28 protein-coding genes and 1 pseudogene (2 of these 29 cut by a window edge) are annotated in these 57,671 nt (G+C 38.9%); 16 read left to right on the forward strand and 13 right to left on the reverse strand.

Annotated features, from left to right (window positions below; genetic code table 11):
- From G8E00_RS05240 to G8E00_RS05260, 5 genes are all read left to right on the forward strand, one after another.
- A protein-coding gene (locus G8E00_RS05240; protein WP_166222449.1) for an Ig-like domain-containing protein crosses the window boundary here: on the forward strand, positions 1–24,078 show its 3' portion. 60 nt of this gene lie to the left of the window's left edge; 24,078 of the gene's 24,138 nt are visible here — the last part of the coding sequence; the start codon falls outside the window, past its left edge; the stop codon is at positions 24,076–24,078.
- 168 nt (positions 24,079–24,246) lie between these two features.
- Positions 24,247–25,314: a 4-phosphoerythronate dehydrogenase gene (locus tag G8E00_RS05245; RefSeq protein ID WP_166222451.1), complete on the forward strand. Its 1,068-nt coding sequence runs from the start codon at positions 24,247–24,249 to the stop codon at positions 25,312–25,314.
- Positions 25,311–26,294: an EF-P lysine aminoacylase EpmA gene (gene epmA / locus G8E00_RS05250; protein WP_166222453.1), complete on the forward strand. Its 984-nt coding sequence runs from the start codon at positions 25,311–25,313 to the stop codon at positions 26,292–26,294. The genes G8E00_RS05245 and epmA overlap by 4 nt, the downstream gene beginning before the upstream one ends.
- Before the next feature lie 112 nt (positions 26,295–26,406).
- Positions 26,407–27,591, forward strand: coding sequence for a winged helix-turn-helix domain-containing protein (locus G8E00_RS05255; protein ID WP_166222455.1), 1,185 nt, complete (start codon positions 26,407–26,409; stop codon positions 27,589–27,591).
- Positions 27,592–27,610: 19 nt separating this feature from the next.
- Positions 27,611–28,243 (forward strand): LysE family translocator, encoded by a 633-nt coding sequence (locus tag G8E00_RS05260; RefSeq protein WP_166222457.1) that lies wholly within the window; start codon positions 27,611–27,613, stop codon positions 28,241–28,243.
- Between the two features lie 2 nt (positions 28,244–28,245).
- Here the strand turns inward: G8E00_RS05260 and G8E00_RS05265 are convergent, their stop codons facing one another.
- The 8 genes from G8E00_RS05265 to ahcY all read right to left on the reverse strand — a co-directional run bounded on the left by G8E00_RS05265 (position 28,246) and on the right by ahcY (position 39,935).
- Positions 28,246–28,686 carry a GNAT family N-acetyltransferase gene (locus G8E00_RS05265; protein WP_166222459.1) on the reverse strand — a complete coding sequence of 147 codons (441 nt, stop codon included), beginning with the start codon at positions 28,684–28,686 and terminating at the stop codon, positions 28,246–28,248.
- A gap of 22 nt (positions 28,687–28,708) precedes the next feature.
- Positions 28,709–29,554 carry a DMT family transporter gene (locus G8E00_RS05270; RefSeq protein ID WP_406741462.1) on the reverse strand — a complete coding sequence of 282 codons (846 nt, stop codon included), beginning with the start codon at positions 29,552–29,554 and terminating at the stop codon, positions 28,709–28,711.
- A gap of 337 nt (positions 29,555–29,891) precedes the next feature.
- Complete coding sequence (locus G8E00_RS05275) at positions 29,892–31,133, reverse strand: multifunctional CCA addition/repair protein (protein ID WP_166222463.1); 1,242 nt, start codon at positions 31,131–31,133, stop codon at positions 29,892–29,894.
- Positions 31,134–31,249: 116 nt separating this feature from the next.
- The gene (locus G8E00_RS05280; protein WP_166222465.1) at positions 31,250–33,529 is read right to left on the reverse strand and encodes an NADP-dependent malic enzyme; all 2,280 of its coding nucleotides are present in this window, start codon (positions 33,527–33,529) and stop codon (positions 31,250–31,252) included.
- A 221-nt stretch (positions 33,530–33,750) separates the two neighbouring features.
- Positions 33,751–36,600, reverse strand: a complete 2,850-nt coding sequence (locus G8E00_RS05285) for an EAL domain-containing protein (protein ID WP_166222467.1) — start codon at positions 36,598–36,600, stop codon at positions 33,751–33,753.
- 157 nt (positions 36,601–36,757) lie between these two features.
- Complete coding sequence (locus tag G8E00_RS05290) at positions 36,758–37,474, reverse strand: 16S rRNA (uracil(1498)-N(3))-methyltransferase (protein WP_166011821.1); 717 nt, start codon at positions 37,472–37,474, stop codon at positions 36,758–36,760.
- A 49-nt stretch (positions 37,475–37,523) separates the two neighbouring features.
- Positions 37,524–38,360, reverse strand: a complete 837-nt coding sequence (gene metF, locus G8E00_RS05295; protein WP_166011822.1) for a methylenetetrahydrofolate reductase [NAD(P)H] — start codon at positions 38,358–38,360, stop codon at positions 37,524–37,526.
- 192 nt (positions 38,361–38,552) lie between these two features.
- Positions 38,553–39,935, reverse strand: a complete 1,383-nt coding sequence (gene ahcY, locus G8E00_RS05300) for an adenosylhomocysteinase (RefSeq protein ID WP_166222469.1) — start codon at positions 39,933–39,935, stop codon at positions 38,553–38,555.
- A 245-nt stretch (positions 39,936–40,180) separates the two neighbouring features.
- Between ahcY and G8E00_RS05305 the strand changes: the two genes are divergently transcribed.
- From G8E00_RS05305 to G8E00_RS05315, 3 genes are all read left to right on the forward strand, one after another.
- Positions 40,181–40,480 carry a hypothetical protein gene (locus G8E00_RS05305; protein ID WP_166222471.1) on the forward strand — a complete coding sequence of 100 codons (300 nt, stop codon included), beginning with the start codon at positions 40,181–40,183 and terminating at the stop codon, positions 40,478–40,480.
- 46 nt (positions 40,481–40,526) lie between these two features.
- Positions 40,527–41,492 (forward strand): DUF4424 family protein, encoded by a 966-nt coding sequence (locus G8E00_RS05310; protein ID WP_227591398.1) that lies wholly within the window; start codon positions 40,527–40,529, stop codon positions 41,490–41,492.
- Between the two features lie 120 nt (positions 41,493–41,612).
- The gene (locus tag G8E00_RS05315; protein WP_227591399.1) at positions 41,613–42,635 is read left to right on the forward strand and encodes a DUF4917 family protein; all 1,023 of its coding nucleotides are present in this window, start codon (positions 41,613–41,615) and stop codon (positions 42,633–42,635) included.
- A 34-nt stretch (positions 42,636–42,669) separates the two neighbouring features.
- On the opposite strand, the gene G8E00_RS05320 is transcribed toward G8E00_RS05315, so the two are convergent.
- Positions 42,670–43,188 carry a tetratricopeptide repeat protein gene (locus tag G8E00_RS05320; protein WP_166222473.1) on the reverse strand — a complete coding sequence of 173 codons (519 nt, stop codon included), beginning with the start codon at positions 43,186–43,188 and terminating at the stop codon, positions 42,670–42,672.
- 398 nt (positions 43,189–43,586) lie between these two features.
- Between G8E00_RS05320 and G8E00_RS05325 the strand changes: the two genes are divergently transcribed.
- Positions 43,587–45,188: a bifunctional 3-(3-hydroxy-phenyl)propionate/3-hydroxycinnamic acid hydroxylase gene (locus G8E00_RS05325; protein ID WP_166011827.1), complete on the forward strand. Its 1,602-nt coding sequence runs from the start codon at positions 43,587–43,589 to the stop codon at positions 45,186–45,188.
- A gap of 132 nt (positions 45,189–45,320) precedes the next feature.
- On the opposite strand, the gene G8E00_RS05330 is transcribed toward G8E00_RS05325, so the two are convergent.
- Positions 45,321–46,214, reverse strand: coding sequence for a LysR substrate-binding domain-containing protein (locus G8E00_RS05330; protein WP_166222475.1), 894 nt, complete (start codon positions 46,212–46,214; stop codon positions 45,321–45,323).
- 405 nt (positions 46,215–46,619) lie between these two features.
- Here G8E00_RS05330 and rutD point away from each other — a divergent pair, with 405 nt between their 5' ends.
- The 7 genes and pseudogenes from rutD (at position 46,620) to G8E00_RS05365 (ending at position 52,956) form a co-directional block, all read left to right on the forward strand.
- The gene (gene rutD / locus G8E00_RS05335) at positions 46,620–47,444 is read left to right on the forward strand and encodes a pyrimidine utilization protein D (RefSeq protein ID WP_166222478.1); all 825 of its coding nucleotides are present in this window, start codon (positions 46,620–46,622) and stop codon (positions 47,442–47,444) included.
- A 323-nt stretch (positions 47,445–47,767) separates the two neighbouring features.
- Positions 47,768–48,883, forward strand: coding sequence for a pyrimidine utilization protein A (gene rutA / locus G8E00_RS05340; RefSeq protein ID WP_166222480.1), 1,116 nt, complete (start codon positions 47,768–47,770; stop codon positions 48,881–48,883).
- Positions 48,880–49,635 carry a pyrimidine utilization protein B gene (gene rutB / locus G8E00_RS05345; protein WP_166222482.1) on the forward strand — a complete coding sequence of 252 codons (756 nt, stop codon included), beginning with the start codon at positions 48,880–48,882 and terminating at the stop codon, positions 49,633–49,635. Before rutA ends, rutB begins: the two co-directional genes overlap by 4 nt.
- 71 nt (positions 49,636–49,706) lie before the next feature.
- Positions 49,707–50,087 (forward strand): pyrimidine utilization protein C, encoded by a 381-nt coding sequence (rutC, locus tag G8E00_RS05350; RefSeq protein ID WP_166222484.1) that lies wholly within the window; start codon positions 49,707–49,709, stop codon positions 50,085–50,087.
- 170 nt (positions 50,088–50,257) lie between these two features.
- Positions 50,258–50,740, forward strand: a pseudogene (gene rutF, locus G8E00_RS05355) (NADH-dependent FMN reductase RutF); the annotation flags it as partial.
- A gap of 29 nt (positions 50,741–50,769) precedes the next feature.
- Complete coding sequence (gene rutG, locus G8E00_RS05360; protein ID WP_166222488.1) at positions 50,770–52,134, forward strand: pyrimidine utilization transport protein G; 1,365 nt, start codon at positions 50,770–50,772, stop codon at positions 52,132–52,134.
- A 561-nt stretch (positions 52,135–52,695) separates the two neighbouring features.
- Entirely contained in the window at positions 52,696–52,956 is a 261-nt protein-coding gene (locus tag G8E00_RS05365; protein ID WP_166011835.1) for a hypothetical protein, read from the forward strand.
- A gap of 237 nt (positions 52,957–53,193) precedes the next feature.
- Here G8E00_RS05365 and G8E00_RS05370 read toward each other — a convergent pair whose 3' ends face one another.
- The 3 genes from G8E00_RS05370 to G8E00_RS05380 form a co-directional block, all read right to left on the reverse strand.
- Entirely contained in the window at positions 53,194–53,586 is a 393-nt protein-coding gene (locus G8E00_RS05370; protein ID WP_166011836.1) for a carboxymuconolactone decarboxylase family protein, read from the reverse strand.
- Positions 53,587–53,668: 82 nt separating this feature from the next.
- Positions 53,669–54,853 carry a thiolase family protein gene (locus G8E00_RS05375; RefSeq protein ID WP_166222490.1) on the reverse strand — a complete coding sequence of 395 codons (1,185 nt, stop codon included), beginning with the start codon at positions 54,851–54,853 and terminating at the stop codon, positions 53,669–53,671.
- Between the two features lie 325 nt (positions 54,854–55,178).
- A protein-coding gene (locus G8E00_RS05380; protein ID WP_166222492.1) for an acyl-CoA dehydrogenase crosses the window boundary here: on the reverse strand, positions 55,179–57,671 show its 3' portion. The gene runs 144 nt beyond the window's last position; only the last 2,493 of its 2,637 coding nucleotides appear in the window; its start codon lies beyond the right edge, outside the window; it ends in the stop codon at positions 55,179–55,181.

Consider the following 57,671-nt stretch of genomic DNA (forward strand, 5'->3'; position numbering starts at 1 on the left):
AAGCTGTCTGAAAACTCGGTAGTTGTCTTAGATATATCGATTAGTGATATTGAATCCATTTTGCATGAGGGTACATCTGCCGTAGTTGTATTAAAAAATGGTGAAAGAATCATCATCGAAGATTTTTTTAAAGAAAATACTGATCATGATTTGGTTTTTAAAGACGGTGTTCGTCTTTACCGTGCAGAATTCTCGGCTGATGAAGTTTTTATTCGCTATGATTTGATCAATGACATTGAACCTTTACTTTATCATCATCCAATTGATGCAGCCTTGCCTTGGGCAGGTGGTTTTACGGCCGCGGGTATTCTTGCTGCACTCATTGGCAGAGGCGGTGGTGGTGGGAAATCTTCAGATCCAGTGCCGACAGCAAAAATTAAAATAACAAACATTTCAGATGATTCTGGTTTAGCAAGTAATGACTTTGTTACTAATATTCAAAACTTATCCATTAGCGGTACTATTTCTGAACCATTGACTGCGGATGATCGCGCTCAAATTAGTGTCGATGACGGAATTACATGGATAGACCTGACGGTGAATTCAAACGGTCAATGGACTTATTTCGATACTCGTACATTGTCTGAGGGAACTTATACGTATCAAGTTCGTGTTATAGACGCAGCAGGTCAAGTGGGTTCTACCGATAGTCGTAATGTCACCATTGATATAACAGCGCCAGATTCAGACGATTATGAAATTCAAATCACAGCCATTAGTGATGATCTTGGTTTAGATACGACTGACTTTATTACTTCCGATACCAGCTTGACCATTCACGGAACTCTTTCTCAAACTTTACCTGCCAATGAATATGCACAAATCAGTACAGACAATGGCGTCACTTGGACAACGCTCAGCGTTAATCTTTTAGGACAGTGGTCTTATACAGATGGACGAACATTGACTGATGGACAATATACCTATCAAGTCCGTGTTGTTGATGCTGCAGGAAATGTTGGTTCAACTGCAAGTCAAATTGTAACCATCGATACGCATGGACCTGATACAAGCAACATCATTGAAATTTTATCGATTACGGACGACAGCGGTTTAAGTTCAACAGACTTTATCACCAGTGATAAAACACTTTTTGTTCAAGGTCAAATCTCTCAATCTTTGTTGGCTGATGAGTCTGTACAAATCAGTATTGATAACGGATTAAATTGGCAAAATCTCAATGTGAGTGGTTCTGGACAATGGACTTATTTTGATGCACGTACATTAAACGACGGTCAATATATTTATCGCGTTCGAATTGTTGATGATGCTGGAAATATAGGCTCTACAGATTTAAAAACGGTCACTGTTGATACGCAAGCACCTGATGCACTAACAAAAAGGATAGAAATCACGGGAATAGTTGAGGACACAGGGGTCAGTAATAATGACTTTATTTCTCAAAGTACAAATATTGCAGTTAAAGGGACTTTAACAGGTCAATTACAAGCCAATGAAGTTGCCCAAATCAGTATTGATGGTGGTAACACTTGGGAAGACCTTATAGTTACAAGTGGCGCTTGGACGTATATAGATGGGCGAACATTGACTGATGGTGAATATACCTATCGAGTTCGTGTTGTAGATTTAGCGGGTAATGTGGGATCAACAGATTCTCAAGTGGTTGAAGTAGATACACTTCCGCCAGACACTGCGCTGAACACCATTAGTATTACTTCCATTAGTGAAGACTCAGGCTTATCAGCTACGGACTTTATAACCAATGATAAAAGTTTAACGATTCGAGGTGATTTAACTGGAACTTTAGGTGCAGGTGAAAATGCACAAATTAGTATAGACAATCAAAACTGGGTCAATCTAGGTATTGCATCCAATGGTCACTGGACTTTTGTCGATAACCGTACGCTTTCAGACGGTCATCATACTTATTATGTGCGTGTTATAGATACCGCTGGTAATGTGGGCTCAAACAGTCAAAGAGTGGTTACCATTGATTCTTCAGCACCTGATAATCAAACCAAAGTGATCCAAATTACCAGTATTAGCGATGATACTGGCTTAAGCAGTACCGATTTTATCACGCAGGATGATCAAATCACCATTCATGGAACCTTAACAGGAAATTTAGATACGGATGAAGTTGCCCAAATCAGCCGTGATGGTGGAGCAAGTTGGGAAGGTTTAGTTGTTATTTCAAATCAATGGAGTTATGCGGTACCAGGTACTTTAACCGATGGTGAATATAACTTCTTAGTCAGAGTCGTAGATCAAGCGGGTAATGTGGGCTCAACTGACAGTCAATTGGTCAAAATTGATGGCACTGAACCCGATACAAATACCAAGCAAATTGCTATTACAGCGATCAGTGATGACACGGGTTTAAGCAACACCGACTTTATCACCAGCGATAAAAGTCTCACCATTAGAGGGACTTTAACAGGAACCTTGGCATCCGATGAATTCGCACAAATCAGTATTGATGGTGGGTTGAATTGGATCAATATCTCTGCAAATTCATTAGGCCATTGGTCTTATGTGGATACACGGACACTCTCAGATGGTGATCATGAATATCGTGTACGTATCATCGATCAAGCGGGAAATGAAGGAGATACAGATCAACGCATTGTTAAAATTGATTCTGATGCTCCAGATCCACTCAATAAAATCATTAAAATTACAGCAATTACTGAAGATACAGGCTTAAGCACCTCAGATTTTATTACCAGTGATACTGTTTTAAGTGTCAGCGGGACTTTATCAAATCCATTGGCCAGTAGTGAGTTTGCTCAAATCAGTATAAATGGCACGTCATGGACAAATTTAGACGTTAATTCGTTGGGGAACTGGTCGTTTAGTGATGGACGAATATTAACCAATGGTCAATATACCTATTATGTGCGTGTTGTCGATACCGCTGGAAATGTGGGCTCAACACATTCACAAGTTGTGACGGTTGATACTGAAAAAGCAGATACAGACAAAATTGAAATTTTGATTACTGCAATCACTGAAGACACGGGTTTGAGCAATTCAGACTTTATTACCAAGGATAAGAGTTTAGAGGTCAAGGGCACCATTTCGGCACAACTTGCTTCTAATGAATATGCCCAAATCAGTATTGATAATGGTTCAACATGGGGGAACCTTTCTGTCAATTCAGCCAGACAGTGGTCTTATACAGATCAGCGCAATTTAACGGATGGTGACTATACCTATTATGTTCGAGTGGTTGATCAAGCGGGAAATATTGATTCAGAACATAATCAACTGGTCAAGATTGACTCTCAAGCACCTGATGCACTCTCTAAAACAATTGCGATTACCTCAATCAGTGATGATACAGGCTTAGATAGCACAGATTTTATCACCCATGATGATAGCTTAACCATTCATGGTTCTTTGAATGGAACGCTTGCAGCAGATGAGTTTGCGCAAATTAGTTTAAATGGCTCGACTTGGGAAGATTTAACGATCGTCGCTGGTGAGTGGAGCTATGTCGATACACGTACATTAAATAATGGCAATTATACCTATCAAGTTCGTGTGGTTGACAGTGCTGGAAATGTTGGATCAATAGATTCACAAGTCGTTAAAATTGATAAAAATTCGCCTGATACAAGTACAAAAGTCATCTCTATCACGTCCATTACCCAAGATACTGGTTTAAATGGTGAGGATTTTATTACCAATGACAATGATTTTACCGTCAATGGTCATTTAACAGGAACGCTCAGTTCAGATGAGTTCGCGCAAATCAGTGTAGATGGTGTGAATTGGTTTAACTTAGTAGTTGATGCACAAGGTGATTGGTCATATGACAACCCATCAACACTTTCAGATGGTGAATATACTTATTCCGTACGTGTTATAGATCGTGCGGGTAATCTAGGGTCAACTGATAGCCAAGTGGTTGTCGTCGACTCTGCAGCGCCAGATACAGCAGTCAATGAAATTAGAATTACATCCATTAGTGATGACACTGGTTTAAATACGACAGACTTTATTACTTCCGATAATTCATTGACCATTCATGGGACCTTGACTGGAACGCTTGAAAATGATGAGTTTGCTCAAATCAGTATAAATGGCACGACTTGGGTCAATCTAAATATTAATTCATTCGGTCAATGGTCATATAACGATTCAAGAACACTTGGTGATGGAAACTATACCTATCGCGTGAGAGTGGTAGATACTGCAGGAAATGTCGGTTCAAATCATAGTCAAGTCGTGAAGGTTGATACAGCAGAACCAAATACCACATCACACCAAATTAAAATTACAGGCATCACAGAAGATACAGGTCTTTATACCAATGACTACATCACCAGTGATAAAAATATCACGATATTTGGAACACTGAGCGGCACACTTGCGTCTGATGAATATGCGCAAATGAGTCTTAATGGAACGACTTGGATTAATTTGTCTGTCAATTCAAGTGGAAATTGGACCTATGTAGATAGCCGAACTTTGGATGATGGACAGTATACCTATCAGGTACGTGTGATCGATCAAGCGGGGAACCTAGGTTCAATCGATTCTAAAGTCGTGACCATTGATACAGCACCTCCGAATCCACTGGATAAAATCATTCAAATCACGTCTATATCAGAAGATACAGGTCTAGAAACAAATGACTTTATCACCAGTGATAATAGCTTGACCATTCTTGGGACATTAAGTAGTGCGTTAGATACAGGTGAATTGGCTCAAATCAGCATTGATAATGGGCTCAATTGGATCGAACTTTCAGTTAACTCACTAGGTGAATGGAGCTATATTGATGGACGGAATTTAGTAAGTGATGATTATACCTATCGAGTCCGTGTTATTGATACGGCAGGGAATCTTGGCTCATCAGATACAAAAACAGTCACAGTAGATTTACTCGAACCAAATCCAAATACCAAAGTGATCAAAATCGAATCGATTACAGATGATACAGGTTTGTTAAATAACGATTATGTGACCCAAGATCGTAGCTTGACGATTCACGGGTCATTTACTGGTGCATTAGGTTCAGGTGAATATGCTCAAATTAGTGTAGATGGAACCACTTGGAATAATCTCCTCATTTCCAACAATACATGGAGTTATGAAGATCATCGAATTTTAAGTGATGGTCAATACACCTATAGCGTCCGTGTTATCGATACTGCAGGTAATGTCGGATCCAGTGATAGCAAAGTTGTAACCGTCGATAATGCTGTGCCTGATGTCAATGAAAAAATCATCGAAATACTTTCTATTACCAATGATACTGGTTTGGAAAACAATGATTTCATTACCAGTCATCGTCAATTTACTCTGAATGGTCAATTGACTGGAACGCTGGATGCGGATGAAGTTGCTCAAATTCGCGTCAATGCTGGAAATTGGCAAGACTTAACCGTGGGCGCCAATGGTCTTTGGCAATATCCAAATAGCACTAATTTAAATGCGGGTGAATATATTTATGAAGTTCGTATTATTGACACAGCAGGCAATGTTGGCTCAACCGCAAATCAAACCGTTAAACTTGATTATACCAGTCCTGACACCACAGAAAATAGCATAAAAATAACATCAATTAGTGACGATACAGGCTTAAGTTCTATAGATTTCATTACTCAAGATCGAAGTCTCACTATCTATGGTCAAATTGATGGTACTGGAACACTGGCGCCAGACGAATTTGCGCAAATCAGTTTAGATGAAGGTGTCACCTGGCATAATTTACAGGTAGATGCTACACGTCATTGGAGTTATGACGACCATAGATTACTCAACAATGATACATATATTTATATGGTTCGTATTGTCGACACTGCGGGGAATATCGGTTCTGAGGATTTTATAGAAGTAGAAGTAGATTATGATGTACAACATATCAATAAAATTATTCGAATCACAGCGATAGAAGAAGACACTGGATTAAGTTCGACGGACTTTGTGACCCATCAAGATACCAATCTCATAATAAAAGGCACATTGTCAGTACCGTTAGTCCCGACTAAAGAGTTTGCGCAGATTAGTTTGGACGGCTCAACGTGGACAACATTGACCGTAACAAATGGTGAATGGAGCTATACAGAGCCTACTATTTTGGCAAATGGCGAACATCGCTATTATGTTCGTGTGGTCGATGTCGCAGGAAATGTAGGTTCTACGCACAATGAATTGATTAAAATCGATACTGCAAAACCAGATGAATTAACTAAACAAATTGAAATTACAGGAATATCTGATGACACCGGTTTAAGTGCGACAGATTATATGACCAGTGATAAAAGCCTGACTATTCATGGCACTTTCACAGGCACACTTGCGACTGATGAATTTGCACAAATTAGTGTGAATGGTACGACATGGTTTAATTTATCTATTGAAAGTGATGGATCATGGAGCTATGTGGATGGGCGTACTCTCGCCGACGGTGAATATACTTATCACGTTCGCGTGGTGGATCAAGCTGGAAATATAGGATCAACGGACAGTCAATTGGTGACCGTTGATGCAACCAAACCACTAAATACGATAGTCATCGATATTGTCGCAATTAATGCAGACACAGGCTTAAATAGTTCAGACTTCATTACCAGTCATAATGAAAATCTAACCGTATCAGGCACACTGACTGGAATTTTAGAGGCAGGTAAAGAATTTGCACAGATCAGTTATGACAATGGTCTCTCTTGGACAGACTTAACAGTCGATGCCAATGGTGACTGGAGTTATATTGATACTCGAACCCTCACTGATGGACAGCACAATTATCAAGTTCGAGTCATCGACCAAGCGGGTAATGTTGGATCAATAGACAGTCAGCTTGTCACCATCGATACGCATGAACCTGATGATACCGTCAATATCATTAGAATCACTGCAATCAGCGAAGATACAGGATTGGATCCTGAGGACTTTATTACCAGTGATAATAGCCTCACCATTAAAGGAACCTTCACAGGCACTTTAGCATTGGGTGAATATGCACAGATCAGTACAGATGGAACAACATGGCATAACTTAACCATTGTTGGCGGTGCATGGAGCTATGTCGATAATCGATTATTGGCTAATGGTACACACGATTACTTTGTTCGTGTTGTCGATACAGCAGGTAACGTCGGATCAGTAGATCAAAAAACTGTGACCGTCGATTCGAATGATCCATTGGTGACGATTCAAATTACAGAAATCAGTGAAGATACGGGTTTAAATACCAATGATTTCGTGACCAGCGATGACATTTTGACCGTGAAGGGGACATTGTCAGACCCATTAAATGCAGATGAAATTGCACAAATCCGAGTAGATAACGGTAGCTGGATGAATGTCGAAGTCAACGTCACAGATCAGACTTGGCACTATGATTTCACGACAGCATGGGCTTCAGGTTCACACAATATTGAAGTGCGTGTCACCAATACCGCAGGTAATGTTGGTTCTACCGATAGCCAAGTGGTTATTATTGATAAACAAGCACCAGACGCATCGAATAAAGTGATTAAAATCACCAGCATTAGTGATGACACAGGCTTAAGCGAAACAGACTTTATTACCAGTGATAAGAGTTTGACTGTTCATGGGACGTTGACAGGAACATTGGGTAATGATGAGTTTGCACAAATACGTGTGAACGGCGGAACTTGGTCAACTTTAAACATCAATAACGGCGCTTGGAGTTTTGTTGACAATCAAGTTTTGATCAGTGGTGATCGTACTTATGAGGTTCGTGTCGTCGATCTAGCAGGTAATCTCGGTTCAGACGATATTAAACTGGTCGTCGTTGATGACACAGCACCAGATTCAAGTGATAAACAAATTCAGATCACTTCGATCAGTGATGATACAGGGCTAAGTAATGCAGACTTTATTACCAATGACCAAACCCTCATCGTACGTGGACATTTAAGTGGCGTGCTGGATAATGATGAATTCGCTCAAATCAGTATCAATGGTATCAGTTGGGAAACACTGAGTGTTGCGACCAATGGTGATTGGAGTTTCAATGATAGTCGGACTCTAACATCAGGAAACCACACCTATTATGTGCGCGTTGTAGATACCGCTGGCAATATTGGTTCAACACACAGCCAAATTGTCAAGGTCGATGTTGAACGTCCAGACATTGTGAATAAAACCATTCAAATTACCAGCATTAGTGATGATACAGGTTTAAGCGCTACCGATTTTAAAACCAATGATCAAACATTAGTAATCCATGGACAAGTGAATGGTACTTTAGCTGCTGATGAATTTGCTCAAATTAGTATTGATGGAACAAACTGGGAAACCTTAACGTTAAACAACGGGCAGTGGAGTTACACGGATTCTCGAACCTTAGTTCATGGAGCTTACACTTATCAAGTGCGTATCGTTGATAGTGCAGGTAATGTCGGTTCAACATCTCAACAAACGGTTCAGGTCGATTTAAATCCGCCAAGTCCTATAGATAAAATAATTCACATTACAGCGATTAGTGACGACACTGGTTTAGCGAATAACGATTTTGTGACCAATGATCGGACTCTGACCGTGAAGGGCAACATTGTTGGTAGTTTAGCGACCGATGAATATGCCCAAATCAGTATAGATAATGGCGCAACGTGGTCAACACTCACTGTAACGGCAAATCAGTGGGAATATCTGGATGGTCGAAACTTGGCTGACGGTACGTACAAATACATGGTTCGTATTGTCGATGCTGCAGGTAACGTTGGATTTACGTCAGAGCAGGATGTCATTGTTGATGGTTTGCCTCCAAACACAACAAATCATGTGATTAAGATTACCTCTATTTCAGAAGATACCGGTTTATCCAGCACTGATTTTATCACTTCAGATAATCAACTTACCGTAAATGGTACATTGACAGGCACATTGGCCAGCAATGAGTTTGCCCAAATCTTAATTGATGGTGACTGGGTCGATGTAACTGTGACAGGAAACAATTGGAGTTATGTCGATAGTCGTGCTCTTCCACCGGGTGATTATATCTATGAAGTACGTGTGGTGGACCGTGCAGGCAATGTTGGATCGACACACAGCCAAGCGGTGAAAATTGATCAAACTGGACCAAATGTAGCAACAAATGAAATAAAAATTACAGAAATTAGTGACGACACAGGACTGTTAGATGATGATTTTGTAACTCAAGATAAAACACTGACCATTCATGGAACTTTGACTGGTACCTTAGCAGCAGATGAGTTTGCGCAAATTAGTATTGATGGAACGACTTGGACAACGCTCACTGTTAGCGCGGGAACATGGAGTTATGTGGATGGTCGTACCTTGGCGGATAATACATATACTTACTATGTACGAGTGGTCGATCAAGCGGGTAATGTGGGCTCAACCCATGAAGAAGTCGTTACAGTGGATAACGAGGCGCCTAGTGATTCAGATAAAGTCATTCAAATTACTGGAATCACTGATGATACAGGCATATTGAATAATGACTTTGTCACACAAGATCGAAGTTTGATTATCAACGGAACATTAACAGGGGCATTGGCTATAGATGAATTTGCTCAGATCAGTCTAGACGGCATAACATGGTCAGATGTTTTACTCTCTGGTGCAAATTGGACCTTTAATACAGACACATTAAATGACAACAGTACCTATACAATTGAAGTTCGTATTGTTGATCTTGCGGGTAATGTAGGATCGACAGATAGTCAAATTGTCGTGATAGATAACACTGCGCCTAGCTTAAGTAAAGTGATTAAAATTACAGCAATTACGGATGATACAGGTTTAAATTCAACTGATTTTTATACACAGGATGACCAATTGACTGTCAGTGGAACCCTGACAGGAACATTGCTTGCAGGTGAATATGCCCAAATCAGTGTTGATGGAACAGACTGGGAAATCTTAAGCATCAGCAATAATACATGGAGCTATGTCGATAGTCGTGTACTTGCTGATGGCAGCTATACATATTATGTCCGCGTCGTGGATAAAGCAGGAAATGTTGGTTCAACGCATAGCCAAGTTGTGGTCATTGATAATGATGCACCAAGTACCACAGATAAAGTCATTGCGATAACAGCTATAGATGACGATGATGGTATTGATACCAGTGACTTTTTGACCACCGATAATACCCTGATTGTACGAGGTACTTTATCTAATCCACTTGAGGTCGATGAAGTCGCCCAAATTCGATTGAATAATGGGTTATGGCAAAATCTAACTGTGACCAATGGCCAATGGACTCATGATGATCAAGCCAATGTTTTAAGTAATGGTACACATACTTATTATGTGCGTGTCATTGATCTTGCAGGCAATGTGGGTTCAACTCATCAAAAAGACATTGTGGTCAATGCAAGCATTCCAGACTACACAATTCACATCAATTCAATTACAGAAGATACTGGTTTGAGTTCGAGTGATTTCATTACCAATAATGATACCATCACTGTGAATGGTCACGTGCTTGGCACCTTAACGGGTGATGAGCAGGTTCAAATTAGTTTAGATGGAACACTCTGGATAAATTTAACCTTAAATTCAAATCAAGAATGGACTTACACCATCCCAGATGCATTGGCAGATGGTCAACATAATGTATTTGTTAGAATTTTAAACAATGTCGGAGCTGAGATATCTACCGACAGTCAAACCATTACAGTCGATACAGAAGTCCCTGATATAAGTTCCAAAGTCATTCACATTACATCAATCAGTGAGGACACCGGTTTAGATGATCAAGACTTTATTACCAGTGATACTTCACTCACCATTAGTGGAACGTTCACGGGTACTTTAGCAAGCGGTGAACATGCGCAAATTTCAGTTGACGGTACAACTTGGATCAATTTAACGCTGGATGCGAGTGGCAATTGGCATTTTGTTGATAACAGAACACTTGGTCATGCCAATTATACCTATCAAGTGCGTGTAGTCGATGATGCAGGTAATGTCGGCTCAACAGATAGCAAAGTGGTGACTGTCGATTTAGATGCTCCTGACGAAGATAATATTGCAATTTTAATCACAGCAATTGATGAAGACACAGGCATTTCCTCAACCGATTTTATCACTTCAGATCCTGAGTTTAGTATTTCGGGTACAGTCAATGATGTCACTTTATTGGCTACAGGTGAAATTGCTCAAATCCGTGTGAATGGTGGAAATTGGATCAATTTAACACTCGATGCCTCTGGAAACTGGACCTATCAAAACCCACAAGCGCTGACTCATGGTACTTACTCATATGATGTTCGTATCGTGGATCAAGCAGGGAACGTTGGATCAACCGCTAGCCAAAACGTAACGCTTGATTTGAATGCTCCTGATCCAATTACCAAAGAAATTATTATTCTTGGTATTACGGATGATACAGGTTCAAGTGCTCAAGATTATATTACCAATGACACGCAAATCGAAATATATGGAACCTTGTCTGGCATTTTAACAGCCAACGAATTTGCTCAAATAAGTATCGATAATGGTTCAAGTTGGGTAGATTTAATTGTCACGAATGGCGAATGGACTTACGATGATCAACGTACTTTAACGCAAGGGGATCATACTTATTTGGTACGCGTGGTTGATCGTGCAGGCAATGTCGGTTCTACAGACAGTCAGATTGTCAAAGTTGATTTGGATGCGCCAGATCCAGCAACAAAGATTATTGCAATCACGTCCATTTCTGATGATACGGGTCTATTCAATAATGACTTTAATACCAGCGATACCTCGTTAACGGTTCATGGAACGATTACAGGGACTTTAGCCAGTGATGAATATGCACAAATCAGCATTAATGGCACGGATTGGGTAACGCTGAGCATTAACAATGGTGAATGGTCGTACATCGATAATCGCAATTTAACGCATGGTTCATATACGTATGAAGTACGTATAGTCGATGCTGCGGGTAATGAGGGTTCGACTGACAGTCAAGTGGTTGTGGTGGATACCATTGAACCTGATAACACCAATAAGACCATTCATATTACTGCCATAGATGCGGATACTGGAACAGCAAACGACTTTGTGACCAATGACCAGAATTTAATCATTCATGGTGAAGTCGCTGGAGTCTTGGCTTCAGATGAGCGTGCTCAAATCAGTATTGATGGTGGCAACAGTTGGATTACCCTTGTTGTCGCTCCAAATGGAGAATGGAGTTATGACGATACAGATCGAACATTAGTAGACGGTGACCATACTTATCATGTTCGTATTGTGGATTTGGCCGGAAATGTAGGGCATAGCAGTTCGCAAGTCGTCAAAGTTGATACTGCGATTCCTGACTTAAATATTCAAATTACCAGCATTAGTGATGATACGGGGCTATACAACAATGACTTTATTACCTCTGATCGGAGCTTAACTGTTCACGGTACTGTATCGGGTACGCTGACTAGCCTTGGCGTTGCACAAATCAGTCTAGATGATGGTGCAAATTGGATTAATCTCACAATCACTTCAGGTACATGGTCATATACCGATACCAGATCACTTGCAGACGGAACACATAACTATATTGTTCGTGTATTCAATACTGCGGGTACAGTGGCATCAACAGATGATCAGACGGTAACGATTGATAATGCTGCACCAGATGTTCTGACCAACGTGATTCGAATTACAGCCATAACAGACGATACAGGCTTATTCAATAATGACTTTAATACGTTAGATCGAGAACTGATAGTTTCTGGTACTTTAACGGGAACACTTGGTAGTAATGAGTTTGCGCAAATTAGTGTGGATGGAACCAACTGGACAACGTTAATCGTTACAGCAAATACGTGGAGTTTTGATGACTCACGTGAATTATTGGATGGTCAACATACTTATTATGTACGTGTTGTTGATGCTGCTGGCAATGTGGGTTCAACACATAGCCAAGTGGTGACTGTAGACAATGTTTCACCAGATGCAACAGATAAAGCCATTACGATTACAGGTATCACTCAAGATACAGGTCTATTCAATAATGACTTTATCACTAGTGATAAAAATATCACGGTCAGAGGTGCATTATCAGGTCCACTAGGTTCAAATGAATATGCACAAATCAGTATTGATGGGGGGGCCACATGGACCAATTTAGCCGTCAGTAATGGACTTTGGAATTATTTAGATGGTCGTACACTCGCAAATGGAGCTCATGTTTACCAAGTTCGTGTAGTCGATGCAGCAGGAAATGTAGGTTCTACCGCCACTCAAACGGTGACTGTAGACACGGATGCACCAAGCACAGCCCATGTTATTCGTATCACAGCAATCAGTGATGATACAGGATTGAGTGGCACTGATTTTATCACGTCAGATCGAGAATTAACCGTATTTGGCACATTGACTGGCAGGGCACTCGCAAGTGATGAATTCGCTCAAATTAGCCTCAATGGTTCGACATGGGTGAACTTAACAGTCGATAGTGCAGGTAATTGGAACTATGTCGATACACGAGTATTGAATAATGGCGAATATACCTATTCCGTTCGTGTGGTCGATACAGCAGGAAACGTTGGTTCAACACATAGTCAAATTGTGAAAGTTGATTATGTCAATCCTTCTGTCAGCATTGAAATTTTATCCATGACTGAAGATACAGGTCTGTCATCTACTGATTTCATCACCAGTGACAAAGCTTATGTGCTTTCAGGACAAGTCACGGGTACTTTGGACATGGATGAAGTGGCACAAATCAGTTTTGATGCTGGGGTTACATGGATTGAATTGAGTTTAGACTCCAATGGACGTTGGAATTATCAAGAACAACGAACACTGTTAGATGGAACATATACCTACTTGGTTCGTATTGTTGATGCTGCAGGAAATGTCGGTTCAACAGATAACCAAAATGTAGTTTTAGATACTGTAGCGCCCGATGTATTGACCAAAGTCATCGCGATTACGGCTATTTCGGATGATACTGGTCTAAGTTCAAATGACTTTGTCACCAGTGACACGACATTAACACTCTCTGGAACCTTAACAGGAACTCTTGCTGCCAATGAATTTGCACAGATTAGTCTAAATGATGGCGTTACTTGGACAAATTTAGTCATCAGCAGCGGAACATGGACTTTTGTTGATGGTCGTGACCTTGATGATGGTGAACATGAATATTTAGTACGCATTGTTGACAGTGCAGGCAATGTGGGTTCTACCGACAGTCAAATTGTAAAAGTTGATACTACACAGCCAGATGTAAGTACTCAAGTTATTCAAATTACGGCAATTTCTGATGACACTGGCTTAAGTGATTCAGACTTTATTACCAGTGATAAAAATCTAACCGTGAAAGGGACACTTACAGGCACGTTGGCTCTGGATGAAGTTGCCCAAATCAGTGTAAACAATGGCAATGATTGGATCAATTTGACTATAGGTTCAGGAGGTACTTGGACCTATGTGGATGGTCGGACATTGACAGATGGTAACCATACTTATTTAGTTCGTGTAGTCGATACGGCGGGTAATGTCGGATCAACCGATAATCAAGTCGTAACTGTCGATACTGCTGCGCCAAATGTGATGAGCAAAGTCATTCAGATCACATCAATTACTGATGATACGGGTTTAAGTAGCACAGACTTTATCACCAATGATGATCAAATTAGTATTCATGGAACATTTACAGGAACTTTAGCATCAGGTGAATATGCTCAAATCAGTATAGACAATGGCGCGACTTGGGAAGACTTAACGATTTCGGGAACCACATGGACCTATCAAGATAACCGAACTTTAGATGATGGCTCATATACCTATTTAGTCCGTGTGGTCGACGATGCAGGAAATGTCGGTTCTAACGACAGTCAAGTGGTTCGTATAGATAGTGATGTACCCAATGTTCTAACCAAAACGATTAGCATAAGCGCTATATCTGAAGATACTGGACTGAGCGATACTGATTTTATCACCAGTGATAAAAACTTAAGCATTTATGGCCAAGTCACTGGAATTTTGACTACAGATGAATTTGCTCAAATTAGTCTAGATGGCGGTACATCTTGGATCAATCTTGGTGTCAATTCACTCGGTCAATGGAGCTATATTGATACTCGAACATTAGCTGATGGTTCACATGAATATCAAGTGCGCATCGTTGATACAGCGGGCAATGTCGGTTCCACAGCAAATCAAACTGTTCTTGTAGATTCAACACAACCAGATATTTTGACCAAAGTGATTCAAATCACAGCAATCACAGAAGATACGGGTCTGAGCAATTCTGACTTTGTGACAAATGATCAGCTATTAACAATATCAGGAACATTGAGTGGCACTTTAGCAACGGATGAGTTCGCTCAAATCAGTGTTGATGGTGTGGATTGGATTGACTTAACTGTCAATTCGATTGGGCAGTGGTCTTATGCAGATGGCCGTACATTAGCAGACGGTTCATATACCTATTTAGTTCGAATCATTGATACTGCGGGTAATGTGGGCTCAACGGATACGCAAGTTGTAAGGGTTGATCTCAATGCACCTGCAGCCACCATTAATATCACTGCTATTAGTGATGATACAGGTGCAAGCAATAATGACTTTATTACCAGTGATAATACTTTAACCATTCGAGGTACCGTCAGCGGTAGCTTAGCTGCTTTTGAATACGCACAAATTAGTATTGATAATCAAAATTGGGTCAATTTAGTCATTGCCAGTGATGGTTCATGGTTCTATGAAGATGAGCGTGTATTGATCAATGACAGTCACTACTATTATGTCCGTATTATTGATCAGGCTGGAAATATTACTTCTCTGGATTCCCAAGAGGTGGTGGTCAATGCAATTGCGCCGTCATCTACCATTCAGATCACTGGAATTTCAGATGATACCGGTCTGAGCAATAGCGATTACATTACCAGTGACAACGAAAATCTTGTTATTCATGGGACTTTGGTTGGCGTATTGGAAGCAGATGAACGAGCAGAAATTACCTTAAATAATGGTGCAAGTTGGGAAACAATAACCATTCAGCCAGATGGAACGTGGAGTTTTTTAGATACACGTACATTATTAGATGGTCAATATACCTATCGGGTGCGTGTTATTAATCTGGTTGGAACGAGTGGTTCGACAGCAACGCGCGTTGTCACGATTGACACCGATGCACCAGATGCAAGTCAAGTCTCAATTGATATCACCAGTATTAGTGAAGACACAGGCTTATCTGCGACAGATTTCATTACCAGTGACCAAAACTTAGTCATCAAAGGTACATTAACAGGCACTTTGGCTGTTGGTGAGGTTGCTCAAATCAGTCTAGATCAGGGAGTGAATTGGATCAATCTCGCTGTAAGCAATGGAACATGGGAATATATTGATGCACGAACACTGACAAATGGCGATCACATTTATCAAGTGCGTGTTGTGGATGCCGCAGGAAATTTTGATCCGAATGATGTAGTGTCAAAAACAGTGACGATTGACGTTCAAGCACCAGATCCAATCACTAAGGTGATTGAAATTACTGCAATCAGTGATGATACAGGTTTGAGTGACCATGATTTCATCACGCGTGATACAAGTATTACCGTGCATGGTACAGTCAGTAATCCACTGGCTCCGAATGAGTTTGCGCAAATCAGTATCAATGGTGGTAGTACATGGATCACTTTGTCACTAAACAGCGCTGGCGCTTGGGATTATGTCGATGCTCGTCCACTGAGTAGTGGTAACTATACGTATCTCGTTCGTGTCGTTGATACCGCCGGTAATGTCGGCTCAACAGATAGCCAAGTCGTCGTCATTGATAGCCAAGAACCCGATATGCTGACTAAAGTCATTACCATTACCAGCATTAATGAAGACACAGGTTTAAGTGCTAGTGATTTCATCACCAATGATAGAAATTTGACTATTTACGGCAATGTGACAGGTGCGTTGACCGCAGATGAATTTGCACAGATCAGTTTAGATAATGGTGCAAACTGGACCACATTACAGCTGGGTTCCAATGGTCAGTGGTCATATGTTGATGGTCGTACATTGAACAATGGTACTTACCATTATCAAGTGCGTGTAATAGATACAGCGGGGAATGTCGGCACAGTCGATGACAAAGATGTAGTGATTGACTTTTTGGCACCAGATACCGCGACAAAAGTGATCCAAATTACTGCGATTAGCGATGACACGGGTTCATCGAACAATGACTTTATTACCTATGATACCTCGCTGACCATTCATGGTTCAGTGACTGGTGTATTGGCTACCGATGAATTTGCGCAAATCAGTGTCGATGGTACAACTTGGACAAATCTAACGCTTAATTCGTCAGGTCAATGGAGTTATATCGACCCTCGAATATTGGATGGCAATAACACCGATTATACCTATTATGTTCGTGTGGTTGATACTGCGGGAAATGTCGGTTCTACGCATAATAAAGTGGTCACCATTGACACCCAAGAACCAAGTACAACGGATCATCAAATTCTGATCACAGCGATTAGTCAAGATACAGGATTATCAACCACAGACTTTATCACCAACGACCAAAATCTGACGGTTTTAGGAACCTTAACAGGGACTTTGGCTGCCGATGAATTTGCCCAAATCAGTGTGAATAATCTCACTTGGAGCAATTTATCAGTGAACTCATTGGGTCAATGGAGCTATGTCGATGGACGTACATTGGCTGACGGCGACTACACTTATTATGTTCGAGTGGTCGACACTGCTGGAAATGTAGGATCGACGCATAGTCAATTGGTGAAAGTAGATAACACTGCGCCAACGGGTATCACGATCAGTATTGATTCAATCAGTGATGATACTGGGCTATCTGCAACTGACTTTGTGACCAATGATACCAGTTTAACCGTACATGGCAGTATCACAGGAACATTGCTTGTAGATACACAGGCCCAAATCAGTATAAATGGTACGGATTGGGATAATCTGACGGTGAATTCTTTAGGCGAGTGGAATTATGTCGATACTCGTACATTGTCAGATGGAAGTTATCACTACTATGTTCGAGTGGTCGATACCGCTGGAAATATTGGTGCAACGGACAGTCAAGTGGTCAAAGTCGATCTTGCTAAACTAGAAGATTTGACAAAAATCATTACTATCACAGGAATCACTGAAGACACGGGTGTGAGCTCAACAGACTTCATTACCTCAGATACCAATATAACCCTTCGAGGCACATTGGCAGGAACCTTGGCCAGTGATGAATTTGCGCAAATCAGTGTTAATAATGGTATGGATTGGATCAACCTTGCAGTCAATAGTTTAGGAATCTGGACTTATCTGGATACTCGAACATTGAGCAATGGAGATCATACCTATTTGGTTCGTGTGATTGACCAAGCAGGCAATGTGGCAACCACAGATGATCGAGTGGTTAAAGTCGATACTCAAGCACCCATTGCCACAAAAGAAATTAAAATTACGTCAATCAGTGATGATACAGGTTTAAGCGATTCAGATTTTATTACCAAAGATCAATCTCTGACTGTTCACGGGACACTAAGTGAAGCGTTGATCGAAGGTGAATATGCTCAAATTAGTCTCAATGGTACAGATTGGTTCCAACTAAGCATTTCTTCCATAGGCGAATGGAGTTATGTCGATACACGTCCTCTAAGTGATGGTCATTATACCTACTCTGTCCGTGTCATAGATACCGCAGGCAATGTCGGATCATCTGATACGCGAGTGGTGAAAGTCGATACAGAACAACCCAATACAACCACTAAAACCATCGAGATTACCGGAATCACTGAGGACACTGGTGCGTCAAATTCAGATTTTATCACCAGTGATACTCACTTAACCATTAGAGGTAACGTGCAGGGTGCTCTCGCTGTTGATGAGTTTGCACAAATTAGTATTGATGGTGGCACGACGTGGTTCACACTCGACATCAGTTCAGCAGGCCTATGGAATTATGTCGATACAAGGACACTCACACATGGCGTACACAACTATATGGTGCGTATTGTTGATAGTGCAGGCAACGAAGGATCAACAGCAAATCAGAATGTAACGGTCGATACCCAAGTGTCTAACCCAGATGATGTTGAAATTAAAATCACATCAATCTCTGATGATACTGGACGTTTTGGTCTAGATAATGACTTCATTACTTCAGATCAGACCATTACATTGCATGGCACATTAACAGGCGTTTTAGCTGGTGATGAAAAAGCACAAATTAGTATAAATAATGGGACCAGTTGGATTGATTTAATCATGAGCAATGGTCAATGGAGTTATACCGTAAATCAAAGCTTAGATGACGGCGATTATCCATTCTTGGTACGTGTAGTCGATACTGCAGGTAATGTGGGTTCCAATGACTATCAAGTCGTTACGATTGACACTGAAAGGCCAAATATTGTTTCGAAAGTGATTAGTATAACGTCCATCTCGGATGATAACGGTATATATCCAAATGACTTTATCACCAATGATCAAAATATTACGGTACATGGAACAGTGTCGGTAGCTTTAGCTGCGGATGAATATGCTCAAATCAGTATCGATGGTGGCGTGAATTGGGTAGATCTTGCGGTTAACTCAGCAAATGTTTGGAATTATATCGACGGACGTACATTGATTGATGGCACTTATACTTATCAAGTACGCATTGTAGATACTGCGGGTAATGTTGGTTTTAGTACATCACAACAAGTCACCATTCAAACAGCTGAGACTACGCCGTCTACTGCGATTATTGAAATCGTGAGTATTAGTGATGACACGGGTGTGTCTTCGACTGACTTTATTACCAATGATCAGAGCATCACTGTCAACGGCACATTGACTGGCACTTTAAATCCAACTGAAATTGCTCAAATTAGCTTTAACAATGGCGTATCGTGGCATTTACTAGACATTATCAATGGAAATTGGAGCTATGTCGATGGACGAACATTAGATCATGGTAGCTATACTTATCGAGTCAGATTGATTGATACAGCAGGCAACTTGGGTTCCACAGATCAAATTCAGGTTGAGGTCGATTTAATTGATCCAGACACTGACAATATTATTGAGATCAAAGGCATCACTGAAGATACAGGTATATCAAACAGTGATTATTTGACCCATGATAAAACATTCACCATTTTTGGCACCATCACAACAGTACTAAATGCAGGTGAATATGTTCAAATCAGTCATGACAATGGTGTGACGTGGCATTTGGCTACGGTAAATGGGTTAAATTGGAGTTTTGCTGAAACACATACTTTAATAGATCAAACCTATACGTATATTGCCCGTATTGCAGATGCCGCGGGCAATGAAGGCAGTCGTGATACCCAGAATGTGACCATTGATACGGTAGCACCAAACAAAACCATCAGTATTACAGGGATTAGTGATGACACAGGTGCAACAGATCATGTCAATAATCAAAATACAGGCACCATTAATGCCAATAATGATTTCATTACACGTGATAAAACCCTATTGATTCATGGTTCAGTGTCTACAGTGCTATTGGCAAATGAAATTGCACAAATCAGTTTGGATGAAGGTGATACGTGGATCGATCTAACGGTTAACGGTACATCTTGGACCTATGATGACACCAGTCGTACATTGAGCAATGGTGAACATACCTATCAAATTCGAATTGTTGATCATGCTGGCAACGCAACGCCTGTGTTCAGTAAAGTGGTGATTGTGGATGACGTCGCACCGACCAATACTATTTTAATCACCTCAATTTCTGATGATCTTGGTGTCAGTAATAGTGACTTTATTACCAATGACACCAGCTTAACGGTGCGTGGTTCTGTTTCTGGAACTTTAGCCACAGGTGAACGAGCACAAATTAGTATAGATGGTGGTTTAACTTGGGTTAATTTGACAGTGAACAGTGGTTTATGGAGCTATCCAGATACTCGAACCTTAGTACATGGTTCTTATACCTATCAAGTGCGCATTATTGATACGGCTGGAAACTTAGGTTCAACAGATACGCAAGAAGTCATTATTGATACCGTAGGTCCAACGCAAACCGTGACGATTTCATCTTATTTTGATGACATAGGTTTTAGTCAAGGTATGGTCACAACTAATAATTCACAAACTGATGACCGAAATCCAACATTACATGGTACAGTGAGTACCAATTTGGCTTCTGATGAAACAGTTGCGGTTTATCAAACACTTGCTGGTGAAACAACCTTCGTTGGTTACGCTGATGTGACGGGCACGGCATGGAGCATAGAGGTTAACACTGGGCTTCAAGATGGTAAAACCTACGCTTTTTATGCGCAAGTCGTCGATTATGCGGGTAACGTAGGTGCTGAAAGTTTGCGTTTTAACATCCAGATAGATTTAACGGTTATTGTCAACGCGCAAAGTACTTTAGATACAACACCAATCGTAACGGGTTCAACAGGGTTTAAAATTTTACCTGGAGAATATTTGGAAGTAACCATTGGTGGAACAACCTATTCGTCACAAACAGGTGCTGTGGTCATAGATCCAATCAATAACACTTGGTATGTGCAGGTTGCAAACAACTTAGAGGAAGGTACCTATAATGTAGTTGCTATTCTAAAAAATGCGACAGGAACCATTACCCAAGACGACACCAGCAACGAATTGGTCGTTTCATCAGCACCAGCGGCGCCTTTATTACCTGCATCTTCAGATACTGCGAATAAAGGGGTGTCAATTACAATCGGTGAAAATGGGCAATGGCGAATCTTTGCCAATATGAATGTGCTCGATGGTAATGCAACTTCTAGTACCAATTTAGGAAGTTTCAACGTTAATACTCTTAAAGGTAATAATTCAAGTGGTGTGGTTGGTACAGTGACATTTATCGACTTTGACCGTGATGGTGACATGGATATTTTTGGTAGTGATGATTATTATCAAGATGGTCAACAAGCCTTTGAGAATAAAAGTTCAAGCTATGTACAGCCTAGCGTGACTGGAAATACCAATGTGGCAGGAAATACAGGTTACTATGCTTTCCAAGTAGGTAGTGTCGGGCACAATGATGGAGGGAGTCGTGTTGACTATAGTGGTACTGGTGTTACCAGTGCCAATACATGGTCTTGGCGTGCTGCGATTGTAGCTTATGACAAAATAGGCGATGGTTATGTCGACTTAGTTTATGGGGATAATTCACCCAATGATGCTGAAGCTGGACAAGGAAGAGATAGTAGTTTTGTATTAAACAATGGCACTGGACTTAAGGGGGCTACCAATCCAAACTTCGAAAAAGATCCTGCACTTGTTTATGATGCTGTTTCAGGTGGAATTGAAAGTGGACAGTCATCACCAGGTAAGGAAATATCAGTTGTAGATATTAACAATAATGGAACAGTTGATATCGTATTTCATGCGGATTATCTCTCTAACAGGATTAGTAACACAGTATCCGGGCCGAATGCTACAGGAACTTCAAATAATGGCCGTTTAGTCGTCGTGAGTAATGATGGTACCAATAGCACTGATCCGTTGAAAGGACTACAGGTGACCCAAATTATTGAGAATGTGTTTCTTAATGATAATGCCGATAGATACGATGGCATCTCGATGACTTGGGCAGATTTTAATGGTGATGGCTGGTTAGATTTATTCTTGGCAACAACAGCTGTGCAAAATAATAGTAAAATTTTCTTTAATGATAATGGCAAAATTGCAGCAACAGCACCAGCCAGCTCTGGTATTAGTGGCGGATATGACACCACAAAAATGTATATTTTTAGTGATGGTGTAAAAGGTGGTGGCTCGGCGGCTATTGATTGGAATGCTGATGGACGCATGGATATTATTGAAATTCCATATTATACGGCAGCAAATATAGGAACCAATGTTGCACAAAATGTCTTGTTATTTACCAATACATCATCAGCAACTTCAACAACATTTAGTCAATCAACACTGATTAATATTCCTGGTACTGCAGCTAATGCTGATCAAATTAGTGGCTTTTTGATTTTAGATATCAATTATGATGGCGCACAAGATGTGATTTTCTTTACAGGAAACGCTGGAACAACCTTAGTCAAAAATACCAATGTAGTGCAAGACGGCACCAGTATACATGTTCGAATTTTAGATCAGCAGGGGATTAATGCTTTATTTGGCAACACTGTGAAACTCTACGACAGCACAGGTAAACTGATTAGTACACAAGTGTTAAATGCACAGTCAGGTAACCAAACCAGTGATTCAACAGCTTTGCTAAGTTTCTATGGTTTAGATCCCAATGAAACCTATAGTTTGGTTATGTTGAGAAATATTAATGGTGTGGCACAACATGTGGGTGGTCAAAGTAGCATTGGTGGATTTAGCATTGCCAATGTCAATGAAGCATGGACAGGTCTTAAGGCAACTTCTGCATCGAGTGCCTTTGTTTTGACTGCTGAAGCAGGAACCGCAACCAATAATGCTAATCTTACCCGTAAACTCAATAATGGAACTGCTGGAACTGAATCGGTCGGTATTTTGGGAACGGGCTACAATGATACCTTCTTCGCGACTTTAGGCAATGATGTCTATGACGGAGCAGGTGGTAGTTCGATTGTTTCAGGAACTCGTCTTTGGAGTGATACAGGCGGTTTAGATATTGTGGATTATAAACTGGCTGGTCATACGGCTATTACGGTCAATTTAGGACTCACAACGGCTCAAAACACAGGATTTGGAACGGCGACCTTTAAAAATATAGAAGGGATTGCTGGGACTTCTGGTGATGATGTCTTCACTGGCAACAACAAAAACAACTATTTTGAAGGTCGTGGAGGCGATGATACATTTAATATCGCTACTGGCGGTCAAGACACGCTTATGTATAAACTTTTACTTGCAGGCGATGCAACAGGTGGTAATGGCAGTGACGTGGTCAACGGTTTCAAAGTAGGTACGGTAGAAGCCACACCAGATGCTGATATTATCAATATTAAAGAGTTATTGATTGGTTATGTGGCAGATGCAGATGGTGCTGCACATTATATTAATGGTGTAGCAACTCTGGATGCCAATGAAACCATAACGGAGTATTTATCTGTGACTGTGGTTGGAAATAACACCGTCATTCAGATCGATCGTGATGGTGCGGGTGAAGATTATAACTTTACAACACTCATCACACTCAATAATGTTCAAACAGATATACAAACTTTGTTGGCAAATCACCAAATTGTGATTGGATAATTCAGATTAGGTGTAAAGAAAGAGTGCTTCGGCACTCTTTTTTTATGACTGTTTGATGTCCTAAATGAGATTCAAAATTTATAAATGAATAGATGAATTCACTGAGAATATTAGGAGAATACACAAGACAAGCGCTATCATAATGTGATTGCGATATTGAGATGCATTATGAAAATTATTGCAGATGAAAATCTGGCTTTTACTGATTATTTCTTTGCTGAATTTGGTGAAATTGAACATCAAGCAGGACGTACACTGACCCATGCAGATGTGGAACACGCAGATGCACTTTTAGTTCGTTCAGTGACCAAAGTCAATCAAGCGCTTATTGAAAATACACCACTAAAATTCGTCGGTAGTGCCACCATTGGTACAGACCATCTAGATATTGCTGCTATAGAAAAACAAGGGATCGCATGGTCAAATGCAGCAGGGTGCAATGCTCAAGCGGTGGCAGAATATGTTATTACAGCGTTATTACATTTAAAAGCCGAATTGATTGATGCGAATGAGCAATTCACTTTAGGTATTATTGGATTGGGTAATGTTGGTTCACGTTTAGCGACCATGACACAGCTTTTAGGTTGGAACGTGATTGGCTATGATCCTTTTGTTGAACGTGATCATGTGCAACAGGTGAGTTTTAAAGAATTGTTGAAAAGTTCAGATGCCATTTCAATACATGTGCCATTAACAAAATCGGGTGTTCATCCAACGAATCATTTGATCAATGCTGAAGCTTTGTCAAAAATGAAGCCGACAGCAATTCTGATTAATTCTGCACGAGGTCCAGTGGTTGAAGAAGCGGCACTGATTCAAGATATTCAAAAGACCCAGCGTCCAGTGGTGCTGGATGTATTTGAACATGAGCCAGAAATTTCAGAACAACTGCTCAGTTTAATTACGCTGGTCACTCCACATATCGCTGGCTATAGCTTGGAAGGTAAAGCTCGTGGTACACAAATGATTTATGAGGCTTTTTGTCAAACTTTTGGTAAATCTGCAGATAAACAATTTGAAACCCAGCTTCCAGCATGTGAGCAACTTTTCGAACAACAAGAACTCAAAGCAGTACTCACACAGCATTTAAAAGAGATTTATGATATTGCACGTGATGATGCCAATTTACGTGCTTGTCTAAAAGATGGCAAAGTTGATCAAAAAGCCTTTGATCATTTACGTAAAACTTATCCGCTACGCCGTGAATGGGCTGGACATGGAGGACCTAAAGCATGAGTCAGTCTGAGTTTCACTATCAACCGACTTGTGACATTAAAGCCATGCGTGCACGTGCCAAGATGTATGCACAATTACGTCAATTTTTTGCAGAGCGTGACGTACTGGAAGTGGAAACGCCAATTTTGTCGCAAGCAGGTGTGACCGATGTACATTTAGCCTCGGTTCAGGCATTACGACATTTACAAGGCAAACAGCAAACGCACTATTTACAGACATCACCTGAATTTGCCATGAAGCGTTTATTGGCGAGTGGCAGTGGTCCAATTTATCAGATCTGTAAAGTATTTCGTGATGATGAACATGGTCGTAAACACAACAGCGAATTTACCATGTTGGAATGGTATCGACCGGGTTTGAGTCTCAAAGACCTGATGTTTGAAGTGAGTGATTTACTGAATGTCGTACTGAAACAACGGTTTGGTGAAGTTCGTCCAACAGTACTCAACTATAAACACGCATTTATGGATCGTCTGGACATCAATCCACTTCAAGCAACACTTAAAGAGTTGAAAGATACAGCACGCCGTGTTGGCTTAAATCTGGATTTGGGTGATGATCGTTTGGGATATATCGATTTATTATTTTCACACATGGTTGAACCGAGTCTAGGTTTTGATACGCCAGTATTTTTAACCGATTTTCCACCTGAAATGGCATCTTTGGCTAAAGTCAAAACCGATGAAGATGGTGAACAGGTTGCTGCACGTTTTGAGCTGTATATTGAAGGTTTAGAACTTGCCAATGCTTATGATGAACTGATTGATGCAGATGTGCTTCGTTCACGTTTTCAAGCAGATAATGTGGAACGTGAAAGGCTCGGTTTACGTGTGATGCCAGTTGATGAATATCTTTTAGCGGCGTTACCTCAGATGCCAGAATGTTCTGGGATTGCATTGGGGATCGATCGTTTGCTGATGGTTGCGACTGAAAAAATGCGTTTAGAGCAAGTTGTGACTTTTCCAGCGGATCGATCGTAAATCAATTTTTACAGCTAATATTCCAAGCACAGTCATATAGGTTGCATTTGGATTAAGATACTGATTTGTATAGTTAGATCAGTATCTTAAATATAATAATAAAAGGCATATTATGGATATTCAATTAAAATGCTTAGCTATACATCGTTCACTGTATGACTTTCAAATACCCAAACCTTCCAACCGACTAATCGAATCAGAGTTGGCACAACAAGGAATAAAGGAAACACTAAGTGTTATTGAACATTTAGGCTATGTTCAGATTGATACAATTTCGGTGGTTGAGCGAGCACATCACCATGTACTTTGGAATCGTGTAGATCATTATCAAAAAAATCATTTAAATACCTTGCTCGAAAATAAAAAAATCTTTGAATATTGGTTTCATGCAGCGTCATATATACCACTACGTGATTATCGATATGCACTCAGGCAAATGAACTCGGTTAAACGTGGTGAGACTAAATATTTTAATCGAGGTGATCAGTTTCTCATGAAAGAGATTTTAGCGAGAGCTAAAGCAGAAGGGGAAATTAGGTCACGTGACTTTATACTACAAAATGAAAAGTCAGAAAAATCATGGTGGAAATCAGGAGTTGTAAAAAACACCATTGAGCAACTTTACATGCAAGGGGACTTAATGGTCTGCAATCGTGTAGGTGTAGAAAAAGTTTATGCGCTTACTGAGGATTATTTAAGTTCAAGTATAGATTTGACTGAGCCTTCATTGGAGGAATACGCGTATTATTTATACGATACTGTGAAAAGGTCACAAGGCGTATTCACATGGAAACAATTACTCCATTTAAAAACGGGAACTGCGCTTAAAAAGGCAATGCAAAACATTATTGATGAGCAAATTGATGCAAAAATAATTCAGCAGATTAACCTAGCTTCGGGTAATTCAGTGTTTGTCGATTTAGATGGGCTCAATCAAATAATCACTACTCAAAAGGAGGTAAAAATTCTTTCTCCATTTGATAATTTAGTCATTCATCGTGATCGTTTAGCATCATTATTTAATTTTGATTATCGTTTGGAATGTTATGTTAAGCCAGAAAAACGCAAATACGGGTACTTTTGTTTGCCTATACTTTATGGAACAGACATAGTTGCAAAAATAGACTGTAAAGCCCACCGAGAGAAAGGTATTTTAGAAATTATTCATTTTCACTTACAAGCAGTAATTCATAACAAAGCTGATTTTATTCAGCTGATGATTCTGGAACTTGAGCGATTTGCTGAATTTAATCATTGCCAATTGGATCCTCATTTTTATCACAAGTTAAAACTATAAATTCGGTTTAAATATCTTTATGTCTTTTACTGTATTGATCTCATTTATTATTTATTCTTTCGTCACTTCAATCACACCAGGTCCAAATAATATTATGCTCGCTGCATCGGGCGTTAATTTTGGATTTAAACGAAGCATTCCACATATTTTAGGAATTGGGATTGGTTTCGGATTTATGGTGTCTGTGGTTGGATTTGGTTTTGGCGCTTTGATTAGCTCTAATATCGTACTTTATGAATCATTAAAAATTATTGGAATTACGTATCTGTTGTATTTGGCATATAAGATTTATCATTCAACAAGTGTAGATACAACATCGGGTAAAACTAAGCCATTAACATTTTTACAAGCAGCCATGTTTCAATGGGTAAATCCCAAGGCTTGGATAATGGCAATGGGTGCTGTGACCACTTATTTGTCCTCACAAAGTGAATTGTATTGGTATTTAATAATTGGTGTTATTTACGGTGCAATTGGGATTCCAAGCACAGGCGTTTGGGCATTGGTTGGGGAGAAGCTACAAAAATATATTCATGATCAGAAAAAATTAAAAATGTTTAATGCTGTGATGGCACTATTATTGGTTTTGTCAGTCATTCAACCTTTGATCGATTTCTTGTTTTTCATTGTTGCCTTTGCAAGTGAGATTTGAGTTTAGTGAAGCATCTTTTTAAATCCTAAACTGGTCACTTTAAAACCTTGCTTTTTATAAAACTCATGTGCGTCTAAACGTTCAGGCCGATTGCCACTGTTCAATGTAATACTGGTGATATTTTGACGAAGAGCAATGTTTTCAATTTCCTTTAGGAATAATTTCCCAAAGCCTTTGCCACGGTATTTTTCATCAATCACAAAAGCTTGAATGACTAAAACTTCACCATCGTATTGCCATGTAAATTGTTGAATAAGTCCAACATAACCAATAATTTGATTTTGGTATTCAGCTACCCATGTTGAGTATTTTGGATCTTGTTGTAGGTTTTCTATTCTTTGTTTTAAGTGTTCAGGAGGAGTTGGATAACCTAACTGAGCTGTTAGGTGAGTGATAAAAATAATGTCATTTTCCAAATTTAGAGGTCGAACTTTAAGCGTCATAATTAGATCTCGTATGAGGGGGTTAATGATTCGTTTTAAATACATTCCAATGCAATTTAATACCTAGGACACCAATTAAAATCAAAAGACTTCCAATAATTTGCAGACTCGTAAGTAAATGATCAAAGAATAAGTAATCGATGAATATGGTTGATATAGGGTAAATAAATGACAATATGGAAATGTTATTTAAAGGAATTTTTTTAATTGCTGAATACATGAGGAAATAAAGTAGAGCAGTGTGAAAAACGCCAAGACAAATGATAAATATCCACTGATTTCCACTAGGTGATGTGCCTATTAAGTTTGCAAATGGACAAAGTACAATTGCACCACTAATAGTTTGAATGAGGACAATTAATAACGGTGGTGTATTGTTTAGTTTTTTTGTGATTAGTACCGATATTGAATAGAGTGTTGTTGCAATGAGGACTAACGCTAAACCAGAGAATTGATTATAGTCAAATTTAAAATTTCCTAATCCAATAATAATGATTAAGCCAATAAATGCTAAAACTGTCCAAGTAATATCATTCTTATTGATTTTGTTTTTAAAAAGGATTGCCCCTAAAAATAAGATAATGAAAGGGTTAACATGATAGACAATGGTTGCTAAAGAAATAGAAGTTTTTGGAAAGGCAGCAAATAGCAATGCCCAATTGAAAACGATGAGTAACCCTGAACTGATCATGAGCATAAGCTCTTTGATATTGAAATATTTTTTATTGAATTGACCATAAAAATAACAAAGAGGTGCTAAACATAGTGCTGCAATGAGACAACGGAAAAAAACAATATTGATGGGGGATTGACCTGATTTGATCACAAATAGTCCAATACTCCCTGATAGAAGCATTGCAATAACCATTTCGACTGTGCCAATCTTTTTTGTTAACTCCTTGTCATTCAAAATGATCTCCAGTTTGATATTTTATTTTCTTAACAATCCGCAATTTTCATCTGATAGTGAATTTGATCATTTAATTAGATAAAGAGAGTCTCATACGCTATTTGAATGGCGGTTGATTAGGTCAATTTTTCTGTATATTTAAAGTAGATAGAAGATCAGCTTAATGAATTTTATACTGACTGGTGTATTGAAAAGGTTAAATGAATAGACGATTTTTTACTTTATTTATATAAAATTTTAGAAATAATCTGGGAATCTAAAAGCCCCACTATTATAGTGAGGCTAATAGATTTGATCAGCTATGCGCCATATGCTGTGAAAATTCTTGTTTTAGTTCACCTAAAGCTTCAATCCGCTTTTGAATCAGCATCTCACCAATATCAGGTCCTTTGACTTCAGGTGGAAGATCAGACGCTTTAATATTCCGTACAATCTCCATCGCGCGTGTTAAATAGCGTGCTTGAGGATAATCACGATCTTCTAAACCTAAACGACCTTTGGCATCACATTCACAAGCCTGAATAAAACCTTCTACACGTTCAGGACGACGCAGAACATCTAGACGTTGTAGCAAACGCCATAAGGTACCCGCTTTTAAACTGAAAGCTTGATGGCTTTTCAAATGCTCTTTACATACGGTTAGAGCTAATTGTTTGGTATTGGTTGGTACTTTTAAGCGATCACATACATCTGTTACTGGCTGAACACCACGCTCTTCATGCATGATATGACGCGGTAACTCATCCTTTGGTGTAAGCGCTTTACCTAAATCATGTACCAAAACAGCAAAACGAACATCCAAGGAGTAATTGGCCTTACATGCTTGTTGTAAGGACATCATGGTATGAATACCACAGTCAATTTCTGGATGATATTCAGGGCGTTGTGGCACACCATACAGCGCATCAATTTCTGGGAATAATACTTTTATAGCACCGCAGGCACGTAGCACTTCAAAATACACATCTGCGTTTTGTTCCATTAAGGCACGAGAAGTTTCTTTCCAAACACGCTCAGCAGTCAAAGCTTGTAACTCACCAGAGTCAGAGAGCTGTTGCATTAAAGCTAAGGTTTCTTCAGCAATGGTAAAGCCATATTGCGCATAACGGGCTGCAAAGCGAGCGACACGTAATACACGCAATGGGTCTTCTGCAAAGGCATCGGATACATGGCGCAATATCTTATTTTTTAAATCCTCTTGTCCATGATAAGGATCATAGACAATGCCTTGTTCGTCCATGGCCATGGCATTGATGGTTAAGTCACGACGAATGAGGTCTTCTTCTAAAGTGACAGAAACATCCGTAAAAAATTCAAAGCCATGATAGCCATGTCCAGATTTTCGTTCTGTACGGGCAAGGGCATATTCATCTTTGCTTTCAGGATGTAAAAACACAGGAAAATCTTTACCCACGGGTTGGTACCCTTGAGCGAGAAGTTGTTCAGGCGTTGCACCAACAACCACATAATCTTTTTCGTGATAGGGATGTCCGAGCAATCGATCTCTGACGGCACCACCTACTAAATAAACTTGCATGAAAAAACCTCTATTCTCCAAGCAATCATGCTACAGAATAGAGGTTTTCTCAAGTCACAAGATGTGAGTAAAAATGTAAAATGCTTAAAATATTCAAGTTTTTACATTAAACCACATTAAAGTGCTGCTTTCTCATTCTCTTGAATTTCAGCAACTGTCAGTGCCGTCATGTTGACTAAGCGACGAGTTGTTGCTGTAGGTGTCAAAATATGCACAGGTTTTGCAGCACCCAGTAAAATAGGACCAATGGTCACATTATTACCAGATGTTGACTTCAACAAGTTAAATGAAATGTTCGCTGCATCTAAGTTCGGCATAATGAGTAAGTTTGCAGAACCTTTGAAGCGTGAGTTAGGGAATGCAAATTGACGAATATTTTCATCTAATGCTGCATCGGCATGCATTTCACCTTCAACCTCAAGATTCGGTGCAATCTCGCTTAAAATTTCAAACACTTTACGCATCTTTTGTGCGCTTGGATCAGTTTGATCTGAACCAAAGCTTGAATGCGATAACAATGCAATACGTGGTGTAATACCGAAACGACGTACTTCTTCAGCAGCTAAAATAGTCATTTCAGCCAAATGTTCCGCAGTAGGATTGGTATTTACATAAGTATCTGCAATGAAGATATTACGATCTTCAAGCATCAGCGCATTTAAGGTAAAGAAGTTGGTCATGCCTTCTTTTTGCCCAATAACATTGCGTACGAAGTCTAAGTGAATGTCATAGCTTGAGTACGTACCACACAGCATACCATCAGCTAAACCATGACGAACCAACATTGCAGCGATTAATGTAGAACGACGACGTGATTCACGGTGTGCGTATTCTTGTGTTACGCCTTTACGCTTCATCAAATCGTAATAATCTTCAGCAAATTGCTCATAATTAGGATTGGTTTCTTGATCAACGATGCTGATATTGACACCATTTTCAAGACGTAAACCTAATTTTTTGATATTTGTTTCGATAACAGACGTACGACCCACCAAGATTGGTTTCGCTAAACCTTCATCCACCGCAATTTGCACTGCACGTAATACACGTAAATCTTCACCTTCAGCATAGACAATACGTTTAGGATCAGATTTTGCTTGGGCAAAAATTGGTTTCATGATGAATGCAGAGTTATACACAAACTCAGACAAACGTTGACGGTAAGCAGCAAAGTCAAGAATTGGACGAGTTGCAACACCAGAATCCATCGCCGCTTGTGCAATTGCAGGCGCAATTTCAAGAATCAAACGTTGATCAAGTGGGCGAGGAATAAGGTAATCACGACCAAATGAAGCCGATTTTTCGCCATAAGTCGCTGCATCTGCTTCAACATGTGCCATACGTGCAATCGCATAAACACAGGCAATCTTCATTTCTTCATTAATGGTTGTTGCACCAACGTCCAAAGCACCACGGAAGATATAAGGGAAGCACAGTGCGTTATTGACTTGGTTTGGATAGTCCGAACGACCTGTTGCCATAATCACGTCATCACGAACTTCATGTGCGTGTTCAGGTAAAATTTCAGGATCTGGATTTGCCAAGGCAAAAATGATTGGATCTTTAGCCATCTTCTTCACCATTTCTTTGGTGAGAATCCCTGCAGCAGAAAGACCCAAGAACATGTCTGCGCCTTCAATCACATCCGCAATTTGAGACGCTTCAATATCTTGTACATAACGTTGTTTAGAAGCATCTAAACCTTCACGTTTGGTAGTGAGTAGACCGCGAGAGTCGGCAACCACAATATTTTCTTTCTTCGCGCCTAATGCACAAAGCAAGTCTAAGCAAGAAAGGGCAGCAGCACCTGCGCCTGAAGCCACAATTTTGATTTGATCAATTTTTTTGCCGTTGAGTTGCAAAGCATTTAACAGTGCTGAACCCACAATGATCGATGTACCGTGTTGGTCGTCATGGAACACAGGGATATTCATGCGTTCACGCAACTTTTGCTCTATATAGAAACATTCTGGCGCCTTGATATCTTCAAGGTTAATCCCACCGAATGTTGGCTCTAGAGCTGCAACAATCTCAACAATTTTATCTGGATCATTTTCAGCAATTTCAATGTCAAAGACATCCACACCAGCAAATTTTTTAAATAGTACGCCTTTACCTTCCATGACAGGCTTAGAAGCCAATGGACCAATATTCCCTAAACCAAGTACGGCTGTACCATTGGTAATTACTGCGACCAAGTTTCCACGTGCAGTGTAGAGTGCCGCTTTTGATGGATCTTTTTCAATTTCCAAACATGGCGCTGCGACGCCTGGTGAATATGCAAGGGCGAGGTCACGTTGGTTAATCAATTGTTTACTTGGAGTGACGCTAATTTTACCTGGCGTAGGAAATTCGTGATAATAAAGTGCTTGCTCTTTTAAAGATTGATCGTCCATCTGAATCCCAGTTATTACATTATTCCAGCGAAGCTGGTTGTGGCTAGTTTCGATCGAATATAACATTTCTTAAGCAATGATCACAGTTTAAACGTCGAAAATATCAACAAACCTTATGCGACCAAGGTAGGCACTGCTAAAGTAATCAAATGAATGAATAGCAAGCATAACAAGCTATAAATAGGCTGATGACCCAAGACTATTTATGTACTCGACAGTTTTTATTGCATCACTTTTTGATTCAAAAATTCAGTACTTTGTGTAGAGTTCAATGGTTTTGAAAAATAATAACCTTGAAAAAAGTCACAGCCACGTTGTTGTAGGTATTCAATTTGTTCAAACGTTTCAACACCTTCTGCAACCAAGCTCAAACCGAGTGCTTTACCCATTGCAATAATGGCATTTACGATCGCTTCATCTTTGCTTTTACCAATTTTTGAAATGAAAGATTTGTCTATTTTTAATGTATTAATCGGATAATCGGTTAGATAGGCTAGTGAAGAATAGCCGGTACCAAAATCATCCAGTGCGATTTCAATACCACGTTCTTTAATTTTATTCAGCAGTTCGATGACTTCTTCAGATTTATTGACTAAAGAGGATTCCGTTAATTCAAGCTCAATAGATTGTGGTGCAACATCATAAGTTGAGAGTGCTAGATTGATATCGTCCATCAGCTGTCCACGGTGAATCTGTTGTGCGACAACATTGACTGAAATTCTAATATCTTGGAAACCTAATTGTTGCCATTCGTGAATTTGCTTACATGCTTTAAGCATCACATATTGACCAATTTCAGAAATTAAACTGCTTTCTTCAGCAATGGGTAAAAATGCATCAGGTTGAATGACACCATAATCTGGATGTGACCATCGAATCAACGCTTCAAATCCATGAACGCTCATGTCTCTAGCTGAAATTTTCGGCTGATAATAAACTTCCAGATCATCATTTTTAATGGCTTGACGTAAGTCCCGTTCCAGATGAATGTCATTTTCAAATATAGAATTGGATTTATTGTCATAATAATAAATGGTGTTACCACCCAATTTCTTTGCTTCGACCAAAGCAATTTCAGCATGATTGTTGAGACTACTGATTTGACGACCATGTTCTGGGAATAATGCGATACCCATTGATATAGATATAGTGTGTTCTTGACCAAAAATGTTAAATGGTTTTTGCAATACGGACATGAGCTCTTCAGCTTTTTGGCCGATAAAATTATGCTGAGAGCCGAGGTTATAAATCAGCGCAAAATCATCATTGTTTAAATAAGCAATCAATAAGGCGTCAAATGACGTTTGTTTTAAGCGTTTAGAAAATTGTTTTAGTAGCTCGTCGCCAGCCTGATTATTTAAAAATTCATTGAAGTTACGGAAACGATCAATATTAATTCGGATAATTGCAAAGTGGTTAATGGGACCTGACTTACTTACTAAAAGCTGATGAAGATGTAAATTGAAATACACACGGTTTGGTAAATCTGTCAGCAAATTATAGTTTTCAAGATAAGCCAAACGTTGTTCATGTTTAATTCTTTCGGTCAAATCTGTAATGACGCCAATATAATTAATAATTTTACTGTTGTCATCGCGGACAGCATTGATATGTAACCATAAAGTCAGATGTTTACCCGAAATAAATTGTTCTTGAACTTCAGCATCATATTCACCATGTAAGATCACCTGTTGTGAGATCTCTGCATGTTTATTGCTGATTTCAAAAATGGTGTTTGACGTTAAATCGAATAAATGCTTTCCTAAAATCTGTTCATTGGGTATATCCACCAACTTACTAAAAAAAGGATTTACTTCAATAAAACATAAGTTGTTGTCTAAAACGAAAACACCTTGCTCAACTTGATTAAAGACATTGGCGGCTAATTTGAGTTGTTCTTGATCTTTAATTTCTTGTTCAATATCTCGATGTATACCCACCATGCGCAGTGGTTTATGGGTTATCGGATCACGAGCAATGACTTTTCCAATGTCTTCAATCCAACACCATTGATTATTTTTTAAAATTCTATACGTTGCTTCAAAGCGTTCGCTAAAGCCACGTAAATGCCTACGCATTAATTTATTGTATTCAGGCTTATCTTCAGGATGTATGAGTAAATTAATTTGTTCAAGATTATTGTCATACTGAATCACACGAACTTCTGTTTTTTTACTTGATAGTTCAACCGTTCGTTTTTCAATGTTCCATAACCAAGAACTGATGCCCGCAGTTTCATGGGCAAAATCTAAATTTGCTTGATGATTTTCAAGACGATCATTAATTTGGTTAATATGATAAGTACGTTCTTTGACCTTTTGTTCTAGTAATTGATTATGCATTTGCAGGTCATTTTCAATGCCTTTGCATTTATCGATTTCTTGCTCTAATTGTTGTTGTAATAAACTTGACTCATCGAGATGAATTTTCGACTGTCGAAGGTAAAATTGATTATGGATATTCAGTAGATTCAGTCTGCGATGAATCCTATGTGTCAAAATCGCGCTAATAAATACAATGGTGAACCAGACATAAAAGAGGTAGTTGTAAACATGCGGTACATTGGACGCAAAAATGATTTTAGCAAGAATGACCGGCAAGATTGACGGTATAAACATATAGATGAAATATCTCAATCGCTGCGTGAGATATACAATACCGATAATATAAATACTGGAAGTCATGAGGCTGGAAAGTAGCACATGAATACCGGTGATTTCACTGTTTTCAACCATTAAATAATGGTTGATAATGAGTACACCAATACCAATACTTGAGCCAATTGTTAGACAAAGTAACTGACACCATGCATCCAAATTAAGTGGCGTGATTTTTTTAGAATAAATAAATTTACGCGTTAAAATACAACTAATTACCACAATAACCATGTTGAAAAACATCCAGATATTGTAGTGATTAGAAGAATAGTCATAAAAAAGATGATACATGACAATGTTAAATAAACTTGCCACGAAGACCCACATCAGAAAATAACGTAAATGCTGTGCAGCACGTTTTATCTGTGATGTACTTAAACTTTCCGTAATAAGTTCATCTTGAATGTCACTCATAGATTAGAGATACCTATTCATCATAAATTGTAATAATTATTAGAATAATTTCTTAATACTATTATTTATAAACTGAAAAATATTGCTTAAATAAAATACTTTGAAACCATGTAAAAATCAATAAGTTTTGTGATGAAGTATACACTTTATTGGTTTTTTAACTGTGAATGCAGTAGTTTAAAATGGATAGTGCAACAACAGGAGCGGTCTCAGTTCGTAAAACTCGCTCTCCAATACACCAATTTTTAAAACCTTTTTTATTTGAATAATTAATTTCATCTTCACTTAGTCCACCTTCGGGACCAATGAGTAAAGTAATCTCTTTTGTTACATGTTCTGTGATATTTAATGATTCTTTGTTGGGTGCAAGAACCAGTTTGGTTTCTGGTAAGGCTGTATCCAACCATTCATTTAAACTGAGTGGTGCTAATATTTTTGGCACAATATTCATACCACATTGTTCACACGCAGCAATTGCAATACCTTGCCAGTGATCAATTTTCTTTTGATCACGATCGTATTTTAAACGCATTTCACAGCGTTCAGAAGTTAACAGTTGAATTTCTGACACACCTAGCTCAACGGCTTTTTGAATTGCATAATCCATACGATCACCTTTACTCATCACTTGTCCAAGTAAGACATGAAATGCAGGTGTACGATTATCTGGATTAAAGCTTTCAACCATGACGGTTGCAGATTTTTTTTGAACATCGCTGAGAGACACTTGATATTCACCCCCTTGGCCATTGAATAACGTGGCACTTTCACCGACTTGAGCACGTAAAACTTTCACCCAATGGTGAAATACTGTTTCCGTTAACTCAACATGCGTATTGACTGTTAAATCAGCTTCAATAAAAAAACGCGGCATGTGGTTGTACTCTCAAAAATCGGTGAATAGGGGGATTTACAAATGTTACTTATGCAAGACCAAGGTCAAGTACAAGTTGGCGATTTGGCTCAGTGTGGTTCATGGTGTAGAAATGCAAACTTGGTGCACCACCTGCAATGAGGCGTTCACAGAGTTTAACCACAACTTCATGACCAAAAGCCTTAATGCTTGCTGAGTCATCACCATAAGTTGCCAGTTGCTTACGAATCCAACGTGGGATTTCAGCACCTGTACCATCCGCAAAACGAATTAAATTGCTGGCATTGGTGATAGGCATAATGCCTGGTGCAACAGGAATATCAATGCCTTCTTTTTGAATGCGTTCAACAAAATAGAAATAGGCATCTGGATTGAAGAAGAATTGCGTCAATGCCGCATTTGCACCTGCTTTGACTTTAGTGACAAAGTTTTGAATGTCTTTATCAAAGCTTTCAGATTGAGGATGCATTTCTGGATATGCAGCGACTTCAATATGGAAGTGATCCCCTGAGTGCTGACGTATAAATGAAACTAAATCAGATGCATATGGTAATTCACCTAAGCCCACTTGACCTGAAGGTAAGTCACCACGAAGCGCAACAATACGATCAATCCCTTGAGATTTATACAAATCTAAAAGTTCAGCAATTCGTGCTTTATCATCACCAATACAAGACAGGTGAGGGGCAACGGGCGTACCTTTACCATTAAAATCATGGATTGCAGATAAAGTACGTTCACGTGTTGAACCACCTGCACCATAAGTCACAGAAAAAAATTCTGGGTTTAAAAGTTGTAATTCTTGGTGAACAACTTTTAATTTTTCCGCACCTGCATCAGTTTTGGTTGGGAAAAACTCAAACGAGATAGGAATACGTTTTGACATGATTAAATCCTTTTTTATAAATACTTTTTCTTCACCCTCTCCCTGGCATCTCCCAAAGGGAGAGGCGTATTCATTACTGAATCACACAGGGCTTTGACTCAAATATCTCACATGCCCAAAATAAATTTTTACATGCAAATGGCTTGAGCGATTCACCCCATCCCTCTGAGAGAGGGATGGGGTGAGGGCTAATTAGTATTTATAAGGTTCAGCCTTGAAAGGACCTTCAACTTGAACGCCAAGGTAGTCTGCTTGTTCTTGAGTTAAAGTCGTTAACACACCGCCGAAACCAGCAACCATTGCTGCAGCAACTTCTTCGTCTAATTTCTTAGGAATAAGTTCAACACGGATTTTTGCTGCTTTTTGATCTTCAGGAAGATCAGCAAATTTTTCAGCGAACAAGTGCATTTGACCCAATACTTGGTTAGCAAAAGAACCATCCATGATACGTGATGGGTGACCCGTTGCATTACCAAGATTCACTAAACGGCCTTCAGATAAAAGGATTAAATAATCATTTTCGTTTTCTGAACGATACACTTGGTGGACTTGAGGTTTTACTTCTACCCACTTGTAACCACGTAAGTAGTTGGTGTCGATTTCAGTGTCAAAGTGACCGATGTTACAAACAACTGCACCTGCTTTTAATGTGTCTAACATTGCAGCATCACAAACGTGGTAGTTACCTGTTGTTGTTACGATCAAGTCAGTATTTTGAAGAAGATCTAAGTTAATGTCTTCTTTTTTACCTGTTTGTACGCCATTTTTGTATGGAGCAACAACTTCGTAACCGTCCATGCATGCTTGCATTGCACAGATTGGATCAACTTCAGTTACACGTACAATCATTCCTTCTTGACGAAGAGACTGAGCAGAACCTTTACCTACGTCACCATAACCGATTACAAGCGCACGACGACCAGATAACAACATATCTGTACCACGTTTGATCGCATCATTAAGTGAGTGACGGCAACCGTATTTGTTGTCGTTTTTAGACTTAGTTACAGAGTCATTTACGTTAATCGCAGGAACTTTTAAAGTACCGTCACGGTGCATTTCGTAAAGACGTTGAACACCTGTTGTTGTTTCTTCTGTAATACCGTGGATTTTTGCAATGACTTCAGGGTATTTTTCATGAACAAGCGCAGTTAAATCACCGCCATCATCCAAAATCATGTTGGCATCCCAAGGTGTGCCATTGACATTGATTTGTTGTTCAAGACACCACATGTATTCTTCTTCAGTTTCGCCTTTCCAAGCAAATACTGGAATACCTGCAGCAGCAATAGCCGCAGCAGCGTGATCTTGAGTTGAGAAGATGTTGCAAGATGTCCAACGAACTTCTGCGCCCAATTCAACTAGCGTTTCGATTAAAACAGCAGTTTGAATGGTCATGTGGATACAGCCGAGAATTTTCGCGCCTGCAAGTGGTTTTGCTGCTGAATAGCGTTTACGTAGACCCATCAAAGCTGGCATTTCAGCTTCAGCAAGTTTAATTTCTTTACGGCCGTAGTCAGCAAGTGAAATATCGGCAACTTTATAATCAGTAAATGAAGCATTAACCGCGTTCATCACGATCTCCTTATAGAAAAAAATAATTGATCATTATGTTCGCGGATGCCGTTGTTGATGAGTCAGAAAGAGCCACCGAATCGTCGAGCCTAGCGATCTTACATTTAGTGCCTGTAAGAAAGTCGCAGCATCCCTCGACTAGTGGGGTATTGTACTTGGAAAATTATTGGTTTCCAATCTGAATTTGATTAATATATAACTGATCCATTTCTAAATAAAATTAAATCAATAAAAGCGGTATCGTAATGATAAGAAAATTATATCTAATGGGATTTTTACTTTTTTCAACTCAGATGACTTTTGCTAGAAAAGGGGATTTTTCACCACAAGATTTATTTTTCCTTCCTCTAATGTTGATTGGAGTTTTTGTTTTATTTAAATTTTCAGCAGTTATTGAAAAATATACGAAAGATTTGAGTATCTTACTCAAGATAATTATAAAAGGGGTTTGTTTTCTTTTATTCATTGGGATAATCATACTTGTCATTATTGGGATGGGGTTAATTTTTGAATATATTCCAGAAAAATGGTCAATGTTGTTCTAATTAAATTTGATAGCAAGCTTGGTTAAATAATAAGGATAGATAATAAATGAAAAATTATGCTGTATTGATTGCGTCAAGTCTTGTTGTAATGCTTGCCCATGCCAATGACTCGACAGGGTATGTATCTACCAATGGAATTGAATACTTAAAAAGTAAAGATATTCAAATGTACAGTGAAGACCTGTTTATTAGTAAAAAAAACATTAAGGTTGATTATCAGTTTAAAAATTTAAGTACTCAAGATGTGACCGAAACGATTCTTTTTCCATTACCAAAAGTCGAAAGTTTTACAGATTCTGATTTTGCAGATACAGCAAAACTCATCAAAAGTTTTAAAGTGTGGATAGATGGAAAACCTATTCAGACTGAAATACATGTTCGTTCCTTTATGCCGCCGTTAAAAAAAGATGGTGAAATTGATTGGCATGCAAAATGGATTGATGTGACAGATGAATTACGTGGTTGTGGTTTTTCTACAAAAGATTTACAAAGCCCATGGACACATAAATCACAGCGTACTGTGAGTACAGAAAAGTTTCTAGCATGTAAAAATACAAAAATTCAAAATTTACTCAAAGGTACAACAAAGTATGATGAAGTAACTTGGTCATCCCAACTGATCTATAGTTGGAAGCAAACGTTTAAAGCTAATTCTACCACTCATGTTAAACACCAATATTCACCGTTAGTTGGGGGTTCAGTTGCATTTTCGGATGATTATGAAGGTAAAGATTATTGTATGGATGCAAATTTTAAAGCTGGAATAAAAAAGGCTAAGTTAGGACAAGCACCTTATGCTGCATTAGGATACATTCTAAAAACAGGGGCAAATTGGGCAAAACCGATTGAAAATTTTAAATTGACCATTGAGCGTGATGTAAATGAACTGGTTTCATTTTGTTGGGCAGGTAAAGTGAAAAAAATCAGCCCGACGCAATTTCAAATGGTTGAGAAAAATTTTGTACCTAAGCATGATTTGAACATTATTTTTGTGAAACCACGAACTATTTAAAAACTAATATAAGTTTATTACTAAAAATGTGATATTTCACTTGAAAATTATATTAGTTAAACTTTAAGATTGGGAGATGTTTCAATAAGCTTAATAAGAAAATTTAGGAACTAAAGTGTGATGAATAAGTTCGATTACCAAATCAAAGAATGGGCTGAAATTCAGCATAAATATAAGAATGGAAGCTTAGTTATTGGAAATGGTTCCAGTATTGCCTTGTACTCTGAGTTTGATTTTAGGTCATTAAAAGAAAAAGCCGAAAAATCAAAGTTTTTTAATAATGAGATATCTGATCTTTTTAACGAGTTTGTTACATGTGATTTTGAGCTAATTCTTAGATTGGTGTGGCATGCGAAGCTAGTAAATAAGCATTTGCAAATAGATGATAAAAAAATTAATTCTGCTTATGAGAATATTAAAGAAGCTCTAATTAAAGTTGTAAGAGAAGTCCATTGTGAAAATACTGAAATTTCTAAACCGCAATATAAAGCATTATATAATTTTACAAAGCAATTTAAAACTATCGTTTCTTTAAATTATGATTTGATTCTTTATTGGATTTTAATGTATGGAAATGGTATCAAAAAAGATGCACATATTTACAAAGACTGTTTTAACAAAGGTAAATTTGATTTTGATTGGACAAGATTTCGAGAATGCATTGGAACTCAAAAAGAAATTACTTTAGTGTTTTATCAGCATGGTAATTTATCTGTTTTTAGAGATGTAGGCAATACTGAGCATAAACTTCAAAGAGGAGATTTTAAAAATTTATTAGATGTCATCACTGAAGAGTGGAAGGATGATAAAATACCGTTATTTGTTGCAGAAGGTACAGGTAATCAAAAACTAGAATCAATAAAAAGTAGTCCATATCTAAGTACAATATATTATGAGGTTTTACCAACTCTAATTTCTGATAATTCTAATCTGGTTATTTACGGGTGGGGTTTAGGAGATCAAGAATCACATTTAGTAAATCAAATTTTTAAGAATAAAAATACATCTAATATTGCTATTTCAATATATTCTAAAAACCAAGAAGAATGTAATAGAATTTATAATTTAATCAACAAAATTGCTCCACATATAGAAATTGAATTCTTTGATAGTCAAAGCTCAGGTTGTTGGAATAATGTATAAGACTATTAACCCATCTTTCGATGGGTTAACTCAATTATTTCGACGTTAAAGCCTCTGCTTTTTCAGTCCAATAATCCGCTTGTTCTTCATTAACATCGACACCTAAACCATTGGCATAGATAAAGGCTAAGTCACGCATCGCTTGGACTTCACCCAGTTCAGCGGCTTGCTTGACCAATTTAACCGACTTTTCCACGTCCTTTTCAATCACATCGCCACGACGGTAATAACCCGCAAGTTCCAATGTTGCAGCAGGGTGTTTTTGCATATTGGCTTTGCTGAGCCAGTAATAACCCAACTCAAAATGCGCTTTAGATTCTTCGGGATCTTCTTCAGCCAACTCTTTGGCATAAACAGTATAACCTTCACCCAACCAATACATCGCTTCAACACAACCATTGTCAGCCGATTTTAAAGCCCATTCTTCAGCAAGAATAATGTCATCCTCATGTTCGCTTTGCATATACAGTTCGGCTAACTCAAACTGAGCTTCGGCATTGCCAGAAATAGCACGATTGGCCAATGCATTGGGGATAGACACACGTTCAGACATAAACTTTCCAAAGCCACAACAATAGGTAGCAGATGATTTTAAAATAAGGGAGGAGATTCAATCAAAGGATTGATGACGCATTATACGCTAAAACATTTTATAAAAATAAGAGACGATTAACAGGGAAAACAACAGGATAAATTTTAATAATAAGACCTAAAACAAATCAATTTAAGACTTTAAAATAATTATTCTCAATCAAATGCATGTTCAAATATGAATGACATATGATTTATAAATCTAATTATAGTTGTAACCTATGCTAAAAGTGAAATATAGGCGAAAAACACCATTTTTAGCCCAAAAAATGGATTTATAGACTGAGTCGTACGACTTTTGCATAACTTTTTCCTATGTTAAAAATCATGCTTAATATCCTCAAATGAGGAGTTTATCGTATGGCTACAGCGAAAAAATTTACAACGGATGTCATCGTTCTTGGTGCAGGCCCAGTGGGTTTGACCATTGCAAATGGATTGGGGCAAGCAGGTCTTAAAGTCACTGTGATTGAACAGTTAGATCAATTGATTGATTATCCACGTGCAATTGGTATTGATGATGAATCACTACGTACACTTCAATCTGTAGGCTTAGTCGATAAAGTCATCCCTCATACTACACCAGATCATGCAATGCGTTTTTTGACACCATCAGGTCGTTGTTTCGCAGATATTCAACCAAAAACACGTGAATTTGGCTGGCCACGCCGTAACGCATTTGTACAGCCTTATGTCGATGCCGTATTACTCGAAGGTTTAGCACGTTTCAAAAATGTTGAGGTTCTATTCTCACGTAATTTACAAACCTTTAAACAAACAGCGGATCAAGTTGAAGTTCAAGTTCAAACCAAAGATGAACAACTTGAAGTGATTACTGCGAAGTATTTGGTCGCTTGCGATGGTGGTAATAGCCTTGTTCGTCGTATGTTGAACATTCCATTTGAAGGTAAAACAGCACCGAATCAATGGATTGTGGTCGACATCGCCAATGATCCACTTGCAACACCACACATCTATTTATGCTGTGACCCAGTACGTCCATACGTGTCTGCAGCATTACCACACGGTATTCGTCGTTTCGAATTTATGGTGATGCCAGGTGAAACGCAAGAAGAGTTAAGCAAGCCAGACAATATGGCAAAACTTTTATCTAAGGTTTTACCAAATACTGAAAATATTGATGTGATTCGTAATCGTGTCTACACACATAATGCACGTATTGCGAGTCGTTTCAAAGAGGGTCGTATTATTCTTGCAGGTGATGCTGCGCACATCATGCCTGTATGGCAAGGTCAAGGTTATAACAGTGGCTTACGTGATGCCTTTAACTTGTCATGGAAACTCGCGCTTGTGGTTCAAGGTAAAGTCGACGCCAAAGTTTTGGATACCTACCAAGAAGAACGTCATGACCATGCCAAAGCCATGATTGATTTGTCTGTAACAGCTGGGCATGTACTTGCGCCACCGAAAAAATGGCATGGTACTGCACGTGATGCAATTTCATATGTATTGAATTACATCAAACCAGTAAAACAATACTTATTGGAAATGCGCTTTAAACCAATGCCTCAATATAAATCGGGTGTATTGGTGGGTAAAGTCGATAAAACATCGCCGATTGGTAAAATGTTTATCCAGCCGAAAATGCAGGATGCTTCAGGCAAAGTTCAATTGCTCGACGAATTTATCGGGACTGATTTTGCGATTATTGCATGGGGTGTAAATCCAACTTGGGGTCTACAACCAGAAACTTTAGCGAAATGGAAAGCTTTAGGTGTGAAATTTATTAAAGTGATTCCACCTGAGCAATTGGCGACAGCAAAATCTGAAGGTGATGATGTCATTACATTGGGGGATACAGAACATGCGATTCGTGCTTGGTTTGGTAAAACCAATGATTCTATGGTGTTCTTACGTCCAGACAAATTTGTTGCAGCCCTTGCGATTCCTCAAGTAAGCCAAGAAACCAGCGCTGCCATTTTTGAAAAATTGGGCGTTTGATTTTTTTAAAATAAAGATCCATGTAAAAAAACCTGCAACATTGCAGGTTTTTTTATTGCTGATGCGTTTTGAAATTAAGCTATGAACAAAGCTCAAGATTAAAAATATTGAGCTAAAAATCAGTGCATAAAATTAGAAAATATGACAGTGGAAATGTTGACTTAAAATACTTTTTACCAGTTTTAGGCTTTCACTTTCATCGTTTTTACGATAATTCAAATACAGTCCAATATTGGGTAAATTCACTTGTGTGCGTTTAATTAAAACATTTGGACCTAAAAAGCTTTCCACATAAGCAGGGACAATGGTCCAGCCGATTTGCATGCCGACCAAATTGACGTTCATCAGAATGTTGCTGGAATGCTGTGAAATTTGCATTTCAGTGCCCAAAGATTTGAAAATTTCTTGAGTTTTTTGGAACAGCACAGGTGAAGCCATTTCTTCACTCAAAATAAATTTTTGTTGAATCAAATCTTCCTTGCTAATGATGTCATGTTTAGCAAAGGGTGAGGCACTTGGAATGAGCAATACCAGAGGTTCACTGAATAATTCAATTGATGCAATTTGATCATCATTGATACATTGACGGGTAAAAGCCACATCGATTTGATGATCTTTTAAAGCTTGTATTTGCGCCAAACAACTCAAACTATAAAACTGAATGTCGAGATCAGATTGTTCTGCACGAATGAGTGGCATCACATAAGGGAAAATTTTCATTTCTGCGATAGGTAAAAAACCAATATTCAGTTTGTTCTTTTTACAGTTGGTAATGAGTTGCACATTTTGTTTGGCTTTGGCGGCAAGTTCTAAAATATGTTTGGCATCAATATAAAATTGCTGACCTTCTTCAGTCAGACTCAGCGAGCGTTTTTTTCTTAAAAAAAGCTGAGCGCCCAATTCTTCTTCTAAGTCTTTAATCTGTTGGCTTAGTGATGGTTGAGCAATAAAAATTTTTTCAGCAGCACGGGTAAAATTGAGTTCTTCGGCAACACTAATAAAATATTTTAAATGACGAAGTTCCATGATTTGACCTTATTTGTTAAGCAAAAACGAGAGATAAAAATTGCAGAAGAAATAAACGAATTTAAATCAATTACACTTGTTTATCTTAATGATTATTTGATTTAAAAACCACATTAAAATTGCCTTAAAATGCTGATGTTACATATATTTCATGCATTAAATGAGTGTTCTACCGATTAAAATTATTCAGCGAAATAAATCTATAAATCTCGGTATATCGAAAACAAATATTTAAGATTTTTTGCCATTTCACAGAGGTTTGCGACGAGAAACATTTTTTGATGATACAAGGCATGATTTTAGTCATTTAATCATGTGTAATGGTACATAGATACAATTCATTTTGAATAGAAAACGGCATGGAAATTGCTCAAATATAAGATCAAAACAAAATAGAAGATGAAAATGGAATATCAACTTTATCCATGTTTGAAGAATCAAAATGCTGAATATTTGGTTTTATGCTCTGGTCTAGGTGGACACGGTGCTTTTTGGGCACCACAAATTGCATTTTTTCAAGAACATTTCCATGTGTTTACTTATGATCAAGAAGGATGTCACGCCAACACTCAGCTTTTAAAAAAAAATTACACGATGGAAGATCTTGCTTTACAACTGTTTCATTTAATTCAAGCTGCTGAGATCAAATCTTTTCATTTTATCGGACATGCTTTGGGCGGTTTTATTGGTGCCGAACTGGCACGTATCAGTCGTTATAGTGATTTAAACATTTTATCCTTGACTGTGTTAAATGGCTGGGCATATCTAGATGCGCATACACGTAAATGCTTTCAAACGCGTATAGCATTGCTAAAACAAGCGGGTATTCAAGCTTATGTTGAAGCACAAGCTTTATTTCTTTATACACCTGCGTGGATTTCAAGAAATATTCAAACTTTGATTCAACAAGAAAACAAGCAAATACATGATTTTCCGCCCGCGTATAACGTGCTGACTCGTTTAAATGCCTTAATGAGCTATGAAATGCCAGAGGAGACTGAACAATTCTTAAGAAAAATTCCACTACTTATTCTTGCCAACAAGGATGATTTTTTGGTGCCTTATCATCAGTCACAAGCCTTAGCGGAGAAATTTATTCATGCGGAATGTGTACTGCTAGATAGTGGAGGGCATGCGGCTACGGTGACAGAAGCAAGCATGATGAATGAAACACTACTGTCACTTATACAAAAATCAAATGCTTCCCAATTGATGAGCCAAGTCTCCTAAATTTGAAAAACGCAATGACTTAACTTAAAGCCGAATTTCAATGATTCGGTTTTTTTTATTTAGAAAAAATGAGGAACTTTCATATTTTAAAATGCACACATTTTGAACATTACTCACAAATTAGGTGCATGTATAAAAAGTTTATTTTACTTAATGGTAAAAAATACAAAACACATATTATTTATAAATTGTTGTTAAACAATATTATTTTAAAGTTGGCATGCTCTATGCAATATCATTTTCATCAAACAAACGTTCAAAAGTGAACAGAAAATTGGATTGGACCATGTAAACAAATAAATGATTTAAAGAGGATAGAGCGTATGAAAATTGGAGTTTTTTGCCCGATTGGCAACAATGGTTGGTTACTTTCAGAAAATGCGCCGCAGTATATGCCTACGTTTGAATTGAACAAAACAATTGTGCAACGTGCTGAGCATTATGGGTTTGACTTTGCTTTAACCATGATCAAATTACGAGGTTTTGGGGGTAAAACTGAATTTTGGGATCATAACCTTGAAACTTTCACCTTGATGGCAGGTTTAGCTGCTGTCACCAGCAAAATTCAAATCTATGCAACTGCTGCGACCTTGGTGATGCCACCTGCAATTGTCGCGCGTATGGCTTCAACCATCGATTCAATCTCAAATGGTCGCTTTGGACTCAATGTCGTCACAGGCTGGCAGGCCCCTGAATATAGCCAAATGGGTATGTGGCCAGGGGATGAATACTTTGGCAAACGTTATGAGTATTTATCAGAATACGTACAAATTTTAAGAGAGCTTTGGGCTACAGGCAAATCAGATTTTAAAGGTGAACATTTCACCATGGAAGATTGCCGAGTAAGCCCTCGTCCACAAGCAGATATGAAAATTATTTGTGCAGGTCAGTCCGATGCAGGTTTGGAATTCTCAGCCCAATATGCAGATTATAACTTTGTTTTTGGCAAGGGCTTGAATACACCAACTGCTTATGCCGAAATCAATGACCGCTTAAAAGCACAAACCGATAAAACAGGGCGAGAAGTCCAAACTTATGTGCTGTTTATGGTGATTATGGGGGAAAGCGAAGAAGAAGCATTTGCAAAATGGCAAAGCTACAACGATGGTGCAGATCAGGAAGCCATTAATTGGTTACTCAACCAAGGCGGTAAAGACACAAAATCGGGTGCAGATACCAATATTCGTCAAATGGCATCCAGCGTATCGCCTGTGAATATCAACATGGGTACCTTGGTCGGCTCTTATGAAAACGTCGCAAAAATGCTGGATGAAATTGATGCCATCGAAGGCACAGGGGGCATTCTCTTAACTTTTGATGATTTTGTACAAGGCGTTGAAGATTTTGGAACACGTGTGCAACCACTCATGAAATCTCGTGCCAATGTCGTCATCGATGCTGAAGATCCATCTTTATCCGTTCTGGAGAAAAGCGCATGAGTCTAAACGAAGAATCTGTGGTCATTAGCCATTTTACAGAGTCGCTCGGTACAGGAAAAATTTTAAAAGCAGAACCAGAATCGATTCAGTTTGCACCTGAACAAACCGCGTTAATTGTAATTGATATGCAAAATGCCTATACCTCTAAAGGGGGGTATTTAGACTTGGCAGGTTTTGATGTATCAGCGACTAAGCCTGTGGTGGAAAACATCAAGAAAGCGGTGAATGTTGCTCATCAAGCAGGCATCCAAGTGATTTATTTTAAAAATGGTTGGGACAATCAATACCGTGAAGCTGGAGGTGTAGATTCTCCCAATTTCCATAAATCCAATGCCTTAAAAACCATGAGTAAACGACCTGAGTTACAAGGAACGCTATTGGCAAAAGGTGGGTGGGATTTTGAGCTCATTGATGAATTGCAGCCATTGCCTCAGGACATCGTGATTGAAAAACCACGCTATAGCGGTTTCTTTAACACGGCACTAGACAGTACCTTACGTGTGAGAGGCATTCGTAATCTAGTTTTTGTCGGCATTGCCACCAATGTTTGTGTGGAATCGACACTTCGAGATGGTTTTTTCCTTGAGTATTTTGGTGCGGTACTGGCGGATGCATGTCATCAGGCAGGACCAAAGGAAGCGCATGATGCCAGTTTGTACAACATCAAAACCTTTTTTGGTTGGGTGTCAGATACACAAAATTTTATCGATGCCTTTGCAACAGACAGTAAAGATTTAGCCAAAACAGCTTAAATAAATATCTAAAAACTCATTCAAATTAGACCCAAGCCATAAATAGGGTAAAACATTCAGAGGATGTATACATGCCAAAAGAAATTATTCTTCCAGCGGGAACAGGTAAACCATTAGCGCCTTATGTACCAGCAACCAAAGCAGACAATATTGTGTATGTATCAGGTACTTTGGCTTTTGATGAAAATAATAATGTCGTGCATGTGGGGGATGCTGCAGCGCAAACACGGCATATTCTAGAAACCATTAAACGCGTGATTGAAACCGCGGGTGGTACGATGGATGACGTGACATTTAACCATGTCTTTGTCAAAGATTGGGCGGATTATGCCACTATCAATCAAGTATATGCGGAATATTTCCCAGGAGATAAACCTGCGCGTTACTGTGTTCAAACAGGCTTAGTGAAACCTGATGCATTGGTTGAAATCGCTTCAATTGCCCATGTTTAGTATTCAATGTTTCACGAGCAATGAAAAATGATCCAATAAATCCACAGTGCTGAAGGTGAAAACGGGCTTCAGCATCGGAGAGCGCTATGAATACCAAAACTTTAATCCATGCTATTGCTGATCATGCAATGCCTCATCAAATCTCAAATACGCGTTGTGATGACGAAACTCTTGATGCTGGAATCTTTCGTCAAGGTATGTCCAACCTTGGCGCTGCTGTTCATGTGATTACCACCAATGGCGAGGCAGGAAAAGCTGGTTTTACGGCATCAGCGGTGTGTAGTGTGACAGATTCACCTCCGACTTTATTGGTTTGCTTGAATCGATCAGCTTCTGTTTTTGAAACGTTTAATCAAAATAAAGTTTTATGTGTCAATACATTATCTTCAAGTCAGCAACAATTATCTCATCTTTTTGGAGGCCGTAACACTATGACCGAACGCTTTGCAGTGGGCCAATGGACAACATTAAAAACATTGGCACCAGTTTTGCAGGGTGCTTTGGTGTCGTTTGATTGTGAAGTGGTACAAAGCATGTCTGTGGGGAGTCATGACGTGTTGATTTGTGAAGTAAAAGCCATTCAACACAATGAAGGACTAAATGCACTGATGTATTTCAATCGTGCTTATTGTGAGCCTCAACCAATGAACTAAAAAATCATCCGAAAAAGGAGTGGAAACCCATGCAAACAAAAGAATCGTGGTTCCCGAAATTCAAGCCTTATCAAGGCGACCTAGATGTCACACCTGTACAAACAGATGAATATTTACCCGCAGGAAAAAGTATTGTATTAGGCCTACAACATGCATTTGCAATGTTTGGTGCAACTGTTCTTGCACCATTATTGATGGGTTTTGATCCAAATTTAACCATATTAATCACGGGAATAGGCACAATTTTATTCTTCTTGATTACAGGTGGTCGTATGCCAAGCTACTTGGGGTCTAGCTTTGCATTTATTGGGGCAGTTGCAGCAGCAACTGGATATTCGGGTGTGGGTTCCAATCCAAATATTGCCTTAGCACTTGGAGGAACGGTGGTCTGTGGTTTGATTTATGCAGCTATCGGTTTGATTGTCATGAAAACAGGTACAAATTGGATTGAAAAACTCATGCCACCTATTGTGACAGGTGCAATCGTCATGATCATCGGTCTAAATTTGGCACCAGTGACCATCAAAGGGGTTTCGGCAAGTTCATTTGATACTTGGATGGCGGTGGTTACGATTTTATGTATTAGTGTGGTTGCTGTATTTACCCGAGGGATGGTTCGTCGACTACTGCTTTTACTCGGATTAATTGCTGCATATATTTTGTATTTTGTGATGACCAATTTCTTAGGTTTGGGAACACCAATTAATTTTGCAGTGATTTCAGAAGCAGCTTGGTTTGGTCTGCCAACATTTCATAGCCCTGTGTTTAATGCCAATGCTATTTTACTCATTGCACCTGTTGCGCTGATTCTCGTTGCTGAAAATCTAGGACATTTTAAAGCTGTATCTGGGATGACAGGGAAAAATCTAGATCCATATATGGGACGCGCATTTTTAGCAGATGGGGTATGTACCAGTATGTCAGCTTCAGTTGGCGGTACGGGTATGACGACTTATGCAGAAAATATCGGCGTGATGGCTGTAACTAAGGTCTATTCAACCACTGTATTTGTCATTGCAGGTATCTTTGCAATTTTGCTCGGTCTTTCTCCAAAATTTGGTGCAGTGATTAGTACTATTCCTGTTGCGCTACTCGGTGGTGCTTCAATCGTGGTGTTTGGATTAATTACGGTTGCTGGTGCTAAAATCTGGATCGACAATAAAGTTGATTTTACCAAAAACAGCACACTCATTATCGCAGCTGTGAGTTTGATTATGGGGGCAGGTAATTTTAGTTTGAAGTTCGGTTCTTTTGACTTAGGCGGAATTGGTACTGCTACGTTGGCAGCTATTGCGCTTAATCTGTTTTTAAACCTTGGGGAAGATGCACCGAAAACTGAAAAGCTCAATGAAGTTGAAGCTGAAGATTCAGCTGTGACGACAGCAACACATTAGTAAAGTGTTGAATTCAGCATTTATATGAATTGAGCTCAAAATTATGGGAGGCATTATGCCTCCCATTTAATTTTACGGATGTTAAACGTTGTTCAACTATATGCTATTTTTGATATCGTTACTGTTCACAATGTTTTATTCGTATGAACACTCTCACTGCTTATGAGCGCAGCTATTCACTCAATACTGATCCTAAAACAGGGTCAAATGCTTTGTGAAATCATGTAGTGAATCGTAGTTTTAATCGTATATTTTCTTTAGTTTTGTTAATAAAAATATGCTTATTGATTCACAATATATCTATATTTGTGATAAATAAATAACAATTGTTGAATCATATAAAATTCAGTTAGATTTAATTGCTTCTTAGTGGGTATAGCGCACAGCAATTTTTAACGAATACTAAATTTGCCGTCGAAATATCAGGCTGCAATTTTGCTGAAACATTCAAATAATCTTTAATCTATTTAAGATGCATAACTTTACCGATCATTACATTGTTTGACCTTTGCTTGATTTTAATTCTATTAAATTATGATTTTAGACTTAAAAAAGAATGAAATGACAAGCTTTATCAGTGCTGAACAAGCGAAAAATTATTCTCAGCATGCCAATTTAACGATTGAACATTATCAATCGAAACTGGCTGAAATGATTGAAGACAATGCGAAACAGGGGAATACTGCTGTTTTTACAGTGTTACCTAAATATTTGCCATTAGAAGATATTCGTCAATTGTCTTCAAGCTTGACTCAATTGGGTTATCACGTACGTTTTGAAGTAAACCAGTTTTATTACAGCTTTAATGTGCATTGGGTCTAATGATCTTTTCTCATGATATATGCATATTCATGAAGCCCAGCATTTCCAAAACTTAATCATAAAGATGGACTTAGGAGTATTTGAGACTGTCTGAAATCTATGTAACTTTATTCAGCATGTAATTTTAGCGTGTCAAAGAGAGCATTATACTGATTTCAAGCGTTCGAAAATCGAAAATCGAAAATGTAATGACAACTAGATTCTTTTAAAAGACAGTCTCAAGCACAACGCTTCGTTTTAAGACTCTGAAGATTTTTGATATTCATTAATCACTTCAAGCGCTGCTCTAAAAGCTTCTTGTGTTGCTGGCGCTCCGCAATACGGTAAGCTATGAAGTAATACTTCCTGAATCTCTTCAACTGTCGCACCATTATTCAAAGCACCACGAACATGACCCTTGAGTTCTGTCGGGCTTTTTTGTGCAGTTAAAAAAGCAATGGTAATGAGCGAGCGGTATTTGCGGGGAAGCACACCTTCACGTTGCCAAGTTGAACCCCATGCATGTTCATTAATCCAGTCTTGAAGTGGTTGTGTAAATGGGACGGTATTGTCCTGAGCACGTTTGACAAAGCTTTCGCCCATCACTTCAGTACGAACTTTTAAACCATTTTCATAATCTTGTTTTGACATTGCTTAACTCTTTGTTTAATTTAGGGTTTGATCGGTGTGTGCAAAACAGCCATGATTTGATCATGGCTGTTGGGTACATTGCTTAAAGTTGCGGAATTTCAACCGCAATAGCAGTGGCTTCACCACCACCAATACAAAGTGCGGCAATCCCTTTGGTTTTACCTAAACGTTTTAAAGCATGAATCAGGGTCAAAATAATACGCGAACCTGAAGAACCCAATGGGTGACCTAAAGCACATGCACCACCATGAATATTGACTTTTTCAACATCCAGTTTAAAGGCATCAATTGCAGCCATAGTCACCATTGCGAAGGCTTCATTGATTTCCCATAAATCAACTTCTTCAGCAGACCAACCGGTTTTTTTCAAGACTTTTTCAATTGCGCCAACAGGTGCAATCGTGAATTCTGAAGGATGCTGTGAGTTTGATGCATAGGCTTTGATGTGAGCCAATGTTTCAAGTCCATGTGCTTTGGCATAATCTGCCGAAGTCACCACAAAAGCTGAAGCGCCATCGCTAATTGAGCTGGCATTGGCAGCGGTAATGGTGCCATCTTTGGCAAAAGCTGGACGTAGTGTTGGAATTTTATCAATATTGGCATTGGCAGGATTTTCATCGTGCTCAACACTCATTTCGCCTTTACGCGTTTTCACTGTGACAGGCACAATCTCATCTTTTAGATAACCTTGCTCAATTGCTTTTTGCGCTCGAGTTAATGAACGAATGGCAAATTCATCTTGCTGCTCACGTGTATAGCCTTTTTTATTGGCCATATCCTGAGCCAGCACCCCCATAGAAAGTCCTGTTTCAGCATCTTCTAGACCTTCTTGGAACATGTGATCTGTAACTTTGCCATGGCCCATACGATAGCCTGAACGTGCTTTATCGAGTAAGTAAGGCGCATTACTCATTGACTCCATACCACCAGCGACCACAATGTTCGCAGACTCAGCTTTAATTGCGTCAGCAGCTTGCATCACAGCTTTCATACCAGAACCACAAATTTTATTAATGGTTGTTGCACCCACATGATCAGGAACACCTGCCAGTCGCATGGCTTGGCGGGCAGGGCCTTGTTTAAGACCTGCAGGCAAGACACAGCCCATAATGACTTCATCAACTTGTTCAGCAGAAATATCTGCCCGTTTTAGCGACTCTTCAATGACTTTGGCACCTAATTCTGGTGCTGTTAAACCAGACAAGCTACCTTGAAAACCACCCATAGGTGTACGGCTACCTGCAACAATGATGATGTCCTTGGTCATTCTTTTCTCCATTGGTTATTCATGTTCATCTATTTTTTATTGCTCACGCTTTTCAATACGATTTTATAAAACGTACATCGACTATTGTTTTTACACAATTCACGCATTCATACCATATCACCGATTGTGTTAAAAACCCCTCATCCGATATGATCGCAGTGAATTTATTTTGGTCATTTTAAGCGAGTTGTCTATTCCACCTAAGTCCTAGCGCTGACTTTAAAACTAGAATCTACGGATAAAAAATCTTATATGTTTAGGATGTTTAAAAACAAACGCGACTGAATTCAGTCGCGTTTGATAAAATCAGAATTTAAAACCTTATTTAAAATCTTAAGAAAGGCGTTTGATCCTGCTCATCCTTGGATTTTTCATCTGTATTTGATGCTTTGTCACTTAAATGCTCGGTTGAGTTTTGATGAGTATTCTCAGGTGTTTCAACGTGCTCAGATGTAGACGTGACATCAGTATTCGATGAATTATCTTTCAAAGTCTCTACTGTCTCAGCTTCTTCCTCAAGATGAGGATTAGCCAATGGCAAGACATCATCTAGTTCTAAATCAAACACATCAGTTAACATACTGTCAAAACGTTGAGCATTGTATGCCAGTAGTTTTTCAGCTTCATCTTGGGTGATAAACTGCGTTTCAACGGCATTTTCAATATGTTCTTCAAATGTAAGACCAGTAAATTTAGCTTTTGATTCAGCCTTTTTGAATTTATGCCAAAGTTCTTCAATACCCAAGAGCATTTGAAATGCTGATTCCATTCGTCCATTGACATCATGAGGATTGGTGTCATAGAACACATGCTGCTTTAATGCGTCACGGAAGGGATTTTCTTGTAGGATTAAATCGCCAGCTTTGACTTTTAAAGCATCACTTGGTTTTTTCACAGGACGACCCAGTGGGAAACAGATAAATTTCACTAAGCTTGCCGCAATGCCCATTGGGAAATTGGCGAACAGACCATAAAACGCTTCTTGTGCATTAAATAATGCTTTTTCTAAAGCCAGCTGTGCATGCACTTTTTCAGCATCAGTTTTTTGACCATGCTCATAATATTTTAAAATAGCAGTAGCAATAAATAGGTTGGCATGAATATCTGCTAAACGACCAGACAGCATTTCTTTTCGCTTGATATCACCAGCCAATAGACCTAAACACATGTCAGCAGTCAGTGCAAAGTTTGCACTCAAACGGTTAATGGTTTTGTAAAATGGTAAGGTAAATGGATCTGCACTATCTGGTGCATTGGATGAACCACCAAAATATCCATATGCAAATGAACGCGCTGTACGGTTAAAGGTATAGCCTAAATGCTTATACAGAATATCGTTAAACGTATTTAAAGCACTGTCTTTATCATCAGCTTGTAACAGTTGAAGCTCTTCAAACAGGTAAGGGTGGCAACGCATTGAACCTTGACCAAAAATCATCAAGGAACGACTTAGAATATTGGCGCCTTCAACGGTAATGGATACAGGAATAGCTTGGTACATCAGTGCCATAAAGTTGCGTGGACCCATTTGAATGGCGCGACCACCGACAACATCCATACCGTGATTGACTACTTTACGCATGGTTTCAGTGGCATAGTATTTCGCCATCGCAGTCATCACGGCTGGCTTTCCACCTTGATTTAGACCACATGTCACTAAATAACGGAACGCTTCGAGCATATAAGTATCAGAAGCAATATCGCTGGTGGCTTCTTGTACACCTTCAAATTTACCGACAGAAATTTTGAATTGTTCACGTACTTTGGCAAATGCACCGACCATCAGATAGCTCATTTCACCTGCAGCAGTTGACAGCGCTGGAAGTGAGATACCTCGACCCACAGCCAAACACTCCATCAGCATACGCCAGCCTTTACCTGCATTTTCAACACCACCAATAATCCAATCGAGTGGAATGAAAACATCTGTCCCTTCAACCATACCATTCATAAATGGTGAACCTGGATTGTGGCGAGGACCTACTTTTACACCGTCATGTGAGGCTGGAAGTAGGGCGCAAGTAATGCCATATTCAGTTTTTGATGAATCACCCAATAAACCATCAGGATCATATAATTTAAATGCCAGACCAATGACTGTGGCAATGGGTGCAAGCGTGATCCAACGTTTTGAGAAGTTCATGCGTAAGCCAAGCACTTGTTGACCTTCGAACTCGCCATAACAGACAACGCCAGTATCTGGAATTGCACCTGCATCAGAACCTGCTTCGGGGCTGGTTAAACCGAAACATGGAATTTCTTCACCTTTGGCAAGACCCGGTAAATAACGATTTTTTTGTTCTTCAGTACCATAATGCAGTAGCAATTCACCTGGACCTAAAGAGTTCGGTACCATACAACTCACAGCAGTCGTGAGCGAGCGAGATGCAATTTTGCTCATAATGCGACTTTGTGCAAATGAACTAAATGCTTTACCGCCGTATTCTTTTGGAATAATCAGTCCTAAGAAACCTTTATCTTTAATGAATTGCCAAACTTCAGGTGGTAAATCTTTAAGTTCATGAAAAATTTTCCATTCATTGAGCATTTCACACAGTTGTTGAACTTCATTATCTAAAAATGACTGTTCCTCAGCTGATAAAGTTGGGTAAGGGTATTCATTGAAGGTTTTCCATTCTGGAGCCCCCATAAATAGTTCTTTTTCCCACCAGCTTGTACCTGCATCGAGCGCTTCTCGTTCTGTAGTACTCATACTTGGCATTGCTTTCGACAAAGCATCATATGCTGGTTTTGTGATGATGCTCATCCGCAGTGAATCCACCATCACAATAATACTGATGGCAATGAGCGGGATACC

The sequence above is a fragment of the Acinetobacter shaoyimingii genome (genome assembly GCF_011578045.1).
Classification (GTDB): Bacteria; Pseudomonadota; Gammaproteobacteria; order Pseudomonadales; family Moraxellaceae; genus Acinetobacter; species Acinetobacter shaoyimingii.

Bases quoted from the DNA above. Each gene is read 5' to 3' on its own strand.
- G8E00_RS05370 (WP_166011836.1), bottom strand. From the start codon at position 53,586: ATGTCAAAACAAGATTATGAAAATGGTTTAAAAGTTCGTACTGAAGTG.
- G8E00_RS05265 (WP_166222459.1), bottom strand. From the start codon at position 28,686: ATGACGCTTAAAGTTCGACCTCTAAATTTGGAAAATGACATTATTTTT.
- rutC (WP_166222484.1), top strand. From the start codon at position 49,707: ATGCCAAAAGAAATTATTCTTCCAGCGGGAACAGGTAAACCATTAGCG.
- G8E00_RS05330 (WP_166222475.1), bottom strand. From the start codon at position 46,214: ATGGAACTTCGTCATTTAAAATATTTTATTAGTGTTGCCGAAGAACTC.
- G8E00_RS05255 (WP_166222455.1), top strand. From the start codon at position 26,407: ATGGATATTCAATTAAAATGCTTAGCTATACATCGTTCACTGTATGAC.
- G8E00_RS05310 (WP_227591398.1), top strand. From the start codon at position 40,527: ATGAAAAATTATGCTGTATTGATTGCGTCAAGTCTTGTTGTAATGCTT.
- G8E00_RS05280 (WP_166222465.1), bottom strand. From the start codon at position 33,529: ATGGACGATCAATCTTTAAAAGAGCAAGCACTTTATTATCACGAATTT.
- G8E00_RS05325 (WP_166011827.1), top strand. From the start codon at position 43,587: ATGGCTACAGCGAAAAAATTTACAACGGATGTCATCGTTCTTGGTGCA.
- metF (WP_166011822.1), bottom strand. From the start codon at position 38,360: ATGTCAAAACGTATTCCTATCTCGTTTGAGTTTTTCCCAACCAAAACT.
- epmA (WP_166222453.1), top strand. From the start codon at position 25,311: ATGAGTCAGTCTGAGTTTCACTATCAACCGACTTGTGACATTAAAGCC.
- G8E00_RS05315 (WP_227591399.1), top strand. From the start codon at position 41,613: ATGAATAAGTTCGATTACCAAATCAAAGAATGGGCTGAAATTCAGCAT.
- ahcY (WP_166222469.1), bottom strand. From the start codon at position 39,935: ATGAACGCGGTTAATGCTTCATTTACTGATTATAAAGTTGCCGATATT.
- rutB (WP_166222482.1), top strand. From the start codon at position 48,880: ATGAGTCTAAACGAAGAATCTGTGGTCATTAGCCATTTTACAGAGTCG.
- G8E00_RS05275 (WP_166222463.1), bottom strand. From the start codon at position 31,133: ATGCAAGTTTATTTAGTAGGTGGTGCCGTCAGAGATCGATTGCTCGGA.
- G8E00_RS05375 (WP_166222490.1), bottom strand. From the start codon at position 54,853: ATGACCAAGGACATCATCATTGTTGCAGGTAGCCGTACACCTATGGGT.
- G8E00_RS05365 (WP_166011835.1), top strand. From the start codon at position 52,696: ATGACAAGCTTTATCAGTGCTGAACAAGCGAAAAATTATTCTCAGCAT.
- rutD (WP_166222478.1), top strand. From the start codon at position 46,620: ATGGAATATCAACTTTATCCATGTTTGAAGAATCAAAATGCTGAATAT.
- G8E00_RS05245 (WP_166222451.1), top strand. From the start codon at position 24,247: ATGAAAATTATTGCAGATGAAAATCTGGCTTTTACTGATTATTTCTTT.
- G8E00_RS05290 (WP_166011821.1), bottom strand. From the start codon at position 37,474: ATGCCGCGTTTTTTTATTGAAGCTGATTTAACAGTCAATACGCATGTT.
- G8E00_RS05285 (WP_166222467.1), bottom strand. From the start codon at position 36,600: ATGAGTGACATTCAAGATGAACTTATTACGGAAAGTTTAAGTACATCA.
- G8E00_RS05260 (WP_166222457.1), top strand. From the start codon at position 27,611: ATGTCTTTTACTGTATTGATCTCATTTATTATTTATTCTTTCGTCACT.
- rutG (WP_166222488.1), top strand. From the start codon at position 50,770: ATGCAAACAAAAGAATCGTGGTTCCCGAAATTCAAGCCTTATCAAGGC.
- G8E00_RS05320 (WP_166222473.1), bottom strand. From the start codon at position 43,188: ATGTCTGAACGTGTGTCTATCCCCAATGCATTGGCCAATCGTGCTATT.
- rutA (WP_166222480.1), top strand. From the start codon at position 47,768: ATGAAAATTGGAGTTTTTTGCCCGATTGGCAACAATGGTTGGTTACTT.
- G8E00_RS05270 (WP_406741462.1), bottom strand. From the start codon at position 29,554: ATGGTTATTGCAATGCTTCTATCAGGGAGTATTGGACTATTTGTGATC.
- G8E00_RS05305 (WP_166222471.1), top strand. From the start codon at position 40,181: ATGATAAGAAAATTATATCTAATGGGATTTTTACTTTTTTCAACTCAG.